This window comes from Verrucomicrobiia bacterium (assembly GCA_035577545.1).
In the GTDB taxonomy this organism is placed as follows: domain Bacteria; phylum Verrucomicrobiota; class Verrucomicrobiia; order Palsa-1439; family Palsa-1439; genus Palsa-1439.
In genome coordinates this window covers 1-57,671 of the sequence record DATLVI010000046.1, presented here as the reverse complement: position 1 = coordinate 57,671, position 57,671 = coordinate 1, and the positions used below count along the sequence as shown (strand labels likewise).

Here is a 57,671-nt window from a genome sequence, read left to right as displayed (position 1 = left end):
TTTTATCGCCTCGGTTGGATTGTTGTCCTCGTAGAAAAGACCGAGTTTGTAATACACCAGCGCGTAATCCGGCCGCAATTCCAGCGCTTTGCGGTACGCAGTCAACGCTTTGTCGCGTTCCTTGAGTTGCGCGTAGGCGTCCCCGAGCCCGCTGTAAGCCAACGCGTATTTCGGGTCCTTCTCGATGGCCTTCTTGTAATAGACAATCGACTCATCGGGCCGCTTTTCCAACAGATACGTGTCACCCATTGCATTGTTGAAATGTGGAACGCTCGGGTCGATGTCGATCGCCTTTTGCAACAGCAGCTTCGCGTCCTTGTCACGCAATTCCTGCAGATAGAGAATGCCGAGACTGTAGTAGGCGTCGCCGTTTGGACGTCCGGCTTCCTCTTCGAGTTTCACGAACGTCGCAAGATGCTGCTCGGCCCCCTTGAGATCACCCTCCTCTTTCAACAACACGCCGAGGTTGTGGTGCGCGCGCCCGTATTTCGGATTGATGGCCAGCGCTTTCTGATAAGCATTCCGCCCTTCCTTCTTGCTGCCGGTCTCATCGTAAAGCACCCCAACCTGGTTCCAAACGTCCGCATCGTCCGGCTTGATCTCCAGATACCGCTTGTACTGGTCAATCGCCCCGCCCTTTTCCCCCAGCTTCTCACAGACAACCGCGAGGTTATAATAAGCGTCCAGGTATTTGGGGTAGAGTTTGATCGCTTTTTCGTACTCCAGCTTCGCGCGCGGCAGCGAACCGGCCTCGACGAATTTATTGGCTCGATCAAAGTACTTGGTGGCCTCGGCGATCGCGCTGGTCTCCTGCGTCCCGCTCTCCGCCGCCCGCGCCCGCGTCAACGGCGCCGCCGCCAGCACAATCGCGATCAGGAACCCTTCAATTGCCCTTTTCATTATTCCCCTCCTTCGCCTTCAGTTTATCCAGGGCCGCCTGTGCGCTCTTGGCGACGGAGTTGTTGGGAAACTCCCGCAACAGCTGCTCCAACCGCGCCCGCCCTTTCTCCTTCTGCCCCACCGCCAACTGGCTCAAGCCCAGACAATACAAGGCCTTGTCCTTGTCCTTGTATGCTGGCCAGCGCTCCAAAAGCTTCTCGAAACTGTACGCCGCTTGCGCGTATTCGCCGCGCTTGCCGAGGGCGAAGCCCAGCGCAAATATCGCTTTGTCCGTGTACCCATATTGATTCTGCTCATCGTGCTCGATGACGTTGCGCAGATGTGGCTCCGCCAAGTCCTCCCGCCCTTCTTCCAAATACGTCTCGGCCACCTTCCAGTTCGCTTGCACGTCCTCTGGGCTCTTCATGGCCAGCCGTCGCGCCTCGCGGAAGGTCAACTTGCTGCGCTTGGCCTCATCCAGCTTGGCCAGCAACTGATCTTTCTCGACCAACCCCGCTACCCGCGACATTTCATTTCCCCCGCCATCCAACAACAGGATCGTCGGCGCGCCGCGCACGTCCAGCTTGCGGGCGTCGTCCCCCTGCTTGGCCGCATCGATCCGCACGCACACGAATTCCTCCGCCACGTCGATGACCGCCTTGTCCGCCAACAAACCTTCCTCCAATTTCTGGCAGAACTCCGAATCCCGCAGGAAAAAGTAAGCGAGAATCGGCTTCTTCAACTGCCGCGCCTGCTTCTCCGCGTCGGGCAACGACCGCAACCATTGGATGCTCGACCGCAATTTCCCCAGTGCCTCCGTCGCGGCCTCGCGGACGGAATCCGTCTTGTCGGATTTCTCGACCTCCTCCAGCCACGGAATGGCCTCGGCCCGCCCGCTCGTCTGCAAGGCCGCCACGGCGGACCAACGCACGATAGAGTTGTCGTCCTTCAACACCGCGTGCGCTCGTTCGAGGTCTTCCGCCGCATCACTCACCTGCAACAAACCAATCACCGCCACCTGCCGCTTCTCGGGACTCGACGATGTCAACATTTCGCGAAACTGTTTCTCTACCCGCGTGCCGCCGATATGTGAGAGCGCATCCGCAGCGTCAGCCCGCTCCTCGTCATTCGTGCTCCCCAGTTGCTTCACCAGGTCATCGATGCGATCGGCGTACACAGTGCCGACCGACGCCAACAGAAGCAAAACCACTGCGACTTTTACAATCGATGAGCGCAGCCAATTCAAATAATTCCGCTCGCCCGCAACCACCGGTAAAAAGATCACCTCAGGCACCTCATAACTATGTGCGGCCTTGACCGCACTTGTGACACCGCCGACCCGCGCCCGCGTGGTCTTGATGAGCAGCAAACACTCGCGCGCGGTTTCCAGTTTGCCCCGCCACCAGTAATGCGATTCCAGGCCGCCGATGATGTTGACGCACGCCGCCAGCTTCTTCTTCAAAACTGCCTTGGCCACCTTGCGCGCTTCCGTCCGCGAGGAGCAGGTCACCAACCCCACCACAGCATTTGTCATCGCTTCTTCCCTTCAATTATCTCGATCACTTCCGCCAATGTCGTAATGATGTACGTGGCGTCGCTGGCCCAATCGGGCACCGGCTCACCGTTCGTCAGCATCGCGCTGGGCGCACCCGCGTTCTTCGCGCAGAGCACGTCCCACTTGTAATCGCCGACCATCAACACCTCACCCGGTTCCGCGTCCCAACGCCGCGCGATCTCCCAGATCGGCTCGGGCGCGGGCTTGTGCGGGCCGTCCTCCCTTGTGACAGTGATGTCGAACTTCAGGTTCAATTTCCGACAGACCCCGTCCACCGACCGCCGCGTATTGCGCGTCAACAACGCCGTCGGCATCCCCCGCCGCACCAGCTCGTCCAACAACTCCCGCGCCCCGTGGTTCAACTTCGCCTCCGCCACGCCCGCGTCCTCGAACTTCGTCATCACCGCCTGCACCCGCGCGTATTCCACCCCGGTGGCCGTCGCCAAATAGTCCAGCATGTCCACGTCGCCGATCCCCGCCTCCTCCTTGATAGTTGTAAAGTCGAAGTACGGCGCCGTGATCGTGCCATCCATATCAAATATAACGCCCTTGATCTTCATCGGAGCCGTGATGAAACCACACCTCTGCAGGAATTCCAATGCCGAACGCTGTCCGTCGTTCGCTTCGCCAACTCTCAATTCCGGTCGAAACGAACCCATTTGTAATCTTCACTTCACATCCCTCAACACCTTGCCCCTCTGTATGTTACAATCGTATTTGCGCGCATTACAAATGGGTTCGTTTCGCAGAATGGCATGTTTCGAGGCCCTCCCTGTCGCGTTGAAGCCTTGGCGAAGACGGACTCGTCCGCCATAGCTTTGGCGAAGGCGGATCCCCTCCGAAGAACCGCGCCGCTTCTCTTCCGTCAGCCTTCTACATTTACTCATACTGGTATCCTACCATTATCGGAATCCGATGTCCAGACGGAAACGTCGGGCTTGCGAAATCGCTCTTCTGCGAATTGGCAGGACGACAGGACTACTTCTCAGACGGGCAACTCCGCCCCCCTACTTCGCGGCCTCCGGAAGCGGCGCTCCATCCCACGGACAGAATTTATAGTTGCCTGGTAGTTGTTCCAAACATTTCGGGCAGGTTTTTGTTGGCAGGAGCGACGCCAAGGGTAAACGCCATTTATAATCTTTCCCCTTATAGGCAATGGTCAACGAACCTTCGCTCTTCGGGTCAGCTAGCGCTCGGCCTTTGAAGTCCTCCGCGGGGAAGAGAAAGAAATGGAAGTTCTTACCCATCGACCCCATCATATTGGTGAGCAAGGGCTTCATGATCTGAAGAAAATTCTTCACATCGGCGCTCAGGACGTCGTCATCCAACGGCGGGTATGCGTGGCCGCGAGTATCTTGAAGTTGGATGGCTGCCCGTGCTTCTTCATTGGAAGTATATGTCACCGCGCCAAACGGTCCAATCGTTCCGTCCACAATGCCGACCATCGTATACGGACGGAACACCTGCAACATTCGTTCCGTTGCTTCCGGCGTCATCTTCCCGCCGGATGACAGCGAAACACGCCAGAATTCCTCGGGTACCCACCAGACGAGGGTGATGACCCCGGGTATCTTCCCCGACTTTTGCGTCTCATGAATCAAATCCGACAGATCGACCTTCTTCGGCGGAGCACTCGTTTCTGCTTGCGCCATGATTCCCCAGAGAAACAGGAAGAAAACCGCGTACCGCTGAATAGAGGTCGCTTTCATGGCCCCCACACTAGGGCTTCCACAACCGTACTTCGAGGAAAAATACGCCCGCCCATATCGCCCTCATCTCTCTTCCCTTTCCGCCCTGCATGAAAACTTTACTTCCGAGGGTAATTGCGAAAACCTCTTGCAAACCCGGCTGTTGTTGTTACGTTCCCAACTGGAATCTAAAGCCAATCAATTAAGGAGGATTCGACCATGACGATTTCCGCCAAAGGTGTATTGGGAGTTTCACTGGCCACACTGTTGCTTTCTTCCTCGTCACTGCCACAAGCTCAGGCCGCGACCAAATTCGTTGCGAATAACGGCATCGATAGCTCCGTTTGCGGGACTACGGCCGCCACCGCCTGCCGTTCCATCGGCCAGGCCATTGCCAATGCGTTCGATGGCGACGTGATCGTCGTCGGCCCCGGCCGTTACGGCGATCTCAATGACGACGGCGCGTTCACCGATCCGGGTGACGAAACTTTTCCGGGTGCCTGCGGCTGTATGATTCAGGTCAACAAATCCGTCACCATCATCTCGCGCGACGGCGCGGCGTCGACCATCCTTGACGCGGCCGGCAACGGCGTTAATGTCGTCTCCATTTCCTCCACGGGCGCCGTCTTTGGCGTGCTGAAAAGGGGATTCACTCTCATCGGTGGCGACAACGGCGTGGTCGTCGAATCCTCTGCCAACAACGTGCTGGTCGACGGCAACACCGCCAATGGCAACGGCACCGACGGGTTTCAGGATCTGGGGACGGACTCGGTGTTCTTCAAGAATGTCTCCACCGAAAATGGTAACGATGGCTTTAACGTGCTGGGAACAGCGCCCGCGCTGCTGAACAACCTCGCCACCGTCAATATCAATCACGGGTTCGAACTGCAAACCACCGATGCTTTCGTCCGCGCCAACGTCTCGACGGCAAACAGCGCGAACGGCTTCCATATCCGTGGCGCCAATGACTCCTCCAGGCTGACGGGCAACATCGCCGACAGCAATCTGGGCGACGGTTTTCGCCTCCGCAGCGCGACCAACATCCTCTTGTTCGCCAATTCCACCGTGGGCAACCATAATTTTGGCATCAACCTGTCCAACCTGAGCACCAACATCGTGATCCAGAAAAACAACATCTTCGGCAACGCTGTCCCCGCCGGCTCACCCAACTGTGGTCTGGTCAACAACACCCCGTCCGATATCGACGCCCGATTCAATTTCTGGGGCGCGGCTTCCGGGCCAGGCCCGACCGAGCCATCCGACAACATCTGCGACCAGAGCACCGGCGTTACCGACACCAGCTTACCCTCCACCAAGGAATTCAAAATCAAACCCGGCGCGCCGTAACGCCCGGGCCTGACAGGACTTCAACGGTTCATCGGGGTGCAAGTGTAAGGAAAGCACTGGGGCCAGTGGTGCGTCACCTTTCCCGCTTTTCCATTTTGCCTTTTCGTTCAGCCTGTCCGTTGAGCGTTGAACGTTGGGCGTTGAATGTTGAACGTTAATTCTTTTCTGCTACATTCCACGCGTCAGGCGAACCGGCCCGTTGGCGTGCGGGCCTCGACCAAAAGAGAAGGAGCCGACATGTCCATTCGACCCGTCCACAAACTCATCAAATCCAAGCCTACTATGGAAGGCGCGGGTGTCCATCTCCGCCGCGCGTTCGGCTTCGGCAACACCACCGACTTCGACCCCTTCCTGTTGTTGGACGATTTCCGCAACGACATCCCCGCCGATTACCTCGCCGGTTTCCCCTGGCATCCCCATCGCGGCATCGAGACCATCACCTACGTCCTCGCCGGCAACGTCGAACACGCCGACAGCATCGGCAACCACGGCTCCATCGAAGCGGGCGACATCCAGTGGATGACCGCCGGCCGCGGCATTATCCACCAGGAAATGCCCAAGGGCGACCAAGCGGGTCGCATGCACGGCTTCCAGTTGTGGGCCAACCTCCCCTCCTCGCTCAAGATGACCGCCCCGCATTACCAGGAAGTCAAGGCGCCCGAAATCGCCGTCGCCACCGAAGACGATGGCACCCAGGCCCGCATCATCTGCGGCCAGTTCTGGGGCAAAAAAGGTCCCGTCACCGGCATCGCCGCCGACCCGATCTACCTCGACGTCACCGTCCCGCCCGGCAAACGCAAACGCCTCCCCGTCGACACCTCCCGCAACGCCTTCGCCTACGTCTTCGCCGGCTCCGGCAAATTCTGCAACGCCTCCGGCCCCCTCGCCGTCCCCACCGAAAGCGTCAACTGGCTCGACACCGCCCCACCCGCCGAAGCCGAAGACCGCAGCCTGATCCTCTTCGACAGCGGCGACGAAGTAGTAGTCCAAGCCGGCGACCAAGGCATCCGCTTCTTGTTGGTTTCAGGAAAGCCGTTGAAAGAGCCGGTCGCCTGGTACGGCCCCATCGTCATGAACACGCAGGAACAGTTGCGGAAGGCGTTTGATCAGTTGAACGAGGGTACATTCTTGGAAACAGAAGAGCCGAAAAAATAGCCCATGCGTTCGCCAACAGTTCACGGGTTGCAGCTGCGCTTCTGCGAAGCGCAGGTCGTTTTCCGGTCTTTCAATTGAAGGGCCACGCGGAGCTTGTCCTGAGCAACGTTACTTGACTTGTTCACTTACCGGATTCCGGATGCAACTTCCAGACACCATAGGCTGGAGGATCTCCCTCTCTCCATCCTTGTCCTGGCTCCACATAAACCCTGCCCCACATTCCATTTCCGTCGATCAGACCAATGAATCTTGCGCTTGGCCCTTCGTCCTCGTCGTATTGCATCCACGACACCACGCTTCCAGTCTGAACAAGGTCTTGTATCGGCAGTTTGGACATCTTGATCAGTTGTCCGTTGGAGAATTCCAACTCAAGGGCGGCAGTTTTTTCGGGCTTCCCGGTAAACTGTATTTCAAGTACGTAGGACCCGGAGGTCATCGTGTTCGGTCGAGTCACTACATTTGTCAGAAACGACCGGTCGAGTTCGACCAGTTTCTTATGAAGATCCAAATCGCGCTTCGTCTGTAATTTGGATCGGGAGTCCGCTCCATAATACGATCCGACCCAGAAGATAATGGCAATCAAGGCCAAGACTGCGCAAACGGCTACGATCTTTTTTTGCATGTCGCGTTGAAGCCTAAACTTATTGGATAAAATAGTCTTTACCGCCTGCGTTCGATTGCCGGGCCGGCTACCAATCGGCCTTAATCCGGGATTTCCGCCTCCACCAGCTTGCCCAGCAGCACGAGCGATTCCTGCCAGCCCAGATAACACGCTTCGACAGGGATGACATCCGGGATTCCTTCCTGCACGATGCTGAGTTCCGTGCCCACCGAAACTTTTTTCAAGCTCACGGTGACATGCATTTCGCCGGGCAAATTTGGATCATCGAAGACATCGGTGTAGCGAAGGCGCTCGTGCGGGACGAGTTCAAGGTATTCGCCGCCGAAGGAGTGGCTTTTGCCGGAAGTGAAATTGGTGAACGACATTCTATGCCGCCCACCGACACGCGCATCCAGCTGATGGACCTTTCCGGTGAATCCATTGGGCGGTAGCCATTTGGCCATGGCGTCGGCATCCAGAAACGCGCGATAGACCCGCTCGGGCGATGCCCGCAGCACGCGATGAAGTCGGACTGTGTTAGGCATGATGATCTCCTCAATTTTGGAGTGAATGCGATGACCGGCTATTCTTGCTCATCGTGTAGTTCTAAAAATACCACTCAGCGGGTTATTCTGGGTTCTCGCTTCGTAGGCTCATCTGCCTCATCCGCCGAGACAATCTTCACTGTGACAACATCTCCCGGTGACAGCTTAGTAAAATCACCCCACCAGATATGTTCCTCAGAACCTTTCTCCTCTGTGAGGCCACCCAAAGAGGATAACAAATGGTACCCAGTACCGTCCTTGTACGTATTGGCGGTCACGTCAAACGACAGGACACCGTCTCGAACACCCGCCGTGTAGGTCTTCTTACCGTTTATCTGTACCTCAAAACAAATCATCGCACTACCTCCTGGCCACGATGCAATCGTCCTACATCTCCTTCTCGCAATTAATCATCCACGGCGTGCCGAATTTATCAACAAGCATCCCGAACCGTTGCGCCCAGAATGTCTCCTGCAGCTCCATGCAAATCTCGGCCCCTTCCGACAGCCCTTTGTAAATCCGTTCGGCTTCCGCTGGAGAATCCACGCCGATCGACACCGAAAATCCCTGCGGCTTCTCAAACCGGTCCGCCGGCGCGTCCGAACCCATGAGCGTTTGATCGCCCACCGTCAGCCGCTCGTGAATGATCTTGTTCTTCCAATCGGGCGCCGACTGTCCGGCCGCCGGCGATTCGCCATACGTCATCTTCATCGCGATCTTCCCGCCCAAACACTTCGCATAAAAGTCAAACGCCTCCGCGCATTGTCCCTGGAACATAAGATAAGCATTCAATTTCATCGTGGCCTCCTTGGATTGTAAATGATGGTGAATTTCAGTTGTTCGGGTCGCGCGTTGCCGCCGAATGAAATTACACCACACACGCTGAACGCGCAATTGACGTTCACCATCGCCGAGAGCCGTCGACCCGCAGGAGAAAAAACTACTTCACGTCTTTGATGGCAGCCTTCACCTTCGCCACCAATTCGGGAGGAATATCCTTGAACCCGTGCGCCGTCCGCGCGTGTTCCTGCAATTTCTTCATCAACTCCGCTTCGGTCTCCGCGCGCGCCTCAAAATCACACGCCACGCCCACATCCGAACATTTCATGCTCTTCGCCATGACTGCCTCCGGTTGGTTGATTGCCATCTCACGGTCTACTCCGATTCACGCCGACCTTCAACGAAGAAATTGCCTCCGCCGTCCCTCTGTTCTCTCTGTTTCCTCCTGTAAAACTTCCTATGGAACTCGCGCCGTCATTCAATTTCCAGCGAGATGATCTTGTCGTTCGCGACGGTGAATATGTAATCGAGTTCAACCGGGCTCCCGGGGAAGTCGCCGGTCAACCGCGCGCGGAGTCTCACGATGTTCCCTTCCAACGCGGCATCGAGAGGTTCCACAACATACCGATATTTTGCCTCGGTCTCCCGCTTCCAGGACTTGATGGCATCCAGCCCACGATGGTCGCGGTCTTCGTCATGCACCACCGCATCGTCCGCAAAGCAGAGATCCAGCATGTCCGCATCCCTGGCTTTCACCGCCGCCAGATAGGTGGCGACCGGCCTGGGCAATGCTAGTGCCATCGCGTTGTCCTTGTAGACCGCACGAGACAGAGTTTAGTGGCATTTCGACTCCCTCGCAAGTGCGCGCTGACTTATCAGATGTCTTGTCCATCACCGGTGTCCCCGTCTTTCCCGCGAGCCTTGAAGAATCGCCTCACCATGGGTAAGAAAGCCAGATAGGGCCGTGCATCGCAGAAGGATGCTACCGTGGCTTTCTTGAGCGTCATGTTCTTAAACACAATCCTTTTGCTCGTCTGGTAGGACATCCAAAGCGAAGCGACCAGCCACACTCCTATGAGAATTTTAACCGCAAGCGCGGCCAGGTGAAGTCCCGCTTGTTTCCCCAGATAATTGGAAAGCATCAGCAGCGGCCACAAGACGATCATGTAGAGAATCACGATTTTTGCGTGAACGACGTGGTACCGAACAAAGTTCATTTCACACCCTCCCGTTTTTTGTCCTCAAATCTTTCCGGTTGATAGCACGCCACCGGATTCCGCTACGGTTCCGCAACCAACACGCTGCCATTGGGACTGTCATTCGTACCCGCCGTCGACGGCAGGCTGTTCGCCCACGCCACATGCCCGTCGTTGTAAAGCACACTCCCGCCGGCGTCTTTGTGGGGTGCGCCCGGGGCAATACTGGCGGACCATCGCGCGCCCTTCGAGTACCCGGCCGCGGTCACCGACTTGCCCATCCGATCCAGCGCGACGATCGAATCCGGCTGGTCCTGCCAGATCAAGCCAACCGAATACGAATAACTGATCGACATGCCGGCCGCCGAGTTCGTCAACGGATAGACAGTCTGGGACTTCGCCGCAGTATCGCTCGGGCAGGCGAAAACCTTGGCCGAGGTGATGACGTTGCTCAACAGGTTGTACGAGCCCGCCAATGTGGGATTGCTGGCGAGGTCCTGGGGCATCCGGCCATTGTAAACATCCGAGTACATCGCGATCCCCAGCCCGATTTCCTTGAGGTTGTTCAGGCAGACCGCGCGCCGCCCTTTTTCGCGGGCCATCGTGAGCGCGGGCAACAGCATCGCCGCCAGAATCCCAATGATCGCAATAACAACCAACAGTTCGATGAGGGTGAACCCGATACTGTCCTTCGTGGAGCGTTTCATAGCACGGTCCTCCGTTCGGTTGCGTCAGGACTGCGTGCCCATCACCGCGTAACACTACAGCCGCACCCCTCGCCAGTCATGTAAATGGCCTGTAAAAAAAACGCGCGGAGCGACAGCCGCTAAGGCTGAAGATGTCGCCACATCCGGCTTGCCAATCCGATTTTGACAGTGCTTTAATCGGCCAACCAGAGAGGAGTCGCTGTGAATATAAAACTTGTCCGCCTCTTCGTCGGCACCGCCGTTGCTTTTCTGTTTCTGTCAGGAGGCCAGAGTTTGCAGGCCCAAACAACAACACCCCCGCCCACGAAGGCCAACAAACCCGCGAATTCACCGGCCGCCGCAGGTCTGTTGACCCAGGCGTATTCCGCGCTCTCCGCGGCTGACCACGACTACCAGGGCAACCGCGTTCGAGCCATGAAACAAATCGAAATCGCTGCGAAGCTGCTCGGCGTCACCTTGGCCGGTGATGGCAAAGTCAAAGAATTGCAGACAACCTCCGACCAACAGCTCCGCACAGCGCAGGGTCTCCTGCAACAGGCTGTCGCCGCGGGACTCAAACCGAAACCACAAGAGCACGTCCAGAAGGCCCTCGCTTTTCTTACCACCGCGCTGAGTATCAAGTAGGTGGAGGAATTTCGACTACGGCGTCAACTCTCGACACGTGGCGGTGTTAACGTTCCATGGCGCCTTTACCAGCGATCGCCGCTTCGTAAACATTCATAAACTCACTCCAATCGCGAACTCGAACGCCAGGACACTCGGTGCCCGGTTCCACCGGATCCTGGGAAATCCAAATGGGCTGAAGACCCGCTTTCGCCGCACCGACAATATCTTCGCCCAACGTGTCTCCAATAAACCACGTTTGCTCCGCCGCAACTCCCAGTCGTGACAGCGCGGCCTCATAGATCGCGGCCGCAGGCTTGCGGAATCCAACATCGGCGCTGGACACCACAAACTGGAAGTACTTCCGCAAACCATACGTCTCAAGGTTGGCTTCAAGGATTCGCCCGCAAAACGGCGCATTACTAATTGCCGCGACTGGAATACGATCACTTTTCAATCGGCGAAGCACGTCCTCGATCCCCGGAACCGGAACCAGCGTTGCGATGGTGCTCCACAGCGTGTCTTCGAGTGTCGCCATGTCATCGTGGAGCGAAAGTCGCTTCGCCAGCCACCTCGGCAGATCAACCTCCCGGTCAACGCCATGGCTCTGTTGAACCTCCGCCCGAAACTCCCGGCAGATTTCAGCGACATCGGCCTCCTGTTCAACGACCGACCGGACCCCCGCCTCCAAATCGTATCGCTGCTCATTGAGCACCGTTCCTCCGACGTCAAATAAGATGGCCTTCGGAGCGCGCACGTCAGGAAGTCCTACCACGTATACCGCACCGTATACGTAATCACCTGCTCCCCGTCCTTGTCCACCTTCACGGGAAAGTGAATCGTGTTGGCGTCGTACTTCGTCCACTTCTGGTTCGACTCGGTGATCTCCCAGTTGTTCCAGCGATAAAGCGTCTCCTTCACGAGCACTTCGACGGGCTCGGTCTTGTGGTTGCGGACGTGGATCTCGAAGCTCTCTGTAATAATATGGCGGCTGACGTCAATCTTGTAGTCCGTCCGCTTCCGTTCGCCGACAATGTCGAACGCGTCGCCGATGTGCAGCTTGACGGTCTCATCTTTCGGCGTGTGGTCGATTTCGTCCTCGCCAATGAACTCCAGCGACCCGTCAGCTTCATCGCGCTTGTAGAGCCGCATCTTGCCCTTCGGCAACGCCATGCCCAGGTTGTTCTCTTTGGAATTCTTTACCTCGACCACTACGTTGACCTTCTTATTGCCTTCTTCGCTGCCGTAGTTGGCGTCGTTGTTCAATCCGCCATAGAACCGGTACTGCGGCGCGCCGTCATAAAGAAATACCTTCTTCACCGGCACGTCCGCCGCCTTGAGCAGCTGGATCTGCTTGGTCTGGTTCTGCGCCACCGTCGCTGGCCGCCCCAACGTGTAAAGGTGATACTCAAAGAACGCCTTCTCCGCGAAACCCGCCTCATTCTCCACAGCCATCTTGCGCATCGCGCCCGCCATGAGCATCGGTTGCGGCTGTTGCGCTCGCCGCACATCTCCCGCGATCAACTTTAATTTCGCATCCTTGTACGTCGCGCCCGACTGATTATGGATTGTCACCCAGCCGCCGAGATCAAGCTTCGTGTCGTTGGGATTCAGGATGGCGTTGTAATCGGCCTGCCAATTGATGCCGGCCGTCTGGTATGCCACTTCGATGAGTTGCTGGCCCACCTTCTCCGTCGCGAGCTTCCACACCAGCGTCGGCTTGGTGATCAATCCTTCCGGCAGCGCGCCGAACTGGATGTCCTTCACGTTGTCGCCGCGCTGGACCATCACAATCTCCGCCTTCTCACCCTCCTGCCGAATCACCAACTGGTTCGCGTCAAAACTCAACAAACTCCCCGAATACCGCGACCCATCTTTGGTGAGCACGGCAATCTGTTTGTCGATGTATTTCCCAAGCAGCTTGTCGGCGGACACCAAATCGAACTCGTAATTCTGCTCCAGCACCGTCGCCTGTGGATCCGTGATCGACTTGAACTGCACACTCGTCCCATCGATCTGTGACGCCACATCATCAAAGCGAATCGTCCCCGTCTTCTCCTTCACATCCACATTGCGCTTCTCACGCACCACGCCAAAATTCTGGTTGTAGATCGTCAGCGCAATGCCTTCCTCTTGTTTTTCGGGGGCGGCAAGCGCGGCGGCGGCAAGGGCAAACGTCAGTGGAATCGTCGTCAGGCTGCGTAGCTTCATACAGTTCCTCCGTGGATGTCCGACACCGCCACACTACAAGAGTTCCGCGCAGTGTGCGATATTTTCAGGAAAACTTTCCAAATGCCTCGGACTGCCTATAATGCGCGCATGGCTTCCTGGAAATACGACGTCATCATCGTGGGAGCAGGACCCGCCGGCATCACGGCGGCCATCGCGTTGGCCAAAGCGCAAATCCCGGTGCTCGTCATTGAGGCGGGTGTGTTCCCGGGAGCGGAGAATTGGTCGGGCGCTGTCTATTTCACGGAAAACCTCACCCAGCCGGATGTCCTCGGCGAACAGGCTGTGCGCGATTCCGCTTACGAACGTCCCGTCACCAAGCGCGGCTTCTACATCTATAACGGCCATTCCCTCGTGGGCCTGAATTATCGCAACCCCGCCACGTTCGCCAACTGCTACACCGTCCTTCGCCCCACCTACGACCATTATCTGGCCGAACTTGCGAAGTCGTTCGGGGCGGAGATCCTGACGGAAACCACGGTCGACGGCCTGCTCCGCGACGACAACGGCCACATCGTCGGCGTTCACACCGACCGTGGTTCGGTCCACGCCGATGTCGTGTTCCTTGCTGAAGGCGACGCATCCCAACTCGTGACGAAGGAGGGTTACGAGCGCAACGTCGAGCCCGGCGCGCCGCATTTTCTGCAAGGCATCAAGGAAGTCATCGAGGTCGACCCCGATTACATCGAGCACACGTTCGAGTTGCCGCAAGGGGAAGGCGCGGCCTTCGAAATCCTCTTGCGCAATGGGTCGATCCACAACCGCACCGCCAACCTCAACATGGGCGGCTTCCTTTACACGAACAAGGCCAGTCTCTCGCTCGGCCTAGTGCTGCCACTCGACAACCTCAGCAAGGAGTTCGGCGGCGACCACAACCGCCTCATGGAATGGTTCAAGGGCCTGCCCGAAGTCCGTCGCTGGACGAACCACAGTCGCTCATCCGCCTACGGCGCAAAGATCATTCGTGGCGGCGGCTTCCGCGAATTACCGCAACTCGTCGACAACGGCCTCGCCATTGGCGGCGCCGCCACCGGCATCGGCCTCGATTTCCCCTACCCCAATTTTACCGGCCCCGCCACCGCGATGGGACGCTTGTTCGCCAACGCCGTCAAGCAAGCCCGCGCCGACAACAAAACTTTTTCGCGTCCCGTCCTCGAAGAACTCTACGAACGTCCGCTCCGCGAAACGCATTACTTCAAAAATGTCGAGTTTCTCGAAAAGTGGCCGCACTACGTCGAGCACACCCGCGTATTTTTCGGTCGCGCCGCCGACCTTGCAACCGGCTCTCTCTACATCGCAAGCAACCCGGCCTTGGGCCCGCACCAAAGGCTTTGGCAACTTGCGAAGTTTACCCGCGAAACTCTCCCGCTGAAAAACTGGGGTGAATTTTTTCGCGACCTCGGGCAACAACGCACCGCACTCGGTCTGACCCAGAAAAGCAAGACCGGCAGCACGCTCTCAACGACTCCGCCGGCACAATCAGGCGAAGTCCTCCTGGAATTCCGCGTGGACGGCGAACCGCAAACCAATTTCATCTGGCCCATTTCCAGTCTGTTCAAAACACTGCCCTCGGCCCTGTCGACGGCCTCCAATCACGTTTACGCCAATGATACAACTCCGGTACCGATCAAACTCAGGAGTGCCATTTCCGCCGTCCGCCGCGGCCTGAAGCTTACCGACCATCTCCTTCCCGTGGTCTTTGGATTCGCACTAATCGTCTTGATGCCCATTCAATGGATCTGCGAGTTGGTCCACTTGCTTATCACGCGTCCGTCACCGGAAAAATTTCTCTCCAGCTTCTTCCAAAAAAATCTGGCCCTCGTTCGACAGCGCCTCAAGCTCGACCCCGATGCTGTCAAAATCGAGCAGCCATGGGAAGAAAAGCTCTCTCTCATCCGCTACTTCTCCGAGGACCACACGCACATCAAGGTGTTCCGTCCCGAGAATTTCGAGAACCGCGCAAAGATCGCTGACTCCCCTCTCTGGCACGTCTGCCCCGCGAAAGTATACGAATGCCACACCGACGACCTCGGCCAGTCGCAACTCGTGGTGAATTTCGAGAATTGCATCAAATGCGAAACCTGCTGGCGTTCAGCCCCCAACGACGTCGATTGGACCCGCCAGCGCCACCAGCGATTAATCTTCAGCGCGCCAACCGAGGCGAACTGCAAACTGTTGGCGCTAATGAAACAAGGGGGTGTTGTAGGCCGCGTGCCCTCACACGGCGACAATGCAACCGCCGCCTCGGGGGACGTGGCCTACAGACTGGCCGCCAAGCTTCACCAGTTCTGCGGCACTGTATATGCCGGCCCGCGCTACATCGATGCCGGCCGCACGCGCTGGCTCCAATCATTATTGACCGAAGCACAGTCCATCGCCGTCACCATCAAAGATCCGCGAATCGACAAGCTAATTGTCCGCATTCTCACCCACGCCAAGCGCCGCAAATTCTTCTGGGCCGAAGCCGACGCGCGACAGTTGCTGGAACAGCTTCCTCCACCTCCCCCGGCGGCGACCGAGACGCCTCAACAAGCGCGCGCCGCGATGGTTTCGCGTCTCGACAAACTGTTTTCAAAACAATCCATCAAAGACCTCGAACGCAACCGGCCGCTATCGCCAGAACAGAAAAACTTCCTCCGCGTCCTCGCCGACACCGCTTCGCCGCCGCGCCCCGTTATCTTGCGCGAACTGTCGCGCCGCGATCCGTCACTGGCCGCGCTTGTCTCCGGCATCTATTCCGCGCAGGTCGCCGCCCGCGCTGAACTCACCGACCAACCGTGGATCGGCCTCACCGCCGCCCGCAGCGCCTGGAAGGAATTCGTACCGGAGCAGCCCCCGACGTTGTCACAGGTCGCCGCCGACGTTTGCGCCATCGCGCTGGGCGCGGGCGAGATGTTGTTGGAACGTTGCCGCCAACACGCCACCAGCCGCGTCCAATTTCCCGGTCTATTCAAGGACGAAGACGGTCGCGACGGCATCGCCAAATTCGGATCCGTGAAGAAACTGTTGAGCGATATGGAAGCACAGGTCTATCTCTTAGGCGCCTTGCTTCCTTACGCCGACAAGGAGCCGTCCCTGGTGAAAATACTCGCCGCGACGGCCTTCGGCCCTGATTCCGGTAGCCTGGCTTATAACGCCGGCCAAATCTTCGGCGGCACCGCTTACAGCGAGGACGACGTGCTCTCGAAATTCTACCGTGACAGTGTGTGCTTCTCCCACATGCTGTTCGATGATATGGAACTGAAACGGCAGCTCGGTCCGGACGCAGAGGTAAAACTCCATCGTCTTGCCCTTGAAGCTGTCAAGCAACGTGCTCTTGATCCAACCGAACTCGAAGCGGAGATTGTCAAATTCTTCGAAGCCCACCAGGCCGTGCCGCAACTCACTTCCGGACCTGCCGCGGAAGTCATTGAGCATGGATATATCGAAGCGCCGCTGGAACGACTACCGTCATTCAATTATCGCGAGGCGCTTAAGACCGACCAGGAATATGATTACGGCGATTTCCTCGTAAAACCGTTCGATCCGAATGGCTGGCGATTCACGCCCGAAATGTTGCACGCCGATACTGAACTCCAAGCCTGTTACGATCAACTCTACAGGTATTTCACCAGAAAGTTTTGGAACGCCCGCTTCGACGGCCTCCCTTACTATCGCCTCGTCGAAAAACTACACATGATTCCGCTCGCCGATGTCCGCGACATGATCGCGCGCGGCTTCATGCGCATGTACATCCCCACGGAATTCGGCGGCCAGGGCCTGCTCAAGGCGCACTACTACATCCTCTGCCCGCTCTCGATGCGTTACGCCGACCCGTCCTACGCGCTGACCATCATGGCTCACTCGAGCATCGGCACAACGCCAATCCTCCTCGGCCTCAACCAGGATTTACCGCGCGCGAAGGAAGATCTGCAGCAGTTCCTCTCCGACCAGTCCCAAGTCGAAAATCTCAAATCCGAAATCGCCCGCATCCTCCGCATGCTCGAATCTCCCGAAGCGCTCAAAGTGAAAAAGGTCTTCACCGCTCTGGGCGAACAAGTGAAGACGAATATCGGCAAGAAGCCGATGCTGCGGGCCATCGCCAGCGAATTCCTTGCCCATTTCATGGATGCGGGTCGCGCCGGCTTGCGCACCGACCTCGTCGCATTCAAGAGCGAGTTACAACTGTCCCTCGCCACGCTGGACACACTCCGCCCCCGCGCTGAAGCCGTCATCGCTGAACTCGATCGCCGCGCCGAAGCTCACAAATTATTTCTACGACTCATCTCGGTGGGCCAGATCAGCGCGTTTGCGTTGACCGAACCAAACGCCGGCAGCGATTCCGGCGGCGTCCAGACTCGCGCGGAATTGAAAAAGGTCGAAGTGTTGACTGACGTCGACGGCGCGAAATACTTCCTGATCGGTAAGGAACGTAAGAACATCATCGATACCGCGACGATCGACCTCACAAAGATCGATTACAGCGAGTACGATTACAAGACCGATGACCCGGCAAAGTTCCGTTACTACCAGCACAATGGAAAGCGCATTCCCATCCACGACATTGCCCAGATTCGTCGCGAAGGTGACAAGGAATTCTACGAGTATTACGAGGTGAACGGCGCCAAGATGTGGATCACGAACGGTCATGTAGCCGGCGTCTTCTGCCTCTATGCCCGCACGAAGGTAGGCCCGACCGGTTTCATGGTGGATCGCTACGCCGAAGGCCTTATCGTCGGCAAGGATGAGGAAAAGATGGGCCAGCGCGGTTCGCCAACAAATGAACTCGGCCTCACCAGCGTTCGCGTCCCCCGCGAAAACGTCATCGGCATCGAGGGCCGCGGACAGGTCAACGCACTCGAGACATTGAACGTTGGTCGCCTCGGCCTTTGCGTCAGCGCCGTGTCGATGATGGCGAAAATCGTCGAGCAGGCGCGCGCCTTCATCAAAGAACACGAATTGGACAAAGAAGAATGGGTGCTGCAAATCCTCGGCGGCATGGCCACCGAGTTGTACGCTACCGAATCACTAGCCTACGAACTCATCGGCCGCGCCGATCACCACGGTACGAAATCCGTCCGTACTGAGTCCGCCATTGGCAAGTACTACGCCAGCGAAGCCCTCCATCGCACCATCCGCGCCGCCGAAAAAATCATGGGCATCGAAGGCTGCACCCAAATGCACGAGGTGGAAAAACACCGCCGCGACGCCCGTGTCCTCAACATCTACGAAGGCACCAACGAAGTGCAGCGCTTCCTTATCCTGCGCGACCTCGTAGACCACGTGTTGCCGCAATGTGAAAAATGGGAAGGCGAGCCGCCGGTCGGGTCCCTCGGGGCCGAGAAGTTCGCGTTGGCGCGTGCGCTCAAGCGCGCGGTTGACACCTTTGGCGCACAGGTGTGGCAGAACGCGAGCTTTCAACCCACGATGTTCAGGTTGGCGGATATCGCCGGGTACATCAAGACGATGGACTCAACCCTGTGGCGCACCGAATGGCTCAAGCAGAACTGCACCGAATCGGACGCGGCTCATCGCACTTTTGCAGAGCGCTCCTCTCAAGCCTATCTGGATTACGCCAAGAAAGAAATAGAGCGTCTCCACGGCGAATTTGATCGTGATTTTGCTCTGCTAAAGCAAGGTCTCTATCCACCGGAAGTTCGTGTGGCCTTCCTCGCGTTGGAAGCTGCCGAGGAGAAAACAGAGACATCACAAGCTGCGCCCATACACCGTGTCACCAGCCCGCTACATATATTGGTCGTCTTGAATATCATTCCCGTTCTTTCTCCATTGCCGCGCATCGTAAATGGCGAACTACTCGAGACACATTTCGATATCGATGCCACAAGCCGCACAGCGCTGGAGCGCGCCGTCGAACTGAAATCTGCTTCCGAAGAAGTTACTCTCACGGCCATCACGGTTGCGCCGGGCTATGCGACGGAGGTATTGCACCGAGCCCTGGCGCTCGGTGCCGATAACGCGGCGTTAATCAAGACAGACGACCTTCCCGACAACCCACACGACGTCGCGCGGTTGGTGGCGGATCTGGCGGGCCAGAAACAACTGCCCTGCGACCTCGTTCTTTGTGGTGACGCCATCCTGGCCGCCGTACTGGCCGGCAACTTGGGCGCGTCCCATTTCTCCGGCGTGAAGGAATTCACTGTCAATGGCGGGCAAACGATCATCCATCTCCTGAAGCCAAACACATCCATTCCCACCGATCGCCCGGTCGTCCTGGCAATGGCGGAAGGTGACGTCGATTTGGATTTCTGTGTCGACAGCTATTTTGAGGCGCTGAACAAACCGCTGGAAGTTATCGACGCCCTGCAACTCGTCACCGCGCCACGCAGCGGCTGTCGTTATCAGTTGCCGGAGAAACCGGCCGTGGAAGAGAAGTTTGAATCGACCCCCGAAGCCATCGCCGCGCTGGTACGCAAGATTGCCGGCATCGAGATCATCGCCCAAGGCGGCGGTGGTTCTTACAACGGCAAAGTGGAATCGGCCACGAAAGAGAAATTACCGGGACGCGAGACTGCCGTATTCCTGGCGACGGCCGACAAACACGAAGGCCTCGAGACTGCCGCTGCGTGCGCGGCAGCCCTGACCCTGCCTTTACACGTTCTCGTGTTGGGACAATTTGACGAACGCACCGTGCGCTCCATCGCAGCCCGCGTAAACGCCCGCTCGATTTATTTCGTAAGCAGCCCGCACTTGGCCGAGGCAATGCCGGCCGCGTTACTTGCCGCGCTCCAGACGATATGGAAGGACTTGTTGCCCGCCATGCTGGCCTCGGGCACATGGGCCAACGAACTGCTCGCGCAATTTGCCCGGACATTCCCACGCGTGCAGGCCTGCTACAACGTCGTCGACGTCGCGCCGCAAAACGGGACGGTTGAACTCGTGATGCCCGCATTCGGCGGCAAGGTACAGCGCGTCGCAACCGTTACCGAGATAGCCGAGCACCCACTGGTAATGACCGTGGCCGCCGGCGCAAGCGGAGATCCAAAAGCCGAAAGCCATAAGCGGGTCTCGCTGGTGCCACTGGAATTCGAGTATGACGCCAAATCGGACGATCTTGCGACGGCCTTGCGCGAGGCACACGAGGAAGCCGGCGTGAAGTCCATCGCCGATGCCGAGTTCATCATCGACGTCGGCTATGCGTTGCGCAACAAGGAGAACTTCGACCTGGTCATCGCCCCACTGAAGAAGCGCCTTGAGGAAATCGGCGTAAAGAATGTGCTCCTCGGCGGAACTCGGAAGGTCGTGGAAGAGTTGAAACTACTCGCGCCCGACCAGCAGATCGGCCAGACCGGCACCGCCGTCAACCCGAAGCTGATCATCTCGATCGGCGTCAGTGGCGCGCCGCAGCACGTGGATTATATCGGCGAGCGCGCCACCATCATCGCCTTCAACAAAGACGCCGACGCGCCGTTGATGACCTTGAACAAACGCCGCGCCCGGCCCAAAGTTGTGCCGATAGTGGGCGATCTATTCGAACTCGTTCCAAAGTTCACAGCCGCATTGAAACCTCAGCCGTGACTACGTGGCCGTGCACTCACAGAATATCAGTGTTACTATCCCCGTAAGCAAGGCCTTCGAACGGGTGAAGGTGATGCTGTTTCAACCTTTCGACCCAAGTAAATGGTTTACCATTGCCTTTTGCGCGTGGCTGGCTGGTTTGGGTAGCCGGGGATTCTCCTTTAACTACGGCGGCTCACAGCACAAAGGAGGAAGCGGCGGGGGAAACGCGCGGGAAGTATTCGAGCAAGCCCAACGATTTGTGATGAACAATCTCTTCTGGATCCTGCCATTGGTCGCAGCGCTGGTATTTCTTAGCCTCGCGGCCGGGGTGGTGCTGTTGTGGCTCCGGAGCCGCGGGCAATTCATGTTTCTTCATTGCGTCGCGCTCAACAAGGCGGAGATCGAAGTGCCCTGGAGCAAGTTCGTCATCGAAGGAAACAGCCTGTTCGTATTCCGCCTTGTCCTTGGGTTGGTATGGATGATCCCCATGGTCCCGTTCGTTATCGTCACGGCCCTGCTGATCATGAGGATGGTCAATCGCGGAGCGCCGGATATCCATGTCATCATACTACTGATCGGGGTCGGTCTGATAATTATTGCATTGGGGACTGTATTCTTCGTAATTGGGAAACTTACGGCCGACTTCGTAGTGCCGATCATGTTCTTGCGACGCTGCAAATGTCTTGATGGCTGGAGGGAATTGGGCCACCTCCTCTCGGCCCATGTCGCCAAGTTCGTCGTGTACCTGCTATTTCAGATCGTGTTGGGATTGGCGGTTGGCGTGATGGTCTTGGCCGCTATCATCGCCACCTGCTGCATCGCCGGCTGCCTGATGCTCATGCCCTATTTGGGCACCGTAATACTGCTGCCCATTCTGATATTCAAGAGGTCATACTCCCTCCACTATCTCGCTCAGTATGGACCGGAGTACGACGTATTTCCGCCACCAATCATAACAACAATTCCGGGCGCGCTGCCGCCGGCGACCGCCGCCTAACCAGTGTGGTCCTGACTCTTGGAGTGAACTATTTCTCCGCGCTGGACTCGAGCAATTGCCAGAACTTGGGATTATCCTGGAGAAGCTGGTCTTCCGAAATCGGCAACTTGCTGCGGAAAAAGAAATCTTTGAGTGAATTCTTACTGAGGATGCAACGAACATCGATGATCTCGGCATTCCGTTCAAAGTAGATGCGGTAATCCTTCACACGGTAACGGTAAATCTTCTTCCCGCCGCGCGTGAGCTGGCCGAATTTCTCATCTTCCTTCTCGAAATCGTGGGGGAAAAGCTGGAAGCCATCGATGATCTCCAACTGCAGCTTGCGCGGGAGCGCGGCCAGTTCCTTGGCGCTGACGGGGTTGAAAATGATCTGCAGCATGGGCTGAGAATAGCCGAAGCCTAGGGCCGCGCAAGACAAGATTTGGCGCGGTCGGGGTGGTTGGTGATAATGCCGTCCACACCCCAACTTGCGAGCCTCTTCATCTCGACCTCGCGGTTGACCGTCCACACGAAAACCTTCCAGCCGCGCCGGTGAATCCGTCGCACGACGCGCGGCGACATGACGAGTCGGCGACTGATGCCGAGCCCTTCAATGTTCACCGCGGCTTTCAACCTCCTCATCGCCCACAACGGATTGCGCGCAATGAGGCCAAAGCGCGGAACACCGGGAGCGACCGCGGCAAATTGCTTCATCCGTGCCACCGAAAGCGCAAAGACGATAACGTCCTGTTCCATACGCAGCTTCGCAATCACTTCGGCGACTTTGCGCGGGTCTGCCCGCTTGACTTCAATGAGCACCCGCGCCCTTCCCCGACATGCGCTGAGAACTTCTCGAAGGGTCGGGACTTGCGGGTTGAGCCCCTGGATCTCAGCCAGCGTTTTGTGGCGCACGCGACCGCGCACGCCGCAGATTCGATTGAGCCGGTAGTCATGGAACACGATCAATTCACCGTCACGCGTCTCTTGTACGTCGATTTCCAAGAAATCGACGCCCAGTGCGAGCGCTGCCCGCACGGAAGCCAGTGTGTTCTCCGGATACCGACCGCTGAAGCCGCGATGGGCGATAATCAGAGGGCGCCTGGTCATGGGAGATTTCGATTCCATTCTTCGGCGTAGCGCTCGAATTGCGCGCGTTCTTCGTCCGGACTCCAACCTAGCAACGGCGCCATCACGCGCGCCACTCGCAGGGCAACCTCCGGCCCACCCGCACGGCTCAACGCAAGCGGGGTGCGTCGCCGCATGACGTCGCCAAGCGTAACGGCCATCTCCTCTTCGCAAGCATACGCGATGTCACTAACGCAGACGGTCGGCGAATCAGAGATCCTCTCGCCGGTGGGCGCGGGACGGTGGTTCGGCAATGGAACCTCCGCGGTACGGCACGGCGGGGCCGTCACCTTCAGGATTTTGAGGGCCGCATCGACGGCCTGCTGGGCGATGGCGCGGTAGGTCGTGTACTTCCCGCCGACGATGCTCAGCAGGTTGCGCCCATGACGGGCTACCCGATGCTCGCGCGAGCGTGCCGATGGTGAAGCGATATCCGAGGCCAGTAGCGAGCGTACGCCGGTGAATGTTGTAGCGACTTCCGCCTCGGACAAGGATGCGTCTGGAAACAGTGCCCGAACTTCGGCCAGCAAATACTCAACATCGGCCCTCTCGGCGCGAGCGCCGTCCGGATCACCGCGAAACTCCGTGTCCGTAGTCCCCACCAGCGAGTAGTCGCCCCAGGGAATCACAAAGAGTACGCGCCCATCGCTGCGGGCTTGAAATGCAACCGCGTGACCCTGTGTTAATCGCGGCAGCACCAAGTGGACTCCCTTCGTCGGGCTGAGACGCGTGGAGTCGCCGTCAAAAGGTGTGAGCGCACGCACCTGGTCCACCCACGGTCCCGCCGCGTTGATAAACACCCGGGCGGTCACCTCGGAGGTACACAAACCAACTTCGTCACGCACCCGGGCCGCAACGATGCGGTCTTCGCGGGTTACAAAGTCCGTGAGCGTGCAGTAGTTGAGACAGACCGCGCCGAGTTCCGCGGCGTGAAGAATGTGGTCGACACAGAAGCGCGCGTCGTCTTCCTGGCAATCGTAAAACATAACTGCGCCTCGTAGGCCCTGCCGGGAAAGCGCCGGCTCTTTTTCCAAGGCGCGCTCTGCCGAGAGCATGCGGTGCGGTGCGATGTTGCGGTACAGGGCGAGCCAATCGTACAACGTCATGCCGAGGCGCAGTTTGGCCAACGAAAGGGAGCCACCCTCGTAAATCGGGAAGAGGAACGGGAGCGGTCGCACGTGGTGAGGGGCAATCCGTTGCAGGATCCGTCGCTCGCGGCAGGCCTCGAAGACCAACTTCAAATTGCGTTGCTGCAGGTAGCGAAATCCACCATGAATCAGCTTGGAGGAACGGCTGGAAGTGCCGCTGGCAAAGTCCGATTTCTCGACCAAACCCACGTGGAGTCCGCGCAGTGCCGCATCCCGGGCGACACCCGCCCCAAAAATGCCGCCTCCGATGACCAAGATGTCAAAGTACTGGTCCGACAGCGCCGAAATGTCGCGATTCATTCCAAGTGCTTGAAATATAGCATGTAAGAGTGGTTCTGTCTTCCCAAAAGCGCCTTGCTTTTCCCCGAAAATCGCGTATCCTACTGCTTGCCGTGCTGGGTGAGTTCATCAAGGAAGTTCTCGTCATCGAAGCAGTGCGCCGAATAGATAAACAATGATCGTTTCCCGCTCCAGTCGTCTGCCACGGAAGAAGATTCTCCTCGCCATGGGAGATGCGATTTGCACTGCCTTGGCAATGGTCGCGGCGGTCATGTTGCGGCTGGGCTGGACCAGCGGCCTCGACTACCTGCATGCGCGCCAGTCGGCGATTCTGATTTCCTGGGCGGTGTTCATCCTGGCGTTCTACATCGGCGGTCTTTACGAGTCCGAGAGACTCCAAAGCCTGGGTAAGACCGTGGCCGCGGCGGTGATTTCCGTTTCCCTGGGCGCGCTGCTGATTACGGGTGTTTTCTTTGCGGTGTTATCGATCGAGATCGGGCGCGGCATCTTCCTTGGCTTTGCCGCATTCATCTTCGTGGCCGTCGTGTGCATGCGGCTCATATATGTCGCCGCGAGTCGCCACGGGTTCATGTCGCAACGATGCCTGATCATCGGCACGACAAGTGAAGCGCGCAAGGCCATCGAGTTGATCCGCCAGAATGCGCATGCAAATCTTCGTATCCTTGGCCTCATCCACTGCGGCAATGAGCGCGACCGCGTCGGCAGATTCTTTGACGATTATCCCGTGCTCGGAACGCTCGACACGCTGGAGAGGTTCGTTGAGCTGTACGACATTGAACGCTTGGTCCTTGCCGCGGGCCAGGAGGCGGAACCGGTCCTCCTCCGGCAATTGCGCTCATTTCGCTATCGTGGGATTGAATTGGTCGATTTTGTCGCGCTCAGTGAGGAACTCGCGCAGGAGATTCCCCTCGACCATATCGATGACGAATGGTTGTTCATGGCATCGATGAACAATTCGCGCTTCCATATCCGCCGACTCAAGCGATTGACGGACATTTTCGTTTCGTCCGTCGGCTTGCTGGTCTCGGCGTTGCCAGCCGCCGTGGCGGCAATCCTGGTGAAGTTGGACTCGCCGGGTCCGATCTTTTACCGGCAGGAACGCCTCGGGCGCGAAAGCATTCCGTTTACCCTGTACAAGTTTCGGACGATGCGCGTGGATGCGGAGAGCGTTACTGGCCCGGTATGGGCGATTGAAGATGACCCACGCATCACGCGCGTGGGCAAGTGGCTGCGGAAATTCCGCATCGACGAGATTCCGCAGCTCTTCAACGTTCTCTCCGGCAACATGAGCCTGGTCGGCCCACGACCCGAGCGTGCTGTGTTCATCCACAAACTTTCGGAAAAAATCCCGTTTTATGCCGAACGCCTGCTCGTGCCGCCGGGCGTCACAGGCTGGGCGCAGGTCATGTACCCCTACGCCGCCAGTATCGAGGAGTCACGACGGAAACTTCAATTCGACCTCTATTACATCAAACACATGTCGTTCTTCCTCGACATGTATGTCCTCTTGAAAACCTCCAAGACAATCCTTTTCGGGCATGAGCGCGCGCACCAGCCGAAACCTGCCCTCACGACCAAGCCGCGCCGCACCGACGTCAAGACTGAGACCCTGTTTTTCGACCCCGCGACTGGTACCCCGCCATCCGAAGGCAGCGAGCCCGAACATCGTCGGCGAACCCAGCACCCTATCTGACGTCCCGTTGAGAATACGTTTCCGGCGTTGTCGGGCATAATCGTCTGGATTTTCTGCGCACGCTCGTTAAAATCTGTTGCGGCGAAGGAGGTGTCTTTCGGGCAACGCGACCAGCCGCACCGCTCCGCACACCGTTTACCGACATGAAAGAGTATTTGGATTTGGTGAGGCTCGTTCTCGATCACGGCAAACTCAAAAAGAGCCGCACGGGGATCGACACGATTTCGTGGTTCGGCGCCCACTACACGGTCGATCTCTCCCAGGGATTTCCCCTGCTGACCACCAAGGAAGTCAACTGGACGGCCGTGCTACGCGAGCTTCTCTGGTATCTCTCCGGCGAAGACCACATCCGCAACCTCCGCCAGCACACGAAGATTTGGGATGCCTGGGCCGATGCCGATGGTAATCTTGAAACCGCTTACGGCCGTTACTGGCGGCGGTTCCCCCACCCTTACCGGGACGCCAGTGGTACGTGGCAGGTGCGCGAAGTGGATCAAATTCAATTCGTCATCGACACCCTGCGCAAAGAACCATACAGCCGCCGCATGGTCGTCACCGCCTGGGAACCGGGTAACGCGGAGACCAGCAAGCTTCCACCCTGCCATTACAGCTTTGTGTTCAACGTGCAGGGGAATCGACTCAACTGTCACCTCACGCAACGTTCGGGTGACATCGCGCTCGGCATCCCCTTCAACCTGGCTTGTTATGCCGCGCTCACGCAAATGATTGCCCAGGAAGTCGGGCTGGATGTCGGATTCTTCAGCCATACCATCGTCGATGCCCATATCTACACCGCCGCACCGGACAGTGGCCTGACCGAATACGACCACGTACCCGGGCTTCGCGAGCAGCTCAAGCGCGAGCCGTATGCCCTACCCCGTCTGGTGATCGCCAAAAAACCGTTCGATCAAGTGAAGTTCGAAGATTTTCAGTTGGTCGATTATCACCCCCAGCCGAAAATAAAATTCAAAGTGGCTGTATGAAAGTCTCCCTGATTGTCGCCATGAGCGAAGATGGTACGATAGGCGACAAAGGCAAAATCCCCTGGCATATCCGTGAGGATCTGCAGCGCTTCAAACGACTCACCATGGGCCACCCCATCATCATGGGGCGAAAGACGTATGAGTCCATCGGCAAGCCACTGCCCGGTCGCGCCAACATCGTCCTTACCCAAAACCCAAACTTTACCGCGCCGCCTGAAGTGCTCACATTTGCCGGTCTCGACGCCGCTCTCGACCATTGCCGCGGCCAAAACCAGGATTCTGTGTTCATCATTGGTGGAAGCAAGATCTATCAACTGGCACTGCGGCTGGCCGACAACCTGTTCGTCACCGAAGTACACCAACGCATCGATGGGGACACGAAGTTCCCGGATTACGATCGCCGCGAATGGATGGAGACCGCTCGGGAGGATGGGCCGGCATGTTCGTTCGTCGAATATGCGCGACAATCACCTGAAAAATAATGTCGCGAGTGCGTAAAGGCCGAACGCAAAGAGGACGCTACCAGACAGCCGGTTCGCGGTCTGCATCCAAGTGGAGCTGACTCGCGACCGAAACAATGCCACGCCGCTACTGAGCAACAGCCACCAGAGAGCCGATCCAAGGAACACGCCCGCGACCAGTAAGCTCCCAGCCAAATAACCCGGGGTCCCCGCCAACCCAAAACCGGCAAACACCGCGACGAAAGACAGAATGGTTGTCGGATTCGTGAGGGTTAGGAGCAGCGTCGAGAAGTACGCCGAGAGCAACCCGTCGCCGCGAACTCCCGCCGCTTGCTCGGCCGGTCTGCTGATGAAAGTTCGAATGCCGAGGTAACACAGAAACAAACCACCAAGAAAGGCAAGCCACCCTCTCTGGCCAACGAGAAAGCCCGACACCACCGTGAGGCCAAAAGCCGCCACGCAACCGTAAGCAGCGTCGGCAGTCGCCGCGCCCAACCCCGTGGCCAACCCAATCTGCCGCCCCCCCGCCAGAGAGCGACGGATGCAGAGCACACCAATCGGCCCCACGGGTGCCGCGATGGCGAACCCGATGGCCATACCTTTCAGCATGAAGTTGAGCATTATGTTAACTCCCGATCCATGCGATACCGTCAACCATAATCACAGAGATAAATGTCAGACGATCAATTACCTCATCCTTTCAGATCGACGCACAACCAGCCGCCTTGTAACGAAACTCAAATCCTCTGTTGAAAAAACAGCCAGTGGTGCGTATAAGTTCCACAGGCACATGAAACCAACTGATCTCCGTGGCATCTTGCACTACGTCCCGCAATTCCGGGACCGGGTGTTTCTCATCGCCGTCGATGGTTCGGTGGTGGCCGATGAGAATTTCGGCAACCTGCTGCTCGACATCGCGGTGCTGCGCAGCCTGAACATCCACATCGTACTGGTTCATGGCGCGGGCCACCAGATCAAGTTGTTGTCAGAACGCCTTCACGAGCCCATCTCCAACCACGATGGCACGGGCGTAACCGATGCCGCGACGCTCAGTATCGCCATCACGGCGGCCACGAACGTCACCCACGAGATTCTCGAGGGACTGAAACTGAACGATATTCGCGCCGCACAGACCAACGCGATCGAATCCATCCCGCTGGGGATCATCAAGGGCATCGACCATCAGCACACCGGCAAGGTGCACCAGATCGATGTCGAGTTGCTGCGCACCCTCCTCGACAAGGGCATCGTGCCCGTCATTCCACCGCTCGGATTCGACGGCAACGGGCACACCTACCGGTTAAATTCCGACGCCGTCGCCGTTGAGGTGGCGCGCGAGCTGGGCGCGGTGAAATTGATGTTCATTGGCAGCACGAACGGCTTGGAGATCGACGGCAAGTTGGTTTCGCAAATGTCCGTCAAGGAACTCGAAGCGTCCCTGAAAAATTCCGCTGACAAATTTGTGCCCGAGATGATTTCGAAGGCGCAACATGCGCTGCGCGCCAGCCAGGGCGGCGTTCCGCGCGTCCACATTATCAACGGCCAGGTCGATGAAGGGCTGTTGGCCGAGGTCTTCTCCAACGAAGGCATCGGTACGTTGATTTACGCGGACGAATACCAGGCGGTTCGCAAAGCGATGCGCAAGGACATTCGTCACATCATGGCGTTGATCAAACCGTCCATCCAGGGCGAGCAACTCGTCAAACGCACCCGCAGCAGCATCGACAAGCACATCAGCGAATACTACGTCTTCGAGATCGACAATAATATCGTCGGCCTCATTGCGCTTCACACCCAACCCGATCCAAAACAGGCCGAGTTGGCGAGCCTGGCCGTCAACCCCGCGCACGAGCATCGCGGCATTGGCACAAAGCTGGCGTTGTTCGCCGAGAATCTGGCGCGCGAACAGGGTGTTGAGCGGATCTTTTGTCTATCAACCCAGGCTTTTACTTTCTTCCAGCACAAACTCGGCTACACCGAGGGCACGCCCGAGGATTTGCCGCCCGCCCGCCGGACGCAATATGACCAGAGCGGCCGCAATTCGAAGGTGTTGATCAAGAGTTTGGCACCGGCGTCCGCTTCACCCGGCCTGCCGCCGCGCGAGCCGGCGCTCACGCCCACCGCGGGTTGAGCGTCACTCGCCGAACGAGACACGCGTCCGACTACCCTTGTCCACGCTCGACCCGATAACGACCGGCTTGGAGGCATCGACCTCGTCCACGTGCGACGCGTTGGAGATTTTTTCGACCAGATTGTTCCACTCGCTGAGAGTTTGCTGCTGCGAAGTCTCCAGGCGCGCGAGCATGACGAGGTCCCGGTTAACTTCATTCAGGCGGGCGGCAATACGGCCCGTGACCTCGCCGCGTTGCGCCTGGATTTCCTTGAGCTGGCCGGCCAGGACGGCAAGCCGCTTTTGAGCGGGAACATCCGTTGCGCCCAATCGGGCCTCCTCCGCGGATTTGGCTTCTTCTTTGGACGGCGCAGCCCGTACAGCCGACGCGGGCGGCTCGGTGCGTGCGGCCGATCGCGGAGGTACGATGACATTCGTGCGGCACTGCGGGCAATCAACGATCATTCCCTCCGCACTCACGTCCACCACGAGACTCTTCCCGCAAGAGGGACAATCAAAAAGTATGTCCTGGTTTGTCACCACAATCTCGTCCGACTTGGCCTTCGTTGGTTGCTTGCTCATGCGGCACCTGTCTCACCCCAAGGATGCCGCCAGCACTCGAGCTTTGCAAGTCCGAACATTCCTGCTAGCATCCGCCGCCGTGCCAACCAAGCGTCCACAGGTGAGGGTCGGTTGCTGTGGCTTTGCGACGGCGCACGAGAAGTATTTCCAGACTTTCTCATGCGTGGAAATCGACTCCAGCTTTTATCAACTGCCCAGGGTCGAAACTGCCGCCCGCTGGCGCGCTGCGGCGCCGCCCGACTTTGAGTTCGCCATCAAGGCCTGGCAGGTCATCACTCACCGCGCGACCAGCCCAACCTACCAGCGCACGCGTATCGGTGCCGGCGATCGCGAACACTGCGGTCACTTCGGTTTCAACCCCACAATTCGCTGGGCGTGGGATGAAACTTTCAAGGTGGCCAGGGCGCTCGGTGCGCGCCTGGTGCTCTTCCAGTGCTCCCAAAGTTTCCGTCCGACGAAGGAAAATATCGCCAACCTGCGCCGTTTCTTCGAGCACGCCAAGCGCGGCAAATTCCACATGGGCTGGGAACCGCGCGGCGAGTGGGATGTGGAACTCATCGCTTCCTTGTGCAAGGAACTTGATCTGATCCCCGTGCTCGATCCCTTCAAGACCGAACCGATTCCCGTCGGCAAGGTTCGCTACTTTCGCCTTCACGGAGTGACGGGTCCGCGCCACCGCTATACCAGCGAAGAGTTCGCCCGGTTGCGGACGATCTGCGCGGGTCGACAACCCACCTACTGCCTGTTCAACAATCTGGCCATGACCGACGACGGCCAGCGTTTCCAGAAGCTGCTGGGCTCCTGATTTACTCACAGCTCCGTGGAAATTCTGTCCCATCCTAAAAGTTTTCTTCGCTTTTTTCAGAGAAATCAAACGCGGTGAACACCTGCAACCGCGCCGCCGGATCGCGCCATGCGTCCGCCGGCAGGCCCGCCTTCTGGCAAACCATCTCCAGGGTCTTCGTTGCGTCCCAATCCTGTTCTTGGGCAACTTTCGGGAGCAACAACGCTTGTCGCCAGCCTTTCTGCACGATGATTCCATGCCGCCGGACATCGAACCCCGCGGGCTCTGGCAATTCTTCCGGCGGGTTCAAGATCGAAATCTCGATCGCAATTTCATCAAGCTCTTGCGGTGCGACGGGTGGGAATCGGGAGTCTTCCAACGCGGACGCAACCGCCGCGTCCACGGCGTTCGTCCAGAGCGGTCGCTCGAAATCCATCTTCCCGATACAGCCGCGCAACTCACCGTGCTTTTTTAGCGTCACGAACACGCCGCGCGGCACCCGCAGTCCTTCGGTCACTTCCGTCTCGGGAATTTTCCCTTGCCGCTCACCGCGTACCGCAGCCCCAATCGTCAAGCGCACCCACCGCAACAGTTTCTCCTGTTCGTCACGACTGATCGGTGGCTCGTCCATGGTGCACCTCAACGCCTCCCGCCCGTCACTCATACACTACGACCGGGCCCCCATCCGGTCAAACACAGCGCCTTGGGCATCACATCAGCCCCTCAAATAGTTTCTGCCCCTCCGCAGTCGCCGGGTCCGGCAGAAAATCCAGCGCGGCATCTTTCATCGCGGCCGCGTTCATCGGGACTTGTTTGCACATGGCGCGCGCATAAACCTTGCCGTGCTCGTCGCGCAACTCCGCCTCCGATTCCCAGAGGCGGCCGCGATTCGCTTTTAGCCGGGCGACACAGACAAGTTTCTGCCCCACGGTGACTTTCTCGATAAAGCGGACATTGAGTTCCGCGGCGAGGCAGAATTGTTTCTGGGTCGAAGCGGCTGCCCAAAACATCGCTTCGTCCAGCACGGTCGAAAGGATCCCACCGTGGACGATCCCGCGGAACCCCGCGTGCTGAACTTGCGCCGTGAAGTCGGCGTGTACTTCGTCCCCTTCGCGGCGGAAGCGGAGGTGGAGACCATGCGGATTGTGTGCGCCGCAAACGAAACAGTCGCGCGTGTAAGGAAGTGGCTGCTTGCTCATTTCATGAAAACCCTCAAGAGACGGCCGATCAGATAAATGAAAAACCACGCGGGCAACGCGAAGATCAGGATCGATTCCAGCGACGGCCAGTTCCACGTCACCAACCCGACCTGCATCGGGTACAAGGTGATCAAAAAATAGCCCGAGAACCGCGTGTGCCCCAGGACCTGGCACAGCGTGCGGTCCTTCTTGCGCAGCCCCAGCACGATAGTGAAGATGCCAAGCCCGAACGCGCACGCCGCGACGATCCACGCGATTGCCGTGCGGTCCTTGATGTTCCCCAAGTAAGAGAAAAAACCGAGATTGGACAGGTGCATCGCCCAGTTCACGCCCGCCCAGAGCATGACGAACCCATTGCCCACCGCATGCCCAAATGACACCTTGCTCCGGTACAGTTCGCCCAACAGCAACGAAACGTACAACGGCACAAGCCCCAGCCACACCGCCCCGAAATCCCGAAACGGCGCAACCAGCAACGCCACCACCCTGACCAGATGTCCCTCCAACGGCACGAAGCACCTCCTTGCCCCGCTTTCTAGCACAGGTGGGAAATAAGGAGCAAGCTGCGCCTCCGCTTGAACGTGGTTGGACGTCACCGTCGCGCCCCCCCAGAAAGGCTTCGTTCCCCCGAAACGAACCCACTTTTCGATGAAAACACCCTCAAAACACCCCCAAAATGGGTTTGTTTTCCCAAAACGAACCCATTTGCAAACACCTCTGCAAACATCACAAGTATCTGCAAATAAATCTGATACGTGGAAAACTTTTCAAAAATGAAATGGGTTCGTTTCGCAGAAACGTATGTAGGCCCTCGCGTGTCGCGCCGACTCGTCCGGCATGGCGCCAAGCGCGACGATCGAAGCCTTGGTGAAGGCGGATTCAACTCATAATTCACGCGCCGACTATAGCCACCGCCTTGCACCGTGTCCAGTAAAAACTATCGATTTACGATATATATTCTCGCGGTTGTTTGACCGCGGGACTTCCACTTTGACGCGTTCCCCCGCTGCGGGTATACTCAGCGCATGGTTCTGGAAGTCATCAAATACGGTCATCCTGTGCTGCGCGAGAAAGGCAGGCGCATCGAACGCGTCACGCCAGAAATCCGTGAACTCGCCGCCAACATGCTTGAAACCATGCGCGCTGAAGACGGGGTTGGCCTGGCCGCGCAGCAGGTCGGCCACGCGCTGATGCTTACCGTCATCGATGTCTCCAGTTCCGAGCGGCCCTCGCAATTGATTCTCGGCGGCGAATCCCTCGACATTGCCACGTCCATGCCGCTCGTCCTTCTCAATCCCAAACTAAGCAAGCCCGAAGGCGAGCAGATCGCTTCAGAAGGTTGCCTAAGCATCCCGGAGATAAACGCCGAGATCCGTCGCGCTGAGAAAATAACGGTCCGCGCCACGGGCCTCGACGGCAAGGAACTGGTTTTCGAATGCACGGGGCTGCTCGCGCGCGCCGCGCAACACGAGGTCGATCACCTCAATGGCATCCTCTTCGTCGACCGCATGGACACCGCGACGCGCGTCAGCCTGGCGGGCAAATTAAAGAAAATGCAGAAGGAAACGCTGGCCGAGCTTGCCAAAACCGCGAAACCGCGGCGCACGCTGGCCCCGACCAAATCGGGGCTGGTGCGCTTGTGAGCCGTCCGAGGCCGTCATTCTGAGCGAGATCCAGCCGCACCTATGAACTTCCTCCGTTCTGTCATCGCCTTGTGCAGCGGTTTCGCGACCTATCGCGTGTATCGCGACCTGCCCCTCTCGACCTCGGTAAAGCATTTGCTCAAGCTGATGGTCCCGCTGGCGGTCGTGCTGGTCATCTGTGGCATCCCAACCGCCTTGCAGGGAATCGACGAATTCGCGCGCCGCTTTGACGACCGCCGTCCCGAATTCTCCATTCACGACGGGAAGATCGCGACCCAGGCGCCACAGCCGTATTCGTGGGGCGACAACGACGTGCGCTTCGTCCTCGATACCTCGAACGCAGTAGCCACCCCGGACTCCAACGCCGTGTTCGGTGTGCTCTTCACCGCCGACAGCTTTCTCTACTGGGTGACTTTGACCAACGCCCCAACTCCCGTTATTAGCACCCGATTGCAAAGCCTCCGCGGATTTCCCGACGGCGCGGTCAACGGCGAGTACTTCCGCCATCTCACCCGGGCATTGCTCTGGCTGGCCGTGCCGCTGGGATGGCTGCTGGTCGTGCTGCTGGGGATGTTGAGTTGTCTGCTGCAGGCGTACCTGTTCTCAATGGTGGCCTCATTCATGGAACGCTCGATGCCGTCGCCGCTGGCATTGTCGCAATTGCTGAACATCGCCATCCATGCCTGCACGCCCGCCGCCATCGTCGTCACCGCGTACACCGCCATGCGGCTCCACAACCTCAACCTCTGGCTGGTCTACCTGATTGTCTACGGAATCTTCCTGATCGGCGCGACCAACGCCTGCCGTGATCCTGTGGAAAGAAGCAAACAGCCCGACATCGATCCGTTCTAGAGGGTTGTATCTGGGTCCGCTGTAGCCGCGCTTGCCAAGCGCGGAATCCGTCCGTCATATCTGGGTCTGTCGTAGCTGCGCTTCTGCGAAGCGCAGATTGAAGGCGCCGCTACACCGAAAAACTTTCCCCGCATAAACACGTCGCCGTCGCATTCACCCCACTCTGTCATCCAGAGTTTACCCCGAACCCTTTCGGGGCGAAGTGGAGCCGAGTCAGACGAAGACGCCGCTGTCGTTTGCGGCAACGATCTACCCCCGACTAAACGCTGAAGCTTTCTCCACAGGAGCAAGTGGCTGTTGCATTCGGGTTATGAATCTTAAACCCGCCGCCAATCATCTTGTCCTGAAAATCAATCTCCGACGCGCTCACGTACAACGCGCTCTTCACATCCACCAGCACCCTCACGCCCGCCGACTCAATAAGAATGTCCTTCGGCGTCGGTGGATTCTTGTCGAAATCCATCTTGTACTCCAACCCCGCGCACCCGCCCCCCACGATCTTCACGCGCAACGCCCCATTCGCCACCCCATCGCGCTGCATCAATTGCGCGACCTTCCGCCCCGCCGATTCCGTCAGCCGAATCAGCTTCTCCGAACCGATGCGCGGCGCAGCTTGTGTTGGAACTTCCGTACTCATTAGGGCTATTCTACTCCACTTCGCACCCCAAGTGAAGCCCGCTTCTCAGAGTCACCTTTTCTAAATTTGTCATCCTGAGTCCCGTCGTGCGACGGGATCCCGCAGAATTGCGGGACTTGTCGAAGGATCTCTGTCGTTTCTGGTTGTGCAAGGGTCTGGAATTCTTCACCTGTATTACGACTGATCAAACCTTAAACCCTCAAGCCAATATTTTATCGAACTTCACGCCGAACGCCTCACTCAAATATGAAACGGTTTCTGGCTGTCGATCCAAGGATGCTCGAATATGCGTGGTGGTATAGATGCCCTTCTTCCATTTCATTTTTGCCTTCTCTGCCGGGACCTCCTTAATCCATTCCACCTTCGCCACGTATTCGGACTTTTCCGCCGATTCGCAATTCAGAGACATATTCGGGCACAAAGCAACGAGTGGCTTGCTGTTGATCACAACCTGATTGATTCTTAGTGCTGACTCCTTGATTCGGCCAATCCCAACAAATCCATGCCCTTTCAAATATGCTGCGAACACGTCACCGGTATGAAAGCCGAGAATGGCATTTCGCCATCGCGCACCCTGCCCCGCAGAAATGAATTTATACTTACGATAATCTTCCCATTTCCTGTATGGACGTTCGCCCACGTTGAAATAGTAGAGACGATTTTGGAAATCGAAACCTGGTAATTCTCGATGAAGTGTATCACGTGGCCTAAACTTCTCCTGGAAATGACCTGCGACCTGATTGGTTGTAAATTTCCCGAGCTTCCACAGAAGCGTCGCTTCAATCAAGTACGCCTGTTCTTCTTTCAAGCCACGGGCGATGACGCGAATGACTGGCTTTTCCCCCGCTTTGCGAATCGCAGCAATTCGCTTTGCTTTGGACGAATTGCCAGCAGCGTCTATATGCACGTCCTTTCGGCTACCGCACCCCTTGCCATAGTAGAACTCCTCGAGATTTCGAGGATCAATATAAACATAGACGTAGTAGTCTGCCCCTTGAATCATCTTACTCCCCGCCCTTCCCTCGAATTCCGGGCTCGGTCAACGCATGAAGGTTAAAAATCTCACTAAGCTGTTGCTCACTCAATCCCGACATTTCCCGCGCGACTTCGCGGACGGTCTTGCCTTCCTTGTACGCCTTCTTGGCAATCTCCGCGGCCTTGTCGTAGCCGATGACGGGAGCGAGTGGGGTGCACATCGCGAGGCTCTGCTCAACCAGCGATTCGCAGCGCTCCTTGTCCGCTTCGATTCCTTTCACACAGGCATCGGCGAAGTTGCGCGAGGCCGTGGCCAGCAGGTGCACACTCTCCAGCATATTCGTCCCAATCAGCGGCATGGCGACATTCAACTCGAAGAAGCTCTGTAGTCCGCCCAGTGTGACCGCCAGGTCGGCGCCGATCACCCAAAGGCAAACCTGTATCAGGCTCTCGGCAATGACGGGATTCACTTTGCCGGGCATGATCGAGCTGCCGGGTTGCACGGGCGGAATCTTCAACTCACCGATACCGCAGCGCGGACCGCTGCCCAGCAACCGAAAGTCGTTGGCGATTTTCGCCAGGCTCACCGCGATGGTCTTCAGTTGACCGCTCGCCTCCACGCACGCATCGCGCGCCGCCGCTGCCTCAAAATGATTCTCTTCTTCGACCAACGGAACTCCCAACTCTTTGGAGAGCTTTTCAATCGTTCGCTGAGCGAATTCTGGGTGAGCGTTCAATCCAGTACCGACAGCCGTACCGCCGAGCGGTAACGCATCGAGCGCCCACATGGTCATTTCGGCACGATCCTGCGCGTACTTGACCTGGGTCGCGTAACCGGAAAACTCCTGCCCGAGCCGAATCGGCGTTGCATCCTGCAAATGCGTACGCCCGATTTTCATCACACCGTCAAATTCCTGCGCCTTTTTCGCAAGCGTCTTCTGTAAATGCTCCAAGGACGGCATCAGTTCCTCGCGAATCGCCTCAATCACGCTAATGTGAATCGCCGTCGGGAACACATCGTTGCTGGACTGGCAGAGATTGACGTGGTCGTTGGGATGTACGGGCGACTTGTCGCCGCGCTTGCCGCCAAGAATCTCGTTGGCCCGGCTCGAAATCACCTCGTTGGCATTCATGTTCGTCGAAGTGCCGGAGCCGGTCTGGAAAATGTCCACGGGAAACTGCGCGTCGAGTTTCCCATCCACCACTTCCGTCGCTGCCTGCACGATGGCATCGGAAATCTTCTTGTCGATCAAGCCCAGGTCGAGATTGGTCTTCGCGGCCGCGCGTTTGATGCGGCCCATCGCGTGGATAAGTCGCGGCGGCAACGGCCAGCCGCTGATCGGAAAATTCGTCACCGCCCGTTGCGTCTGCACGCCGTAGTAAGCGTCCGCCGGCACCTCCAGCGGCCCCATGGAATCCTTTTCAATTCGTGTAGCCATAAAAACTCCTCAACTCTCAACGTTCAACATTCAACAATCAACGTTCAACGCAAAGTACTGCCGCGTTTGCCGTCAAGTTTCCGTTTCTGCGCCGTTCGGATGCTGGTGGAAAAAATCCGGATGAGTTGCTCCGTCTCATCGAGAAGTGCGTCAACTTGCGTCTCTGGCTTGAGCAATGGAACGCGTTTAACCAGCCGCAACCAACGACGGGACTCCTTCAATTCCTTCAAACAAAGACTCAGCTTATGGATAAAATCGTCAACAGACTCCGCAGCTTGCGCTTCGCCGTGATTCGACAGGGGTGATGTGGCTGACCTCAATAACTGCCCGGCGACATGGCTTCCCGCTTGCGTCCTAGGCACACGCTCCACCAAACGAATCACATCAGCGCCGTATTCTAATAGCCGATCTTCGAGGTCATAGCTCTTGCCGTTACTTGAGCGTTGGGCGTTGAGCGTTGAACGTTGAGCGTTCATTTGTTTCCGACCTTTTGATATAATCGGACGCAGTTGCCTTCGGGGTCTTCGAACTCGGCAAGGTAAAAACCGTATTCCAGCCGTGGACCATAGTGAAATACCGCGCCGAGATTAGTCAGCTTCTTGATGAAATGCTCGATATCACTGACATCGACGCTGAATTTGACGGTGTTCTTTAGACGATTGGCACCCTCGAAATGCGCCGCGTCGGCCTGATGCAGCGCGAGGTGGGAGCCGTCCCCCAGCCCGTACTCCACCCACCATTTCGCATCGACCAACGGCTCGGTGAGATCGAACGCCTTTTCGTAAAAGGGGCGCAACTTCGCCAGATCCTGCGCGTAGAGAAAAACGACGTTGATCCGATTGACCTTCGGGTGCATGGGCCGACCTTAATGCAAGACAAAGACCTTTGCAGCCATTATCGAGGCGTTGACGAGCGGGAGCTGGTAAATTCCCAACCCAATCATCGCTACCATGCAGACGTACAGCGCCCACTGCATCGGCCGGCTTACAGGAATCGGCGAGGCATCTTCCGCCTCCTGCATATAAATCGCACGCCCAATACCGAGGTAAAAATAGAGTGAGATCACCACCGCCACTGCGCCGATGCCCGCCAGCACATAGTAATGCCAATCGGTCTGCGCCCGTTGAATCACGGCGGCAAACAACTGGAACTTCCCAAAGAACCCACTCAGCGGAGGCACACCCGCCAGTGACATCATCGATAAGAACAGCGCCAACCCAAGGATCGGCGAGCGTTTACCCAGTCCCGAGAAACTGGCGATCTCATCGCTCCCCGTCACCGCGGTCGTGGCAATGATCGCGAGAAACGCGCACAGGTTCGTAAACGCGTATTGCCCAAGGTAAAACAGCACCGCGCTCGCGCCGAGCGCATTTCCGGCCGCGATGCCCATCAGCATGTAGCCGGCATGGCCGATGGACGAATAGCCCAGCAGTCGTTTGATGTTGTGCTGTGGAATCGCACCCAGATTGCCATACAGAAGCGTCGCGCCGGCCAATACAAGCAACAACGGTCCCCAAATGCCGCGCACCGGCAGAAGCCCGGCAAACAGCACGCGCAGCAGCAGCGCGAATCCCGCCGCTTTGCTGCCCACCGCAAGAAACGCCGTCACCGGCGTTGGCGCGCCCTGATAAACGTCCGGCGCCCAGATTTGGAACGGCACGCTGGCGATCTTGAAACCGAGTCCCGTCAGCACCAGCAGCATCCCAAACGTGAAGGCCAGCGGCGGTTGCGAGCCAAGTGTTGAGAGTTGCGCGCTGACCTTGTCGAAGTTCGTCGTTCCGGTTGTCCCGAAAATATACGCGATCCCGTAAACCGTGAAGCCGCTGGATAATGCGCCGAGAATCAGATATTTCGTGCCCGCTTCCAGCGACGGGATCTGCCGCCGCAGATAGCTGGCGAGCACATAGAATGTGATCGTGACCAGTTCGAGCGCCACGAACAGCAAAATAAAATCGTTCACCGACGCAATGAGCAACATTCCCACCGCGCAAAACATCAGCAGCGCGTAGAACTCCGCCACACCCGACTCGATGCGCGGCGAAAATTCCGCCGCCATCACCAGCACCATCGTCAACGCCAACAGGAACAGCCGCTTGAAGTACAGGGCAAACACGTCGAACCGATACATCCCGTTGAAGAGCGGCTGATTGACCGGCATGAGCACGAAACTGTACAACAACGCCACGGCCACAAATGCCGCCGCCATGTAACCGATCGTCCGCTTGTTCGGAATCGGGCTGAAAGCATCCACCAGGAGAATCAGGATTCCCCAAATCGCTAGGAGACATTCCAACTGGATGGCGTAGAGGCTGATCATTCCGGCCCCTTCGTCAAATTTGCTACCGGGGCGACGGCGGCACCGCGGTCGCTGTCCGCCGGCACAAACGTCGCCACGCTCTGCTTGATAATGTCCGTCAACAATCGGGGATAGAACCCAACCGTCAGCAAGACCGCGAGCAGCAACGCGTACGGGAACTTCTGCTTGAACGTGATCGCGTCCTTGAGCATCGACCACTTCTCATCGAACGGGCCGAAGAAACTCGTCCGCACCGCCCACAACAAATAGGTCGCCGTCACAACAATCCCCCACACCGCGCAGATGGTCGCCACACGAAACAACGTTGACCCCTGGTGCCATGCGCCGAGGAAGACCATCAATTCACTCACAAAATTAGCAAACCCCGGCAATCCGCTCGAAGCCATGACGGCCATGACCATGCACACGCCAATGAACGGGATCTTCCGCGCGAGGCCGCTCAGGTCCGGCACAAAACGATTATGCGTCTGATGGTAGAAAAAGCCGATCAACGAGAAGGTCAGCGCCGCCATGATCCCATGCGCGAACATCAGCAACACCGCGCCGCTAACGCCAACGACATTCAGCGCCGCGATGCCGAGGAAAATGTAGCCCATGTGGCTCACCGAGCTGTAGCCGATGACGAACTTCCAGTCCTTCTGTGTCAGGGCCACCCAGCCCGCGTAAAGAATGTTGAAGCAAGCGAGAACCGCCAGCAGGTTCGCCCAATGCCGCGCGCCTTCCGGCAGCAGCGGCAGCGCGAGCCGAATGATGCCGTACGCGCCCAGCTTTTTCAGCACGCCCGCGTGCATCATCGATGCTGCTGTCGGTGCCGCCGCATACCCAAGTGGCGACCACGTATGAAACGGCCACATCGAGGCGAGAAAACCGAATCCAAAAAGCAAGCACGGGAAGACCCACATCTGCGTGCTACTCGCCACCCAGTTGTGCTGCAGCTTCTCGATGTCCGTTGTTCCACTGATCGAATAAATCGCCAGCAACCCGATCAGCGCCAGCACCGCGCCCGCAGTCAGGTACAGCGTCAACTTCATCGTCGCGTACTCTTTCGTGCGTCCGTGTTTGCCCGGCGGCAGCGAACCCCACACACCGATCAGCAGATACATCGGGATCACCGCCATCTCGTAGAAAAAGTAAAAGAAGAACAAATCCAGCGTGCAAAACGTCCCGCTAATCCCCGACGTCAGCGCGAGAAACAGAATGTAATACTCCTTCTCCCGCTCATGAATTTCGCTGGATACAAACGCCCCGCAGAACGACACGAATCCGACCAGCAACAGCAACGTCATCGAAATGCCGTCTACACCGAACTTGAGCGAGCACCCATAACTCGGCAACCAGCTCATACCCCACACGAACTGATACCCACTATCATGCCGATTGAAATTCGCAAACAACACCAGCGTGATCAGCAGCGACACCCCCGTTGCAAACATCGCCAGCGCCCGAATTGCACTTGGCCGATTCGCGGGAAACAGAAAGAGGAGAAACGCCGTCGTAAGCGGCAGCAAAACTGCGATGCCTAGAAGAATGTCCATAATCAGACTGTGGACTCCTTACGCAGAAGACGAACAGCCTGAATCTGAACCCCCATCACTAATATGAGGATCGCGCCAAGGAGAGGAAATGCGATGCATTGCGTCGATTCGCCGAACCGGAACGCCCAGATTGTCTCGCTGATAGCTGTGAATATGGCTCCAAGGAACTCCAAGCAAAGCAGCCCAAACAAAGGCCACCAGAGCACCGCTGGCCGGATGAATCGCCAAGGAACAACTAGGGGCAAAGCCAACAGAACTGATCCGGCCATCATGCTAATGAACTGAAGCCCTTCCCGCCTGTCTTGAGTTCGGCTCGTTATCTCGTTGCAGAGCCAAGCCGACACGACAAAAAATGCGCCTAAAAGAAATCCGAAGCAGCGAGCCGTTCTCAATCCCCTTCGATTTGAAATATGAAGATGCCCTATCATACTTTATCTCACCACCACACAATAAATGATCACCGTCACGCCGAGGCCGACGAGGAAGGCGTAACCGGAGATGCTGCCGGTTTGGAGCAGGCGGACGGTCTTACCTAGCAATCCCGTGCCGAGCGACAGGCCGCCGATGCCGAGCCGCTGGAGTATCCAGCGGTCGAATAGATCGCAGATCGTCGCGATGGTGCCCTGGACGTACTTCACCAACCACGCGTACAATTCATCGAAGTAGTATTTGTTCTCCACGAGCGTCCAGATTTTCCCGAGCGCGGTCTTTACCGGCGCATCGCTTGGCTCCGGTTTCCAATAAATCGTCGCCGCCAGGAGAAAACCAAACAACGGTACAGCTATCAAGCCACCCGTCAGCAACGCGGAATGATGCCCGGTCTCCGGCAGAGCCCCCAAAAATTCGGGCACCCGGCCGTGCCAGCCAGCGACAATCGAAAGCAGCGCCAGGAATACCAGCGGCAGCGTCATTACCAAAGGTGACTCATGCGCGTGATCGTAAGCATGCCGGTCACGCGGCCGACCGAAGAACACGACGAACACCTCGCGTCCCATGTAGTAGGCCGTCAGGAATGCCGTCGTGATTGCCATGATGAATAACGGCAGGCTCTTCTCGAAGGCCAATAGCAAGATTTCATCCTTGCTATAAAACCCGCTCAACGGTGGCACACCCGCCAGCGCCAGCGTGCCGATCAGGAATGTCCAGAACGTGATCGGCGTCTTCTTCCATAACCCGCCCATTTTCCATATATCCTGTTCGTGATGGAGCGCGATGATGACGCTGCCCGCGCCGAGGAACAGCAGCGCCTTGAAGAACGCGTGCGTGGTCAGGTGGAACATCGCCTGTGTCGGCCCGCCGAGACCAACGGTCATCACCATGTAACCGAGTTGCGAAAGCGTCGAGTACGCGAGGATGCGTTTGATGTCGTTCTGCGCGATGGCGATCGTCGCCGCCATGATGGCGGTGATACCGCCGATCCACGCGATCAACGTCAACGCCGTCGCGCTCGGCAGAATCAGCCACGACACGCGGCAGAGCATGTACACGCCCGCCGCCACCATCGTCGCGGCATGAATCAATGCCGACACCGGCGTCGGGCCTTCCATCGCGTCCGGCAACCAGACATGCAACGGCACCTGAGCGCTCTTTCCGACCGCGCCTGTAAAGATCAGGATACCGATAAACGCCAACGTTCCCGGCGACAATCCCAGCGACGGCAACTTGGCCTGTATCTCCGCGAAATTGAATGTCCCGGCATACGACCATAACCAAAGAATGCCAAGCATCATGCCGACGTCGCCGATGCGCGTGGTCAGAAATGCCTTCTTCCCCGCTTCCGCCGCGCTGTCCTTCTCAAACCAAAAGCCGATCAGCAGATAACTGCTCGCGCCGACCAGTTCCCAGAAGATGAAAATCTGGATGAAATTATTCGAGAGCACAATCCCGAGCATCGAAAAGGTGAACAAGGACAGGCACGCGAAGAAACGCGAGAATCCCGGATCGCCTTTCATGTAACCCAGCGAATAGATGTGAATCGCCGAGCCAACGCCCGTGACGACCAAAAGCATCAACATGGCCAGCGGGTCGGTGATCATCCCGAACTCAATGCGGACGGTATTACCAACGGCGAGCCATTGAATCGTATGCGGATAATGTTCGATGTGCCTGACGGCGAACACGAGGAACAGTCCCATGGAGAGCGCAAAGCTGAGCAGTATCGCACCGATGGAGAGTGCGGCGCTCAGTCCCTTCGATTTGCCCGTAACGAGTGTGATCAAGGCCGCAGCCACGAGGGGCGCAAAGAGAATGATCCACACGGAGCAGATAGGCGCATGGCCATTCCGCATCCCCCAATCGACGCTATAATTGAGAAGCCAGTGGTTCATAGCCGCATGGTCGTCAACTCATCGACGCTGATGGTTTGCTTGCGGCGGTATAGCGCGACAATGATCGCCAGGCCTACGGCCACCTCGGCCGCGGCGATGGCAATGATGAAGAACACCAGGATTTGCCCCTCGACGATCTTGTTGAACTTGGAGAACGCGATCAGGGCCAGGTTGGCGGCGTTGAGGTTCATTTCCAGCGCCATGTAGATGACCAGCGCATTGCGACGAATGATCACGCCCGCGATGCCGAGCGCAAACAGCAGACCGCTGACGATCAAATAGTGATTGAGCGTGAGCGCACTGGTCATTTGAGCTCCTTCTTCGAGAGCAACACCACCCCGACCATCGACACCAGCAGCAAAAGAGCGATCACTTCAAACGGCAGCATGTAGTGCGCGAAGAACGGTTTGACGACTTCTTCCAAACCGCCATGCAGCTCCGCGCCGCCACTTGCCAACGGTCTCACTGACTGTCTCAGGATGATCGCCAGTTCCCACACGAACGCCAGACCGACAGCAATTCCGCCGACCACGCCGAGAACTTTGAACTTCCGCCGCTCGCTGGCCTTGATGTCGAGCAGCATGATGACGAAGAGGAAAAGCACCATCACGGCGCCGGCATATACCAGAATCTGGATGGCTGCGATAAACAGGGCCTCCAACAAGAGAAAGAGCCCCGCCATGAATACAAACAGCAGCACTAAAAACATCGCGCTCGTGACAGGATTGCGGCTGGTAATCACCAACAGCCCGCACACCAGCATCGCGATGCTAAAAAACCAGAATAACAAGTCGTGTATGTTCATCTAGCCTATGAACGACAGGGACAATCGGTGCTACGAAATTTTCGCCTCCCGCTTCGGCGCTGCCGGCACATCCGGTGGCGGCGCGCCCTTGTACTTCCATTTCCAAACCGAATCTTCCTGGATACCGCCCAATTCCAGCAGCTTCTCCATGTTGAATTGCAACTCCTCGCGCTTGTAACCCGCGATCGCAAAATCACGCTTCAGAAAAATGGCTTCTTCGGGACAAACCTCTTCGCAGTAGCCGCAGTAAATGCACCGCAGCATGTCGATCACAAACTCTTTGGGCACTTTCTCAACGTTTTCATCTGCCGTGCCGTCCGGGCGCGTGCCAGGCGTGATGCGAATCGCCTTCGGCGGACAGACGAACTCGCACAACTGGCACGAAACACACTTGATCCGGCCCTCGGGATCCTTCACGAGTGTCGGCGCGCCGCGATAGGCGCCGTGCAGTGGCGGCTTCTCTTCGGGATATTGACGCGTAAAGGCCGGCCGAAAGATGTGGCGAAACGTCAGCCACAACCCGTGCAGAATCTGCGGGAGATAGGTTCGCTCCCAAATTGTCAGTTTTGGACGTTGAACCTGCATCGTTACTTGCTCATCACAGTTAACACGACGCCCGAAATCAAAATGTTCAAGAGCGTTAGCGGGATGAACAACTTCCATCCCAGGGCCATCAACTGGTCATAGCGAAATCGCGGAATGGTCCACCGCACCCAGATGTAAAAAAACAGGAATCCGCACACTTTTGCCAGAAAGATACCGATGTGCGCGAGGCCCACGACCAGCGTCTGGGCCGGCGCGTTGAATGGAGCGAAGGGCAGCGACCAGCCACCGAAAAACAACGTCACCATCAGCGCTGAGGCCACGAACATGGCCGCGTACTCGCCCAGAAAAAACATCGCGAATTTCATCGAGCTGTATTCGGTGTGATAACCACCGACGAGTTCCTGCTCCGCCTCCGGCAAATCGAACGGCAAGCGATTGGTCTCGGCAAACGCGCTCACGACAAAAATGAAAAAGGAGAGGGGCTGACAAAATCCCAACCACACGTGATGGGCCTGGTATTCGACCACGCGCGACAAATTAAGGGAACCAACCTGCATGAACACCGGCACCACGCTCAGCCCGAGGCACACTTCGTACGAAATCATCTGCGCGCTGGAGCGAATGCTGCCCAGAAACGGATACTTCGAGTTGCTCGCCCAGCCCGCCAGCACAATGCCGTAAACACCCAGCGAGGAAATGGCGAACACGAAGAGGATGCCGACATTCAAGTCCGCAATTACGCCCTTGACCGGTTCCGCCAATCCGGGAATCACCAACTGGCTCCCCCACGGCACCACCGCGATCGTGATCAACGCGGGTACCATCGAGATCATTGGCGCCAGCGTGAAATACACCTTGTTGACGTGATGCGACAACACGTCTTCCTTGAACGCGAATTTCAGTCCGTCGGCCAGTGGTTGCAGCAGGCCCATCGGCCCGACACGATTCGGCCCGATGCGGTCCTGCATCCACGCGCACACTTTGCGTTCCGCCAGCACCGTGTACGCCACGATGGTCAACATCACCCAGACCACAACAGCGATCTTAATGAGATGGATGAGGAGGAATGCAATCATGCTTTCACCCCCACGGCTGGCGCAGGCGCTTCCGTCGATGCGGCTGGCGGCGTGGCTGCCTCCAACTTCAGTTCCACGCCCTGGTCGCCAATTTTGGAAAGATTCAGGCCAGCCAACGGCGCGAAAGCGTGCGTCATATCAGCGAAAACGTCCTCAATGGCCAGATATTTGCCGTCGGCGCCCAGTTCGTTGAGCAGCGCGACGAATGTCTGCCACTCCGGTCGCGCAATTCCAGGCGACGGAATCGCCGCATTCAATCGCTGCAGGCGCGCCTTGCCATTAATAAAGGTGCCGCGTTTCTCCGCAAAAGTAGCGCCCGCCAAAACGTAGTGGGCCAGTTCCGTCACCTTGTTCGGCAGCGTATCGATCACGATCAGCAGTTCGAGCTTCCCGAGCAGGTCTTCCGCGATTCCATGCTTCGCTACATTCTCGCCATGAACAATGAGCGTCTTGATCTTGCCGGACTTGATGGCTTCGGCGATGACCGGGATCCGGCTGCCGATGGGATCAGCGGTTACTCCCGTAAGCTTCGCGCCGTTCGTGTTCGGATTGCGGTCCGCACTGATCAGGAACTTATCGCCTTCGCCGACGCGCGGCACACAATCGACCAACTCTGCGCCGAGAACTTCGCGCGTCAATTTATTGAAGAGGAAAAGCTCTTCCGTCGTGGCGCGCGCAGTCCCGATCGCGGCGATTGTCGCGCCCTTGCCTTTCAGCGCCTTCAGCTTCTCGCCGATCTGCCGCGTCGCCTCGGGCCACGTGAGATTGAACCGCTCGCCCATCGCGCCCGACCTCACCGTCGGCGTCACGAGGCGATTCGGGTCGTTGATGAACTGGTAATGCAACCGGCCAGGGTCGCACATCCAACACTGGTTGACTGCGTCATTGTCGCGGGGCGTCTGTCGATGCACCACGCCTTCGCGCGACCAGAGCACCGTGTTGCAGCCCGTCGCGCAGTTCGGGCAAACGCTTTTCGTTTCCTTGAGGAACCACACGCGCTGCTTGAAACGGAAATCATTCGAGGTCAGCGCACCGACCGGGCAGATGTCCACGATGTTGAGGTCGTAATTCGTGTTCGGTTCCATGCCGGGATAGCACGTCAATGTGGAATGACTACCGCGATCCACGAACCCGAGGCAATCCTGTCCCGCCACGTCCTTCATAAACCGCACGCAGCGCGAACAAAGGATGCAACGCTCATCGTCGAGCATGATCTTCGGGCCGATCTCCGTCTTCTTCGGTTTGTGAACCTTCTCCTCGATGAAACGGCTTTGGCCTTTGCCGTAATCCACGCTGAACTCCTGCAGTCGGCACTCGCCCGCCTGGTCGCAGATCGGACAATCGAGCGGGTGATTGATCAACAGGAATTCCATCACGCCTTCGCGCGCCTTGATGACTTTTGCAGAACGCGTGTGCACCACCATGCCTTCGGATACGGTCGTGTTGCAGCCGATGGAAAGTTTCGGACCGAACTGGATCACCGGCTTGCCGTCAGGTCCCAATTCCGGCTTCTTGTCGGGTCCCATCTTCGGCATGCCGACATCCACAAGGCACATGCGGCAGTTGCCCACGACGGCCAGCTTCGGGTGATAACAGTAGTGCGGCACCTCAATGCCGACGAGCTTCGCAGCTTCAATGAGGTTCATCCCCTTCGGCGCAGCGGCCTCCTTGCCGTCAATCGTCAGTTTGACAGGGTCTGCCATGGCTAATGCTTCTCACTCCCGTTGCCGTCTTTGCACGCGGCTTCGAATTCGCTGCGGTATTTCGTGACGAAGGCTTTTACGGGCCAGGCGGCGGCTTCGCCGAGCGGACAAATCGTTTTGCCGTCGATGTTGTCCGCGACGTCCCACAACAAATCCACGTCTTCAGGACGACCATGGCCTTCGCGTATGCGGTGGAGCATCTTCTCCATCCATAATGTGCCTTCGCGGCAGGGCGTGCATTGGCCGCACGACTCGTGCGCGTAAAATTGCGCGACATTCAGCGTGCTCTGCACGATGTCGACCGTATCATCGAGCACGATGATGCCACCGGAACCGGCCATCGTGCCGGCCTTACGGAGCGATTCAAAATCCAACGCCACATCGATCTGATCGGCCTTCAACACGGGCATCGAACTGCCGCCCGGAATGACGCCCTTCAATTTGCGTCCTTCCTTCAATCCACCGCAAAGATCATCAATGAGTTGCCGCATTGTCAGCTTGCCCATCTCAAACTCGTAGTAACCCGGCCGTTTCACCGGGCCACTGACGCACACGAGCCTCGTCCCGCGCGAGCCGGGCACGCCGAGTTCCTTGAACCACGCCGCGCCGTTGTTGATGATGTGCGGGATATTCGACAGCGTCTCGACATTGTTCACGAGCGTCGGGCAGCCGAATAGGCCGACCACTGCCGGAAACGGCGGCTTGATGCGCGGATAGGCCCGCTTCCCTTCCAGCGATTCGATCAAACCGGTTTCCTCGCCGCAGATGTACGCGCCCGCACCGCGGTGGATGTAGATTTCACAATCGAATCCCTTGCCGAGAATGTTCTTGCCGAGAAAATTCTTCGCGCGCGCTTCCTCAATCGCCTTGTCGAGGATTTTTGCGCCATACGGCATCTCGCCACGGATATAGATGTAGGCGACGTGCGCGCCCACGGCGTAGCACGAGACGATGATGCCTTCGATGAGTTGGTGCGGCTCGTAATGAAGTAACTGACGATCCTTGAACGTGCCGGGCTCGGATTCATCGGCGTTGCAAACGAGGTAATTCGGCTTGCCGGTGGCTTTCGCCAAGAAACTCCATTTCATCCCGCAGGGGAAACCCGCGCCGCCGCGCCCGCGAACCTCGCTATTCTTGACCTCGGCGACAATATCGTCGGGTTTCATGCCGAGCGCTTTCGGTAACGAGCGGTAACCCCCCTCGCGGACATAATCGTCCAGTGACCCCGTGTAACCGGGTTTCGTCAGGTTCGCGAGTAGGACGCGCTTTTCCAGCGGGTGCGGCGCAACGGGTTTCGGCAATGGTTGGGGCTCAAGTTTGCCGGTTGTTTTGATGCGGCCGATGATTGCCTCGGCCGCGTCTGGTGTGAGATTTTCGAACAATTCATCATTGACCATCATCACCGGGCCGGTTCCGCAGGCGGCCAGGCATTCGACCGTGGAAATCGTAAAGAGTCCATCGCCGGTGTTTTCGTCGAGACCGATGCCGAGCTTTTTCTTGAGCCGTTCGAGGATACCGCCGCAGCCGCACAATTCACAGGACAGCGTGCGGCAGACCTTGATGTGGAACTTCCCACGCGGTTTGGCGGTGAACATCGGGTAGAACGTGACCAACTCCCACACATTGATCGGCTGCAACCCGAGCTTTGTCGCTGTCCATTCCACTTGTTCCCGACCGAGATGGCCGAATTGCTCCTGCAAGAGATGCAGCAGCCACAACACCGCCGCCCGCTTATGTTGCGGCGGATAATGCGTGACGATCTCGTCGATGTGCTTCTCTAATTCTGCTGGAACGCTCAGTGCCATTAGAAATCCAAAAATCTCACCGGTCGCACTCCCCCATCACGAAATCGATGCTGGCGAGGATGGTGACCATGTCACTCATCATGTGGCCTCGCGCCATCACGGGCAGCGCTTGCAAATTCACGAAGGATGGCGCGCGAATCTTTAATCGGTGTGGTGTCCCGCCGCCTTTGCTGACGATGTAAAACCCCAGTTCGCCTTTCGGGTTCTCCGCCGAGAAATAAACTTCGCCCGGAGGCGCATTGATACCTTCCGTGACGTTGATGAAGTGGTGGATCAACTCCTCCATTTTCGTCAGCACGGCCTCCTTGTCGGGTAGCAGGATCTTTGCGTCCGGTGAATTCACGGGGCCGTCGGGCAGATTATCAACGGCCTGCTGTAAAATACGGACGCTCTGGCGCATCTCTTCCATACGGCAGAGATAACGGTCGTAACTGTCGCCCACGGTGCCGACTGGCACTTCAAAGTCGAAATCCTCATACGAACTGTACGGGTGCGACTTGCGGATGTCCCAATCGACGCCTGAGCCGCGCAAACACGGGCCCGTGACGCCGAGGTCGATCGCGTCCGCCTTCGTCAACACCCCGATACCGCGGGTGCGGTCGCAGAAAATGCGATTGCGCGTCAGCAATTTGTCGGTTTCATCGATAGTCGCCGGGAATTCCTTGAGAAACTCGCGAAGCATCGGGACAAACTCCGGCGTCAGGTCCCGCGCCAAACCGCCGATGCGGGTGTAGCTGGTCGTAAACCGTGCACCGCTGATGCATTCGGCCAGGTCGTAAATCTTTTCCCGCTCGCGAAATAGGTAGAGAAAAACCGTCATCGCGCCGATGTCCATGCTGAAAGCCCCGACACCAAGCAGGTGCGAACTGATGCGCGCCAACTCGGCGCAAATCACGCGGATGTATTTGCAACGCGGCGGCACGTCCATGCCGAGCAATTTTTCGACTGCGTACGCGTAGGTCACGTTGTTTGCCAGCGGCGCGAGATAGTCGAGGCGGTCAGTGTACGGGATGAACTGCGTGTACGTCATGTTCTCGGCGATTTTCTCGTCGCCACGGTGCAGGTAGCCGACATCGGGCCAGACGTTGACGACTTCCTCGCCGTCCAACTCCAGCACCACGCGCAAGACCCCGTGCGTGCTGGGGTGCTGCGGCCCCATGTTGATGATCATCTTCTCGCCGCCCAGCGCTTCGTCCATGGCCACTTGCGCGCGGGAGGCGGAATCGATCAACTCCATCTCGTGTCGTGTCGTCATGTCTCGCGGCGGTAATTCAAACCGATTCCTTCTTTGTCGGGTTCGCCAGGTTATCCTGCTGCTCGGCAATGGTGTCGGTCTGGCGCGGCTCGCGGCGAATCGAACTGCGCGTCCCGCTCGCGGCCACGAACGGGCCACCCAGCATGGGCGCGGAGCGAACCGTGTCGGCATTCACGGCCGTTTCAGGTAGTTCCGTCGGGATACCTGCCAGCGGGAAATCTTTTCGCAACGGGTAGTACGGGTAACCTTCCCACATAAGAATCCGCTTGAGGTTCGGATGATTGCGGAAACGGATGCCGAACATGTCGAATGCCTCACGCTCGTGCCAGTTCGCCGTGCCCCAGACGCTGGTGACGCTGTCCACGATCATGTCCTCTTCGGACACAGGCACCTTCAGCCGCAAACGGCAACGGTGCTCCAACGAGTACAGGAGGTAGTCGACCTCATAGCGGGGGTCTTCACCGTAATTGTCCACGCCCGACAGATCCGTCAGCATGTCAAAATCGCATTCCGTCTTGAGGAATTGGCAGATGGCCGCGATCTTCACGCGTGGCACAGTAATGGTAAACTCGCCGCGAAATTCGACGGGCGCGGAAATGGAGTCGCGGTATTGCGCTTTCAACCGATCGATGGCGGTTTGCGGTGTCATCGGATCATCAGCCCTTCAACTTCGGCGCGTACTCACCGCGCACGATGACCGGCCCGGTCACGGGCGACCACAACCCGGGTTTGCCCTCGGTCTGTTTCATGTTCCCGATCGCCCTTTCCTGCGCGATCTTGCGCTGGATGGCCATCAGGCCTTCCAACAACGCTTCGGGCCGCGGCGGGCAACCGGAGATATACACGTCCACCGGCAGAAAATGATCCACACCCTGCACGACTGCGTAGCTACGATACATGCCGCCGGTGCTGGCGCACGCGCCCATCGCGATGCACCATTTCGGATTGGGCATCTGGTCCCACACGCGTTTGACCACGCCGGCCATTTTGTAAACGCAGGTTCCGGCCACAATCATCAGGTCGGATTGCCGCGGCGAGAAACGCATCACTTCGGCGCCGAACCGCGCGATATCGAACCGGCTCGCGCCCACGGCCATCAATTCAATGGCGCAACAAGCCAGTCCCATCGGCATGGGCCAGCAGGAATTCTTGCGGACCCAGTCAATGGCGGCATCCGCGCGCGTGACAATGAGGTCGCGCCCCTCCACCTTGGGGTCAAAACCAGTTTCGACGCGTTGAATCATGAAGTCACCAGTTCGGCTTTTTTCTTCAACTCCGGCATTCTCGGCTCCGGGACGGAGGCCGCCGGTTCACTCGACAGGTCTTTTTTGGGCGCCCAATCGAGCGCGCCTTTCTTCCAGGCGTAAATGTGACCAACTTCAAGGATTCCCAGGAACAGCACCGCGCCCAGCAGCATGTTGATTCCAATCCCGCCTTCGGCGACGGGTCGGATCATGTCGCGAAAAACCGCTCCCCAGCCGAGCATGAAGACCACTTCGATGTCGAACAGGATGAACAACATCGCGATCACGTAGAATTTCACGCTGAAGCGGGTGCGCGCCTCGGTCATGGGCGGCAGGCCGCACTCGTAAGCACTGTCCTTGACCGCATCATGGACGCGCGGCTTGCCGATAATCAGGGGCGTCAGCATCATTCCGGCGGCGAGTCCAATCGCGACCAGTAACAAAAGCCCAACCGGGATGTATTCTTGTAATTGCTCGACCATTAAAAGAGCCACCTCCGCCCCTCACGCCCGGGGGCCGGACTTTGTGACATATTTCACAAGGAAACTACCAAAACCAATCCGGCTTGCAAGTGTTCTTTCGTCTTCAGCAATGCCCGCCGCTCAGCTATCGTTGTCGCGTGGATGGTCACCCCGATTTACTTCGTGAAATTCGGCGCGAAATGGAGGCGCACGACGGACGGATCACGTTTGCGCGGTTCATGGAACTGGCGTTGTACCATCTGCAATACGGCTATTACACCAGCGGGCGTGAACGCATTGGCAAGAAAGGCGATTACTTCACCAGCGTAAGTGTGGGGCCGTTGTTTGGGAAGATTCTGGCGAAGGAGTTTGTGAAGTTCCGTGAAGAATTGGGAAACCCGCCGGAATTTGAAGTCGTGGAGTTTGGCGGACATCGAGGCCAGTTGCGCACCGATGTCCTCGCCGCAGCGCCGGATTTGTCTTACCGCATCGTCGAGACCGGCGATCCCCTGCCCGACTCGATTGTCGGTTGCGTGTTCTCGAATGAATTCCTGGATGCGTTGCCGGTTCATCTGGTGCAGGCGAAAGATGCAGCGTGGCAGGAGGTGTACGTCGATGCGGATCTAAAGGAAGTGCTAGGACCGCTTTCGACGCCCCGACTCGCCGAGTACCTGCGCGATCTGCCCATCAAGTATATGGAAGGTTACCGCTCCGAGGTGAATTTGCGGGCGCTCGATTGGCTGGCGGAAGTGGCGCGACGGTTGAAACGCGGGTGGATCGTCACCATCGACTACGGTTACGAGCGAAACGATTATTTTGCGCCGCACCATCGCGACGGCACGCTGCTTTGCTATCACCAGCACGTGAAGAGCGCAAATCCCTACGCGAACATCGGCGAGCAGGACATCACAGCGCACGTCGAATTCACATCGCTTATGGAACATGGCAAGAAGCTCGGGCTGGAAACCGTGCTGTTCACCGACCAGTCGCACTACCTCTTGCAGATCGGTGAATCGGAGATTGCCGAGATCGTCGAACGCACCGCCGGCCAGCCGAGCAAGGAGCGCGCGGCCATTCATCAACTCCTCCATCCCGAGTTGATGGGGCGCACGTTCAAGGTGCTCGTGCAGCGGAAGGCCTAGCGTAGCATTGCCGCAACCAGCGCAATCTGCTATAAGCGCAGCAACCCTAACAGGAGGCCTTCACTGTGAATGATCAGGTTCCCCCCATTCCGCCTGCCACTGTAGCGCCGTCAGCCAAAACCAGCGGACTGGCCATTGCCAGTTTGGTTCTCGGGATTCTTGGCCTCATATGCATTCTGCCCGTCGTGGGCGCCATCCTCGCGGTCATCTTGGGCGTCCTGGCGCTCAATCAAATCAATAAATCCAGCGGCACCGTCAAAGGCCAGGGACAGGCCATTGCCGGCATCGTTCTTGGCGGCGTCGGCCTGGTCATGATTCCCATGATGGCCGCCATGCTCCTGCCCGCGCTAAGCGCCGCGCGCCAAAAGGCGCGCGTGGTAATGTGCATGAACAACCTGCGGCAAATCGGCATGGCTACCGGTCTGTATTCGGCCGAGCATGATGGATTCATCCCGAAGGAGTTTAATGACCTGCGCCCATATAACAGCAATTTGGATAAGCTGCTGATTTGCCCTTCCGCCAAAAACACGAGTAACCCCAGTTATCGAATCCTACTCGGCGGACAGAAATGGAATGATCAGGGAATCTGGAAAGAGATTGCCGTGACAGAGTTGGCGACAAATCACCGCTTCGGGTACAATGCGCTGTACGGAGACGGGCATGTGGAGTTCCTGCGCCAGCGGCGGAACGACTGACCGACCAATCGAAAGGAGACGCGATTGTGAACGATGAATTGTCCCCACCGATTAAAGCATCGCGTCTAGCTATCGCAAGTTTGGTTTTGGGGATTCTAGGCATTCCTCCTATCCTTGCATTGACTCTCGATTACGCTTTTGGAGGACTCGGTGTGTCTGTCGGTATCATCATTTCAATGACCGCAGTGCCACTCGCGCTCGCTTTCGGAATTATCGCATTGAATAAAATCCGCAGGTCGTATGGAAGAATCAAAGGCCGAGGGCTGGCTATTGCGGGTCTATTTACGGGTGGAGTTTCACTTCTGCTTTGGGCAACCATGATTTTGCCGCAAGCCAAGGGCCCCCGAGAGTATCAACGTCGAGTTCAGTGCCTCAACAACATGAAGCAGATTGGTTCGGCCATAGACTTTTATGCGAAGGAGCACGACGGGAGCATCCCACGCACGTTTGACGACCTGCGACCGTATGCTACAAATCTGGATGAGTTGCTCATTTGCCCCTCCGCCAAAGATCGTCTTCATCCGAGCTATCAAATTGTTCTCGGCGGAAAAAAATGGGATACCGAAGAAACCATGGACACAGCCATTGTGACCGAACCGTTCTCAAATCACCGTTTTGGACGCTGGATCCTCTACGGCGATGGTCACGTTGCGTGGCGAACTGATCAGGCTCCTGTCCAGTAGCAACCTTGCTCCACGAAGATGGCTACTGTAGTGTAGCCTCTATGTTCGTCGATAAGGTCAAAATTCGCGTCAAGGCGGGGGATGGGGGGAACGGGTGCGTTTCGTTTCGGCGCGAGAAATATGTCGATCGGGGCGGGCCGGATGGCGGCGACGGCGGCAAGGGCGGCGACATTGTATTGATGGCGGACAAAAATCTCTCTGATCTTTCTGATTTCTATTACCAGCCGCGCGTCGTGGCCAAACATGGCGTGCACGGACGCGGGAAGAATTGTTTCGGGCGCAGCGCGAAGGACATCCTTGTGCGAGTGCCCATCGGCACGCAGGTATTTCGCCTGACGGTGCCCATTAAGAAACGCGCGCCGTCGAATTATCACCCGGCGGCGGCGACGGAAGAGTTTGACCCGAGCCAAACCGTCGGCATGCCGTTCACGCCGGGACGGGCGAAACAACTGGCCGAGGCGCAGAAGGCCGCGCCCCCTACCCCGATTGAGACCATCGATGTTGATGATCTTCCGCCGTTGGATACGGGGAAGGAATTGATCGTCGATCTCGTGGAGGACGGGCAGCGCTTCATCTTGGCGAAGGGCGGACGCGGCGGACGCGGCAACGCGGTGTTCAAAAGCTCGACGCACCAGGCGCCGCGCGAGTTCGAGTACGGCGAGCCGGGCGAGCAACTGGGCGTCGAACTGGAATTGAAGACTCTAGCCGACGTCGGGTTGGTGGGTTTTCCCAACGCGGGCAAATCGACGCTCATTTCCCAGATTACCAATGCGCATCCCAAAGTCGCGCCGTATCCGTTCACGACGCTGACACCCAACGTGGGGATCCTCCAATACGACAACTACACGCGCATTCGCATTGCGGACATTCCGGGATTGATCGAGGGCGCGCACAACGGGCGCGGTCTCGGCCACGATTTCCTGCGGCACATCGAACGCTGCCAGCTACTGGTAGTGATCATCGACATGGCGGGCGTCGATAACCGCGATCCGCGCGAGGATTACCGGCAACTGCTGGCGGAACTGAAAATGTACAATCCGGAGATCTTGGAGAAAAAGCGGCTCATCGTCGCCAATAAAATGGACCTGCCGGAAGCAAAGAAGAATCTCACCGCCTTCAAGCGCAAGGCAACAACCGCGCCGCGTGCCGTCAAAAAGAAGGCTTCCACAAAAAAGCCAACCAAGGCGGCGCGTCCCGGTATCCGCGTGCTGGAGATTTCGGCGCTGGACGGTGTCGGGCTGGAGAAATTAAAGCTGGAGTTGCACAAGGCGCTGTCGTAGCCTGACATCCGTTTCCCGTGGAGAAGCCGGTACTGAGCCAGGAGAAGACAAATGGTCCCCCATAGATTCCACGCGTTGGTTGCTGCCGTTGGTGTGCTGGGAATTCTCGTATTCATTGCGATCGCGGTGACCGTAAAGGTTTTCTATTTGTTGACGCTGTACCGCGCCCTGAATCGCTGTTCACCCGAATCCCGCGCCATGGACCCGGCGCTCGTCTGGCTAAGTTTCATCCCCTGCTTCAACATCGTCTGGCAGTTTTTCGTGGTGATCAATGTAGCCAAATCGCTGGGCGCCGAATTCAAGAAACGTGGCATCATCGCCGAGGAACAACCCGGGCAGGCGATCGGCCTCGCTATGTGCATTACCTCGGTCTTCTGCGTGATTCCCTATGTCAACTGTCTCATGGGTCCGGGCGCGCTGGTGTGCTGGATCGTATATTGGGTGAAAATTGGCGAGTACTCAAACAAACTGGTCGCGCCACCGCTGCCAGCGTGATGCCTCGACAGTGATCGTCTCATGTCGACGACGCCACAACTAATAGCAGTCGATACCACGCAGACGCGCCGCCAAATCGCGTTGGCTGTGATATTGACGGTCCTTGGCGTGGCGGCAGCGGCGTTTTTCTTTCTGGTTGACCCGTCGTCCGTCGTGTTCCTGCCACGTTGTCCACTCTATACCACGACGGGAATCTACTGTCCCGGCTGCGGCGCCACACGCGCGCTTCACGAGTTACTCCGTGGCCACTGGCTCATCGCTTTCCGTTTGAATGCCCTTTTCACTTTGTCACTGCCGTGTCTTGCCCTATTTGGGCTTTATCGGTGGGCCACAACCGACCGTGGTGGGAGTACGTGGAAACCGCAATGGACATGGGTGTTGCTGGGGATGGTTGTGACGTTTGGCGTGTTGCGAAACGTCCCGGTCTACCCGTTCACCCTGTTGGCGCCGTAAAACCAGCGCAGGCATAATTCGAAGGAGACGACATGTATAAAATCATCGGAGCAGACGGACGCGAATACGGCCCGGTCACGGTCGAGCAGGTGCATCAATGGATTCGTGAAGGTCGCGCCAACGCGCAAACCAAGGCGCAGCCCGAAGGCAGTGCCGAATG

Annotated in this window: 57 protein-coding genes (1 of these 57 running past the window's edge); 18 read left to right on the top strand and 39 right to left on the bottom strand. The window is 57.7% G+C overall.

Translation table 11 applies throughout. The features are described from left to right. From VNL17_17085 to VNL17_17070, 4 genes are all read right to left on the bottom strand, one after another. Positions 1–900, bottom strand: the 5' portion of a protein-coding gene (locus VNL17_17085; protein HXI85796.1) for a tetratricopeptide repeat protein. The gene continues 96 nt to the left of window position 1, outside the view; only the first 900 of its 996 coding nucleotides appear in the window; the start codon lies at positions 898–900; its stop codon lies beyond the left edge, outside the window. Further along, a complete protein-coding gene (gene cutA, locus VNL17_17080) occupies positions 884–2,413 on the bottom strand; it encodes a divalent cation tolerance protein CutA (protein HXI85795.1) in 1,530 nt (509 codons plus the stop codon). Before cutA ends, VNL17_17085 begins: the two co-directional genes overlap by 17 nt. Beyond that, a complete protein-coding gene (locus tag VNL17_17075) occupies positions 2,410–3,093 on the bottom strand; it encodes an HAD family hydrolase (protein HXI85794.1) in 684 nt (227 codons plus the stop codon). Before VNL17_17075 ends, cutA begins: the two co-directional genes overlap by 4 nt. A 348-nt stretch (positions 3,094–3,441) precedes the next feature. Continuing rightward, positions 3,442–4,143, bottom strand: coding sequence for a zinc ribbon domain-containing protein (locus VNL17_17070; protein HXI85793.1), 702 nt, complete (start codon positions 4,141–4,143; stop codon positions 3,442–3,444). 198 nt (positions 4,144–4,341) lie between these two features. On the opposite strand from VNL17_17070, the gene VNL17_17065 reads away from it, so the two are divergent. Next, positions 4,342–5,469 carry a right-handed parallel beta-helix repeat-containing protein gene (locus tag VNL17_17065; protein ID HXI85792.1) on the top strand — a complete coding sequence of 376 codons (1,128 nt, stop codon included), beginning with the start codon at positions 4,342–4,344 and terminating at the stop codon, positions 5,467–5,469. Positions 5,470–5,706: 237 nt separating this feature from the next. Continuing rightward, the gene (locus VNL17_17060) at positions 5,707–6,624 is read left to right on the top strand and encodes a pirin family protein (GenBank protein ID HXI85791.1); all 918 of its coding nucleotides are present in this window, start codon (positions 5,707–5,709) and stop codon (positions 6,622–6,624) included. Positions 6,625–6,745: 121 nt separating this feature from the next. Here VNL17_17060 and VNL17_17055 read toward each other — a convergent pair whose 3' ends face one another. The 7 genes from VNL17_17055 to VNL17_17025 all read right to left on the bottom strand — a co-directional run bounded on the left by VNL17_17055 (position 6,746) and on the right by VNL17_17025 (position 10,453). Further along, positions 6,746–7,246 (bottom strand): hypothetical protein, encoded by a 501-nt coding sequence (locus VNL17_17055; protein ID HXI85790.1) that lies wholly within the window; start codon positions 7,244–7,246, stop codon positions 6,746–6,748. An 80-nt stretch (positions 7,247–7,326) separates the two neighbouring features. Then, a complete protein-coding gene (locus tag VNL17_17050) occupies positions 7,327–7,770 on the bottom strand; it encodes an SRPBCC family protein (protein ID HXI85789.1) in 444 nt (147 codons plus the stop codon). 387 nt (positions 7,771–8,157) lie between these two features. Then, positions 8,158–8,568 carry a VOC family protein gene (locus VNL17_17045; GenBank protein HXI85788.1) on the bottom strand — a complete coding sequence of 137 codons (411 nt, stop codon included), beginning with the start codon at positions 8,566–8,568 and terminating at the stop codon, positions 8,158–8,160. 142 nt (positions 8,569–8,710) lie between these two features. Then, positions 8,711–8,917, bottom strand: a complete 207-nt coding sequence (locus VNL17_17040; protein HXI85787.1) for a DUF1059 domain-containing protein — start codon at positions 8,915–8,917, stop codon at positions 8,711–8,713. 107 nt (positions 8,918–9,024) lie between these two features. Continuing rightward, positions 9,025–9,351, bottom strand: coding sequence for a nuclear transport factor 2 family protein (locus VNL17_17035; GenBank protein HXI85786.1), 327 nt, complete (start codon positions 9,349–9,351; stop codon positions 9,025–9,027). Between the two features lie 74 nt (positions 9,352–9,425). Beyond that, positions 9,426–9,767, bottom strand: coding sequence for a hypothetical protein (locus VNL17_17030; GenBank protein ID HXI85785.1), 342 nt, complete (start codon positions 9,765–9,767; stop codon positions 9,426–9,428). A 62-nt stretch (positions 9,768–9,829) separates the two neighbouring features. Next, a complete protein-coding gene (locus VNL17_17025; GenBank protein ID HXI85784.1) occupies positions 9,830–10,453 on the bottom strand; it encodes a DUF1559 domain-containing protein in 624 nt (207 codons plus the stop codon). A gap of 201 nt (positions 10,454–10,654) precedes the next feature. Here VNL17_17025 and VNL17_17020 point away from each other — a divergent pair, with 201 nt between their 5' ends. After that, positions 10,655–11,077 carry a hypothetical protein gene (locus VNL17_17020; GenBank protein ID HXI85783.1) on the top strand — a complete coding sequence of 141 codons (423 nt, stop codon included), beginning with the start codon at positions 10,655–10,657 and terminating at the stop codon, positions 11,075–11,077. A 46-nt stretch (positions 11,078–11,123) separates the two neighbouring features. On the opposite strand, the gene VNL17_17015 is transcribed toward VNL17_17020, so the two are convergent. Then, on the bottom strand, positions 11,124–11,813 hold the full coding sequence (locus tag VNL17_17015; GenBank protein ID HXI85782.1) for an HAD family hydrolase: 690 nt from the start codon (positions 11,811–11,813) through the stop codon (positions 11,124–11,126). A gap of 11 nt (positions 11,814–11,824) precedes the next feature. Then, entirely contained in the window at positions 11,825–13,267 is a 1,443-nt protein-coding gene (locus VNL17_17010) for a DUF4139 domain-containing protein (protein ID HXI85781.1), read from the bottom strand. Positions 13,268–13,375: 108 nt separating this feature from the next. On the opposite strand from VNL17_17010, the gene VNL17_17005 reads away from it, so the two are divergent. Continuing rightward, the gene (locus VNL17_17005; protein HXI85780.1) at positions 13,376–20,800 is read left to right on the top strand and encodes an acyl-CoA dehydrogenase family protein; all 7,425 of its coding nucleotides are present in this window, start codon (positions 13,376–13,378) and stop codon (positions 20,798–20,800) included. 10 nt (positions 20,801–20,810) lie between these two features. After that, entirely contained in the window at positions 20,811–21,779 is a 969-nt protein-coding gene (locus tag VNL17_17000) for a hypothetical protein (GenBank protein HXI85779.1), read from the top strand. 28 nt (positions 21,780–21,807) lie between these two features. On the opposite strand, the gene VNL17_16995 is transcribed toward VNL17_17000, so the two are convergent. From VNL17_16995 to VNL17_16985, 3 genes are read right to left on the bottom strand one after another with little or no spacing between them, the layout of a single operon-like run. Next, complete coding sequence (locus tag VNL17_16995) at positions 21,808–22,158, bottom strand: hypothetical protein (protein ID HXI85778.1); 351 nt, start codon at positions 22,156–22,158, stop codon at positions 21,808–21,810. A 20-nt stretch (positions 22,159–22,178) separates the two neighbouring features. Further along, the gene (locus tag VNL17_16990; protein ID HXI85777.1) at positions 22,179–22,865 is read right to left on the bottom strand and encodes a glycerophosphodiester phosphodiesterase; all 687 of its coding nucleotides are present in this window, start codon (positions 22,863–22,865) and stop codon (positions 22,179–22,181) included. After that, positions 22,862–24,331 (bottom strand): glycerol-3-phosphate dehydrogenase/oxidase, encoded by a 1,470-nt coding sequence (locus VNL17_16985; protein HXI85776.1) that lies wholly within the window; start codon positions 24,329–24,331, stop codon positions 22,862–22,864. The genes VNL17_16990 and VNL17_16985 overlap by 4 nt, the downstream gene beginning before the upstream one ends. A gap of 205 nt (positions 24,332–24,536) precedes the next feature. Here VNL17_16985 and VNL17_16980 point away from each other — a divergent pair, with 205 nt between their 5' ends. From VNL17_16980 to VNL17_16970, 3 genes are all read left to right on the top strand, one after another. Further along, a complete protein-coding gene (locus VNL17_16980) occupies positions 24,537–26,024 on the top strand; it encodes a sugar transferase (GenBank protein HXI85775.1) in 1,488 nt (495 codons plus the stop codon). Between the two features lie 143 nt (positions 26,025–26,167). Then, complete coding sequence (gene thyA, locus VNL17_16975; GenBank protein ID HXI85774.1) at positions 26,168–27,007, top strand: thymidylate synthase; 840 nt, start codon at positions 26,168–26,170, stop codon at positions 27,005–27,007. After that, a complete protein-coding gene (locus tag VNL17_16970) occupies positions 27,004–27,489 on the top strand; it encodes a dihydrofolate reductase (GenBank protein ID HXI85773.1) in 486 nt (161 codons plus the stop codon). The genes thyA and VNL17_16970 overlap by 4 nt, the downstream gene beginning before the upstream one ends. On the opposite strand, the gene VNL17_16965 is transcribed toward VNL17_16970, so the two are convergent. Next, entirely contained in the window at positions 27,475–28,092 is a 618-nt protein-coding gene (locus tag VNL17_16965; protein HXI85772.1) for a LysE family transporter, read from the bottom strand. The two genes, VNL17_16970 and VNL17_16965, sit on opposite strands and share 15 nt — an antisense overlap. A 166-nt stretch (positions 28,093–28,258) precedes the next feature. Between VNL17_16965 and argA the strand changes: the two genes are divergently transcribed. Beyond that, positions 28,259–29,599 carry an amino-acid N-acetyltransferase gene (argA, locus tag VNL17_16960; protein HXI85771.1) on the top strand — a complete coding sequence of 447 codons (1,341 nt, stop codon included), beginning with the start codon at positions 28,259–28,261 and terminating at the stop codon, positions 29,597–29,599. Positions 29,600–29,602: 3 nt separating this feature from the next. Here argA and VNL17_16955 read toward each other — a convergent pair whose 3' ends face one another. Then, positions 29,603–30,160 (bottom strand): hypothetical protein, encoded by a 558-nt coding sequence (locus tag VNL17_16955; protein HXI85770.1) that lies wholly within the window; start codon positions 30,158–30,160, stop codon positions 29,603–29,605. A gap of 79 nt (positions 30,161–30,239) precedes the next feature. Between VNL17_16955 and VNL17_16950 the strand changes: the two genes are divergently transcribed. Next, positions 30,240–30,965 carry a DUF72 domain-containing protein gene (locus tag VNL17_16950; protein HXI85769.1) on the top strand — a complete coding sequence of 242 codons (726 nt, stop codon included), beginning with the start codon at positions 30,240–30,242 and terminating at the stop codon, positions 30,963–30,965. 34 nt (positions 30,966–30,999) lie between these two features. Here the strand turns inward: VNL17_16950 and amrA are convergent, their stop codons facing one another. The 3 genes from amrA to VNL17_16935 form a co-directional block, all read right to left on the bottom strand. Next, a complete protein-coding gene (gene amrA / locus VNL17_16945) occupies positions 31,000–31,575 on the bottom strand; it encodes an AmmeMemoRadiSam system protein A (GenBank protein HXI85768.1) in 576 nt (191 codons plus the stop codon). Positions 31,576–31,654: 79 nt separating this feature from the next. After that, positions 31,655–32,143 (bottom strand): PaaI family thioesterase, encoded by a 489-nt coding sequence (locus VNL17_16940; GenBank protein HXI85767.1) that lies wholly within the window; start codon positions 32,141–32,143, stop codon positions 31,655–31,657. Next, positions 32,140–32,655, bottom strand: a complete 516-nt coding sequence (locus VNL17_16935) for a hypothetical protein (protein HXI85766.1) — start codon at positions 32,653–32,655, stop codon at positions 32,140–32,142. Before VNL17_16935 ends, VNL17_16940 begins: the two co-directional genes overlap by 4 nt. 513 nt (positions 32,656–33,168) lie before the next feature. On the opposite strand from VNL17_16935, the gene def reads away from it, so the two are divergent. Both def and VNL17_16925 read left to right on the top strand, forming a co-directional pair. Beyond that, complete coding sequence (def, locus tag VNL17_16930; protein ID HXI85765.1) at positions 33,169–33,786, top strand: peptide deformylase; 618 nt, start codon at positions 33,169–33,171, stop codon at positions 33,784–33,786. Positions 33,787–33,828: 42 nt separating this feature from the next. Continuing rightward, positions 33,829–34,638: a DUF1189 family protein gene (locus tag VNL17_16925; GenBank protein ID HXI85764.1), complete on the top strand. Its 810-nt coding sequence runs from the start codon at positions 33,829–33,831 to the stop codon at positions 34,636–34,638. A 259-nt stretch (positions 34,639–34,897) separates the two neighbouring features. On the opposite strand, the gene VNL17_16920 is transcribed toward VNL17_16925, so the two are convergent. The 18 genes from VNL17_16920 to ndhC form a co-directional block, all read right to left on the bottom strand. Beyond that, positions 34,898–35,275, bottom strand: coding sequence for an iron-sulfur cluster assembly accessory protein (locus VNL17_16920; protein HXI85763.1), 378 nt, complete (start codon positions 35,273–35,275; stop codon positions 34,898–34,900). Between the two features lie 199 nt (positions 35,276–35,474). Beyond that, entirely contained in the window at positions 35,475–36,278 is an 804-nt protein-coding gene (locus tag VNL17_16915; GenBank protein ID HXI85762.1) for a GIY-YIG nuclease family protein, read from the bottom strand. Between the two features lies 1 nt (position 36,279). Next, positions 36,280–37,689 carry a class II fumarate hydratase gene (locus VNL17_16910; GenBank protein HXI85761.1) on the bottom strand — a complete coding sequence of 470 codons (1,410 nt, stop codon included), beginning with the start codon at positions 37,687–37,689 and terminating at the stop codon, positions 36,280–36,282. A gap of 44 nt (positions 37,690–37,733) precedes the next feature. Then, positions 37,734–38,165 carry a four helix bundle protein gene (locus VNL17_16905; protein ID HXI85760.1) on the bottom strand — a complete coding sequence of 144 codons (432 nt, stop codon included), beginning with the start codon at positions 38,163–38,165 and terminating at the stop codon, positions 37,734–37,736. Continuing rightward, complete coding sequence (locus VNL17_16900; protein HXI85759.1) at positions 38,162–38,545, bottom strand: VOC family protein; 384 nt, start codon at positions 38,543–38,545, stop codon at positions 38,162–38,164. Before VNL17_16900 ends, VNL17_16905 begins: the two co-directional genes overlap by 4 nt. Before the next feature lie 9 nt (positions 38,546–38,554). Beyond that, positions 38,555–40,006: an NADH-quinone oxidoreductase subunit N gene (locus VNL17_16895; GenBank protein HXI85758.1), complete on the bottom strand. Its 1,452-nt coding sequence runs from the start codon at positions 40,004–40,006 to the stop codon at positions 38,555–38,557. Then, entirely contained in the window at positions 40,003–41,541 is a 1,539-nt protein-coding gene (locus VNL17_16890) for an NADH-quinone oxidoreductase subunit M (protein ID HXI85757.1), read from the bottom strand. Before VNL17_16890 ends, VNL17_16895 begins: the two co-directional genes overlap by 4 nt. Positions 41,542–41,972: 431 nt before the next feature. Next, the gene (gene nuoL, locus VNL17_16885; GenBank protein HXI85756.1) at positions 41,973–43,868 is read right to left on the bottom strand and encodes an NADH-quinone oxidoreductase subunit L; all 1,896 of its coding nucleotides are present in this window, start codon (positions 43,866–43,868) and stop codon (positions 41,973–41,975) included. Continuing rightward, positions 43,865–44,176, bottom strand: a complete 312-nt coding sequence (gene nuoK / locus VNL17_16880) for an NADH-quinone oxidoreductase subunit NuoK (protein HXI85755.1) — start codon at positions 44,174–44,176, stop codon at positions 43,865–43,867. Before nuoK ends, nuoL begins: the two co-directional genes overlap by 4 nt. After that, positions 44,173–44,673 (bottom strand): NADH-quinone oxidoreductase subunit J, encoded by a 501-nt coding sequence (locus tag VNL17_16875; protein HXI85754.1) that lies wholly within the window; start codon positions 44,671–44,673, stop codon positions 44,173–44,175. The genes nuoK and VNL17_16875 overlap by 4 nt, the downstream gene beginning before the upstream one ends. A gap of 30 nt (positions 44,674–44,703) precedes the next feature. Next, complete coding sequence (locus tag VNL17_16870; protein HXI85753.1) at positions 44,704–45,258, bottom strand: NADH-quinone oxidoreductase subunit I; 555 nt, start codon at positions 45,256–45,258, stop codon at positions 44,704–44,706. Between the two features lie 2 nt (positions 45,259–45,260). Then, complete coding sequence (gene nuoH / locus VNL17_16865) at positions 45,261–46,295, bottom strand: NADH-quinone oxidoreductase subunit NuoH (GenBank protein HXI85752.1); 1,035 nt, start codon at positions 46,293–46,295, stop codon at positions 45,261–45,263. Next, positions 46,292–47,998 (bottom strand): molybdopterin-dependent oxidoreductase, encoded by a 1,707-nt coding sequence (locus VNL17_16860; protein HXI85751.1) that lies wholly within the window; start codon positions 47,996–47,998, stop codon positions 46,292–46,294. The genes nuoH and VNL17_16860 overlap by 4 nt, the downstream gene beginning before the upstream one ends. 2 nt (positions 47,999–48,000) lie before the next feature. Next, complete coding sequence (gene nuoF, locus VNL17_16855) at positions 48,001–49,803, bottom strand: NADH-quinone oxidoreductase subunit NuoF (GenBank protein HXI85750.1); 1,803 nt, start codon at positions 49,801–49,803, stop codon at positions 48,001–48,003. 16 nt (positions 49,804–49,819) lie between these two features. Next, entirely contained in the window at positions 49,820–51,058 is a 1,239-nt protein-coding gene (nuoD, locus tag VNL17_16850; GenBank protein ID HXI85749.1) for an NADH dehydrogenase (quinone) subunit D, read from the bottom strand. A gap of 16 nt (positions 51,059–51,074) precedes the next feature. Further along, complete coding sequence (locus VNL17_16845) at positions 51,075–51,707, bottom strand: NADH-quinone oxidoreductase subunit C (GenBank protein ID HXI85748.1); 633 nt, start codon at positions 51,705–51,707, stop codon at positions 51,075–51,077. Positions 51,708–51,714: 7 nt separating this feature from the next. Then, positions 51,715–52,302, bottom strand: a complete 588-nt coding sequence (gene nuoB / locus VNL17_16840; protein ID HXI85747.1) for an NADH-quinone oxidoreductase subunit NuoB — start codon at positions 52,300–52,302, stop codon at positions 51,715–51,717. Next, a complete protein-coding gene (ndhC, locus tag VNL17_16835) occupies positions 52,299–52,784 on the bottom strand; it encodes an NADH-quinone oxidoreductase subunit A (GenBank protein HXI85746.1) in 486 nt (161 codons plus the stop codon). Before ndhC ends, nuoB begins: the two co-directional genes overlap by 4 nt. Positions 52,785–52,873: 89 nt before the next feature. Between ndhC and VNL17_16830 the strand changes: the two genes are divergently transcribed. The 6 genes from VNL17_16830 to VNL17_16805 all read left to right on the top strand — a co-directional run bounded on the left by VNL17_16830 (position 52,874) and on the right by VNL17_16805 (position 57,511). Continuing rightward, positions 52,874–53,905, top strand: a complete 1,032-nt coding sequence (locus VNL17_16830) for an SAM-dependent methyltransferase (GenBank protein ID HXI85745.1) — start codon at positions 52,874–52,876, stop codon at positions 53,903–53,905. Between the two features lie 65 nt (positions 53,906–53,970). Then, positions 53,971–54,600: a DUF4190 domain-containing protein gene (locus VNL17_16825; GenBank protein ID HXI85744.1), complete on the top strand. Its 630-nt coding sequence runs from the start codon at positions 53,971–53,973 to the stop codon at positions 54,598–54,600. Positions 54,601–54,626: 26 nt separating this feature from the next. After that, the gene (locus VNL17_16820; GenBank protein ID HXI85743.1) at positions 54,627–55,283 is read left to right on the top strand and encodes a DUF1559 domain-containing protein; all 657 of its coding nucleotides are present in this window, start codon (positions 54,627–54,629) and stop codon (positions 55,281–55,283) included. Between the two features lie 41 nt (positions 55,284–55,324). After that, the gene (gene obgE / locus VNL17_16815) at positions 55,325–56,563 is read left to right on the top strand and encodes a GTPase ObgE (GenBank protein HXI85742.1); all 1,239 of its coding nucleotides are present in this window, start codon (positions 55,325–55,327) and stop codon (positions 56,561–56,563) included. A 51-nt stretch (positions 56,564–56,614) separates the two neighbouring features. Beyond that, positions 56,615–57,058, top strand: coding sequence for a hypothetical protein (locus VNL17_16810; protein ID HXI85741.1), 444 nt, complete (start codon positions 56,615–56,617; stop codon positions 57,056–57,058). A 21-nt stretch (positions 57,059–57,079) separates the two neighbouring features. After that, the gene (locus tag VNL17_16805; protein HXI85740.1) at positions 57,080–57,511 is read left to right on the top strand and encodes a DUF2752 domain-containing protein; all 432 of its coding nucleotides are present in this window, start codon (positions 57,080–57,082) and stop codon (positions 57,509–57,511) included. Positions 57,512–57,671: the final 160 nt, after the last annotated feature.

Bases quoted from the DNA above. Each gene is read 5' to 3' on its own strand.
- VNL17_16905 (HXI85760.1), bottom strand. From the start codon at position 38,165: ATGAACGCTCAACGTTCAACGCTCAACGCCCAACGCTCAAGTAACGGC.
- VNL17_16845 (HXI85748.1), bottom strand. From the start codon at position 51,707: ATGACACCGCAAACCGCCATCGATCGGTTGAAAGCGCAATACCGCGAC.
- VNL17_17040 (HXI85787.1), bottom strand. From the start codon at position 8,917: ATGGCAATCAACCAACCGGAGGCAGTCATGGCGAAGAGCATGAAATGT.
- VNL17_16860 (HXI85751.1), bottom strand. From the start codon at position 47,998: ATGGCAGACCCTGTCAAACTGACGATTGACGGCAAGGAGGCCGCTGCG.
- nuoK (HXI85755.1), bottom strand. From the start codon at position 44,176: ATGACCAGTGCGCTCACGCTCAATCACTATTTGATCGTCAGCGGTCTG.
- VNL17_16980 (HXI85775.1), top strand. From the start codon at position 24,537: ATGGGAGATGCGATTTGCACTGCCTTGGCAATGGTCGCGGCGGTCATG.
- VNL17_16970 (HXI85773.1), top strand. From the start codon at position 27,004: ATGAAAGTCTCCCTGATTGTCGCCATGAGCGAAGATGGTACGATAGGC.
- obgE (HXI85742.1), top strand. From the start codon at position 55,325: ATGTTCGTCGATAAGGTCAAAATTCGCGTCAAGGCGGGGGATGGGGGG.
- nuoD (HXI85749.1), bottom strand. From the start codon at position 51,058: ATGACGACACGACACGAGATGGAGTTGATCGATTCCGCCTCCCGCGCG.
- VNL17_17035 (HXI85786.1), bottom strand. From the start codon at position 9,351: ATGGCACTAGCATTGCCCAGGCCGGTCGCCACCTATCTGGCGGCGGTG.
- VNL17_16995 (HXI85778.1), bottom strand. From the start codon at position 22,158: ATGCTGCAGATCATTTTCAACCCCGTCAGCGCCAAGGAACTGGCCGCG.
- amrA (HXI85768.1), bottom strand. From the start codon at position 31,575: ATGGACGAGCCACCGATCAGTCGTGACGAACAGGAGAAACTGTTGCGG.
- VNL17_16955 (HXI85770.1), bottom strand. From the start codon at position 30,160: ATGAGCAAGCAACCAACGAAGGCCAAGTCGGACGAGATTGTGGTGACA.
- nuoF (HXI85750.1), bottom strand. From the start codon at position 49,803: ATGGCACTGAGCGTTCCAGCAGAATTAGAGAAGCACATCGACGAGATC.
- cutA (HXI85795.1), bottom strand. From the start codon at position 2,413: ATGACAAATGCTGTGGTGGGGTTGGTGACCTGCTCCTCGCGGACGGAA.
- VNL17_16915 (HXI85762.1), bottom strand. From the start codon at position 36,278: ATGATTCAAGGGGCAGACTACTACGTCTATGTTTATATTGATCCTCGA.
- argA (HXI85771.1), top strand. From the start codon at position 28,259: ATGAAACCAACTGATCTCCGTGGCATCTTGCACTACGTCCCGCAATTC.
- VNL17_16910 (HXI85761.1), bottom strand. From the start codon at position 37,689: ATGGCTACACGAATTGAAAAGGATTCCATGGGGCCGCTGGAGGTGCCG.
- VNL17_17005 (HXI85780.1), top strand. From the start codon at position 13,376: ATGGCTTCCTGGAAATACGACGTCATCATCGTGGGAGCAGGACCCGCC.
- nuoH (HXI85752.1), bottom strand. From the start codon at position 46,295: ATGATTGCATTCCTCCTCATCCATCTCATTAAGATCGCTGTTGTGGTC.
- VNL17_16870 (HXI85753.1), bottom strand. From the start codon at position 45,258: ATGCAGGTTCAACGTCCAAAACTGACAATTTGGGAGCGAACCTATCTC.
- VNL17_17010 (HXI85781.1), bottom strand. From the start codon at position 13,267: ATGAAGCTACGCAGCCTGACGACGATTCCACTGACGTTTGCCCTTGCC.
- VNL17_16900 (HXI85759.1), bottom strand. From the start codon at position 38,545: ATGCACCCGAAGGTCAATCGGATCAACGTCGTTTTTCTCTACGCGCAG.
- VNL17_17075 (HXI85794.1), bottom strand. From the start codon at position 3,093: ATGGGTTCGTTTCGACCGGAATTGAGAGTTGGCGAAGCGAACGACGGA.
- nuoL (HXI85756.1), bottom strand. From the start codon at position 43,868: ATGAACCACTGGCTTCTCAATTATAGCGTCGATTGGGGGATGCGGAAT.
- VNL17_16925 (HXI85764.1), top strand. From the start codon at position 33,829: ATGAACTTCCTCCGTTCTGTCATCGCCTTGTGCAGCGGTTTCGCGACC.
- VNL17_16990 (HXI85777.1), bottom strand. From the start codon at position 22,865: ATGACCAGGCGCCCTCTGATTATCGCCCATCGCGGCTTCAGCGGTCGG.
- VNL17_17065 (HXI85792.1), top strand. From the start codon at position 4,342: ATGACGATTTCCGCCAAAGGTGTATTGGGAGTTTCACTGGCCACACTG.
- thyA (HXI85774.1), top strand. From the start codon at position 26,168: ATGAAAGAGTATTTGGATTTGGTGAGGCTCGTTCTCGATCACGGCAAA.
- VNL17_16940 (HXI85767.1), bottom strand. From the start codon at position 32,143: ATGAGCAAGCAGCCACTTCCTTACACGCGCGACTGTTTCGTTTGCGGC.
- VNL17_16985 (HXI85776.1), bottom strand. From the start codon at position 24,331: ATGAATCGCGACATTTCGGCGCTGTCGGACCAGTACTTTGACATCTTG.
- VNL17_17030 (HXI85785.1), bottom strand. From the start codon at position 9,767: ATGAACTTTGTTCGGTACCACGTCGTTCACGCAAAAATCGTGATTCTC.
- VNL17_16920 (HXI85763.1), bottom strand. From the start codon at position 35,275: ATGAGTACGGAAGTTCCAACACAAGCTGCGCCGCGCATCGGTTCGGAG.
- ndhC (HXI85746.1), bottom strand. From the start codon at position 52,784: ATGGTCGAGCAATTACAAGAATACATCCCGGTTGGGCTTTTGTTACTG.
- VNL17_17070 (HXI85793.1), bottom strand. From the start codon at position 4,143: ATGAAAGCGACCTCTATTCAGCGGTACGCGGTTTTCTTCCTGTTTCTC.
- VNL17_16890 (HXI85757.1), bottom strand. From the start codon at position 41,541: ATGGACATTCTTCTAGGCATCGCAGTTTTGCTGCCGCTTACGACGGCG.
- def (HXI85765.1), top strand. From the start codon at position 33,169: ATGGTTCTGGAAGTCATCAAATACGGTCATCCTGTGCTGCGCGAGAAA.
- VNL17_16895 (HXI85758.1), bottom strand. From the start codon at position 40,006: ATGATCAGCCTCTACGCCATCCAGTTGGAATGTCTCCTAGCGATTTGG.
- VNL17_17050 (HXI85789.1), bottom strand. From the start codon at position 7,770: ATGCCTAACACAGTCCGACTTCATCGCGTGCTGCGGGCATCGCCCGAG.
- VNL17_17055 (HXI85790.1), bottom strand. From the start codon at position 7,246: ATGCAAAAAAAGATCGTAGCCGTTTGCGCAGTCTTGGCCTTGATTGCC.
- VNL17_16875 (HXI85754.1), bottom strand. From the start codon at position 44,673: ATGAACATACACGACTTGTTATTCTGGTTTTTTAGCATCGCGATGCTG.
- VNL17_16810 (HXI85741.1), top strand. From the start codon at position 56,615: ATGGTCCCCCATAGATTCCACGCGTTGGTTGCTGCCGTTGGTGTGCTG.
- VNL17_17060 (HXI85791.1), top strand. From the start codon at position 5,707: ATGTCCATTCGACCCGTCCACAAACTCATCAAATCCAAGCCTACTATG.
- VNL17_17025 (HXI85784.1), bottom strand. From the start codon at position 10,453: ATGAAACGCTCCACGAAGGACAGTATCGGGTTCACCCTCATCGAACTG.
- VNL17_16805 (HXI85740.1), top strand. From the start codon at position 57,080: ATGTCGACGACGCCACAACTAATAGCAGTCGATACCACGCAGACGCGC.
- nuoB (HXI85747.1), bottom strand. From the start codon at position 52,302: ATGATTCAACGCGTCGAAACTGGTTTTGACCCCAAGGTGGAGGGGCGC.
- VNL17_17045 (HXI85788.1), bottom strand. From the start codon at position 8,568: ATGAAATTGAATGCTTATCTTATGTTCCAGGGACAATGCGCGGAGGCG.